Annotated in this window: 48 protein-coding genes, 1 tRNA gene and 3 pseudogenes (1 of these 52 running past the window's edge); 26 read left to right on the forward strand and 26 right to left on the reverse strand. The window is 67.5% G+C overall.

What is annotated here, in order from left to right; all coding sequences use genetic code 11:
* Together ACXJKM_RS21800 and ACXJKM_RS21805 are read left to right on the forward strand one after the other, a co-directional pair.
* Positions 1 to 2,459 carry the 3' portion of an amidohydrolase family protein gene (locus tag ACXJKM_RS21800; RefSeq protein WP_457355123.1) on the forward strand. The gene continues 604 nt to the left of window position 1, outside the view, so 2,459 of the gene's 3,063 nt are visible here — the last part of the coding sequence; its start codon lies beyond the left edge, outside the window; its stop codon occupies positions 2,457 to 2,459.
* Position 2,460: 1 nt separating this feature from the next.
* The gene (locus ACXJKM_RS21805; protein WP_056196335.1) at positions 2,461 to 3,783 is read left to right on the forward strand and encodes an amidohydrolase family protein; all 1,323 of its coding nucleotides are present in this window, start codon (positions 2,461 to 2,463) and stop codon (positions 3,781 to 3,783) included.
* On the opposite strand, the gene ACXJKM_RS21810 is transcribed toward ACXJKM_RS21805, so the two are convergent.
* Both ACXJKM_RS21810 and sbcB read right to left on the reverse strand, forming a co-directional pair.
* Complete coding sequence (locus ACXJKM_RS21810; protein WP_457355125.1) at positions 3,780 to 5,759, reverse strand: MFS transporter; 1,980 nt, start codon at positions 5,757 to 5,759, stop codon at positions 3,780 to 3,782. The genes ACXJKM_RS21805 and ACXJKM_RS21810 overlap by 4 nt on opposite strands.
* An 83-nt stretch (positions 5,760 to 5,842) precedes the next feature.
* The gene (gene sbcB / locus ACXJKM_RS21815; RefSeq protein ID WP_056196333.1) at positions 5,843 to 7,276 is read right to left on the reverse strand and encodes an exodeoxyribonuclease I; all 1,434 of its coding nucleotides are present in this window, start codon (positions 7,274 to 7,276) and stop codon (positions 5,843 to 5,845) included.
* Between the two features lie 36 nt (positions 7,277 to 7,312).
* Between sbcB and ACXJKM_RS21820 the strand changes: the two genes are divergently transcribed.
* Entirely contained in the window at positions 7,313 to 8,050 is a 738-nt protein-coding gene (locus tag ACXJKM_RS21820; RefSeq protein ID WP_056196330.1) for a transporter, read from the forward strand.
* Here the strand turns inward: ACXJKM_RS21820 and ACXJKM_RS21825 are convergent.
* Positions 8,047 to 9,180 carry a beta-ketoacyl-ACP synthase III gene (locus tag ACXJKM_RS21825; RefSeq protein ID WP_457355127.1) on the reverse strand — a complete coding sequence of 378 codons (1,134 nt, stop codon included), beginning with the start codon at positions 9,178 to 9,180 and terminating at the stop codon, positions 8,047 to 8,049. The two genes, ACXJKM_RS21820 and ACXJKM_RS21825, sit on opposite strands and share 4 nt — an antisense overlap.
* Positions 9,181 to 9,281: 101 nt before the next feature.
* Here ACXJKM_RS21825 and ACXJKM_RS21830 point away from each other — a divergent pair, with 101 nt between their 5' ends.
* A complete protein-coding gene (locus ACXJKM_RS21830) occupies positions 9,282 to 10,595 on the forward strand; it encodes a DUF3422 family protein (RefSeq protein ID WP_056196325.1) in 1,314 nt (437 codons plus the stop codon).
* On the opposite strand, the gene ACXJKM_RS21835 is transcribed toward ACXJKM_RS21830, so the two are convergent.
* Positions 10,582 to 11,343 carry a DeoR/GlpR family DNA-binding transcription regulator gene (locus ACXJKM_RS21835; RefSeq protein ID WP_457355130.1) on the reverse strand — a complete coding sequence of 254 codons (762 nt, stop codon included), beginning with the start codon at positions 11,341 to 11,343 and terminating at the stop codon, positions 10,582 to 10,584. The genes ACXJKM_RS21830 and ACXJKM_RS21835 overlap by 14 nt on opposite strands.
* Positions 11,344 to 11,403: 60 nt before the next feature.
* Here ACXJKM_RS21835 and ACXJKM_RS21840 point away from each other — a divergent pair.
* The 3 genes and pseudogenes from ACXJKM_RS21840 to ACXJKM_RS21850 form a co-directional block, all read left to right on the forward strand.
* Positions 11,404 to 12,006, forward strand: a pseudogene (locus tag ACXJKM_RS21840) (NUDIX domain-containing protein); the annotation flags it as partial.
* A 530-nt stretch (positions 12,007 to 12,536) separates the two neighbouring features.
* On the forward strand, positions 12,537 to 13,514 hold the full coding sequence (locus ACXJKM_RS21845) for a GMP reductase (protein ID WP_457355132.1): 978 nt from the start codon (positions 12,537 to 12,539) through the stop codon (positions 13,512 to 13,514).
* A 96-nt stretch (positions 13,515 to 13,610) separates the two neighbouring features.
* Positions 13,611 to 15,101, forward strand: a complete 1,491-nt coding sequence (locus ACXJKM_RS21850; RefSeq protein ID WP_056196317.1) for an amidase — start codon at positions 13,611 to 13,613, stop codon at positions 15,099 to 15,101.
* On the opposite strand, the gene ACXJKM_RS21855 is transcribed toward ACXJKM_RS21850, so the two are convergent.
* Genes ACXJKM_RS21855 through ACXJKM_RS21870 form a run of 4 tightly spaced genes read right to left on the reverse strand, consistent with a single transcriptional unit; the run spans position 15,094 to position 17,609 of the window.
* Positions 15,094 to 16,170, reverse strand: a complete 1,077-nt coding sequence (locus ACXJKM_RS21855) for a HAMP domain-containing sensor histidine kinase (RefSeq protein WP_457355134.1) — start codon at positions 16,168 to 16,170, stop codon at positions 15,094 to 15,096. The two genes, ACXJKM_RS21850 and ACXJKM_RS21855, sit on opposite strands and share 8 nt — an antisense overlap.
* Positions 16,167 to 16,877 carry a response regulator transcription factor gene (locus tag ACXJKM_RS21860; RefSeq protein ID WP_457355136.1) on the reverse strand — a complete coding sequence of 237 codons (711 nt, stop codon included), beginning with the start codon at positions 16,875 to 16,877 and terminating at the stop codon, positions 16,167 to 16,169. The genes ACXJKM_RS21855 and ACXJKM_RS21860 overlap by 4 nt, the downstream gene beginning before the upstream one ends.
* A 7-nt stretch (positions 16,878 to 16,884) precedes the next feature.
* Positions 16,885 to 17,172, reverse strand: coding sequence for a 4Fe-4S binding protein (locus ACXJKM_RS21865; protein ID WP_056196309.1), 288 nt, complete (start codon positions 17,170 to 17,172; stop codon positions 16,885 to 16,887).
* The gene (locus ACXJKM_RS21870) at positions 17,172 to 17,609 is read right to left on the reverse strand and encodes a hypothetical protein (RefSeq protein WP_457355138.1); all 438 of its coding nucleotides are present in this window, start codon (positions 17,607 to 17,609) and stop codon (positions 17,172 to 17,174) included. The genes ACXJKM_RS21865 and ACXJKM_RS21870 overlap by 1 nt, the downstream gene beginning before the upstream one ends.
* Positions 17,610 to 17,868: 259 nt before the next feature.
* Here ACXJKM_RS21870 and ACXJKM_RS21875 point away from each other — a divergent pair, with 259 nt between their 5' ends.
* Complete coding sequence (locus ACXJKM_RS21875) at positions 17,869 to 20,685, forward strand: valine--tRNA ligase (protein WP_457355140.1); 2,817 nt, start codon at positions 17,869 to 17,871, stop codon at positions 20,683 to 20,685.
* Here the strand turns inward: ACXJKM_RS21875 and ACXJKM_RS21880 are convergent.
* The gene (locus ACXJKM_RS21880; protein WP_082532597.1) at positions 20,679 to 21,629 is read right to left on the reverse strand and encodes an NAD(P)-dependent oxidoreductase; all 951 of its coding nucleotides are present in this window, start codon (positions 21,627 to 21,629) and stop codon (positions 20,679 to 20,681) included. The genes ACXJKM_RS21875 and ACXJKM_RS21880 overlap by 7 nt on opposite strands.
* A gap of 79 nt (positions 21,630 to 21,708) precedes the next feature.
* Here ACXJKM_RS21880 and galU point away from each other — a divergent pair, with 79 nt between their 5' ends.
* On the forward strand, positions 21,709 to 22,599 hold the full coding sequence (gene galU / locus ACXJKM_RS21885; protein ID WP_457355142.1) for a UTP--glucose-1-phosphate uridylyltransferase GalU: 891 nt from the start codon (positions 21,709 to 21,711) through the stop codon (positions 22,597 to 22,599).
* 125 nt (positions 22,600 to 22,724) lie between these two features.
* On the opposite strand, the gene ACXJKM_RS21890 is transcribed toward galU, so the two are convergent.
* From ACXJKM_RS21890 to cysM, 3 genes are read right to left on the reverse strand one after another with little or no spacing between them, the layout of a single operon-like run.
* Positions 22,725 to 22,952, reverse strand: coding sequence for a sulfurtransferase TusA family protein (locus ACXJKM_RS21890; protein ID WP_056196293.1), 228 nt, complete (start codon positions 22,950 to 22,952; stop codon positions 22,725 to 22,727).
* A 4-nt stretch (positions 22,953 to 22,956) separates the two neighbouring features.
* On the reverse strand, positions 22,957 to 23,490 hold the full coding sequence (locus ACXJKM_RS21895; RefSeq protein WP_457355144.1) for an NUDIX domain-containing protein: 534 nt from the start codon (positions 23,488 to 23,490) through the stop codon (positions 22,957 to 22,959).
* Positions 23,487 to 24,383 carry a cysteine synthase CysM gene (cysM, locus tag ACXJKM_RS21900; protein WP_056196288.1) on the reverse strand — a complete coding sequence of 299 codons (897 nt, stop codon included), beginning with the start codon at positions 24,381 to 24,383 and terminating at the stop codon, positions 23,487 to 23,489. The genes ACXJKM_RS21895 and cysM overlap by 4 nt, the downstream gene beginning before the upstream one ends.
* Positions 24,384 to 24,474: 91 nt before the next feature.
* Between cysM and ACXJKM_RS21905 the strand changes: the two genes are divergently transcribed.
* Positions 24,475 to 24,559: transfer RNA gene (locus ACXJKM_RS21905), tRNA-Leu, on the forward strand.
* Positions 24,560 to 24,655: 96 nt separating this feature from the next.
* The gene (locus tag ACXJKM_RS21910) at positions 24,656 to 25,237 is read left to right on the forward strand and encodes a rhomboid family intramembrane serine protease (RefSeq protein ID WP_457355146.1); all 582 of its coding nucleotides are present in this window, start codon (positions 24,656 to 24,658) and stop codon (positions 25,235 to 25,237) included.
* Here the strand turns inward: ACXJKM_RS21910 and ACXJKM_RS21915 are convergent.
* Complete coding sequence (locus tag ACXJKM_RS21915) at positions 25,234 to 26,169, reverse strand: NAD-dependent epimerase/dehydratase family protein (protein ID WP_082532596.1); 936 nt, start codon at positions 26,167 to 26,169, stop codon at positions 25,234 to 25,236. The genes ACXJKM_RS21910 and ACXJKM_RS21915 overlap by 4 nt on opposite strands.
* On the opposite strand from ACXJKM_RS21915, the gene ACXJKM_RS21920 reads away from it, so the two are divergent.
* The 8 genes and pseudogenes from ACXJKM_RS21920 (at position 26,168) to ACXJKM_RS21955 (ending at position 35,170) form a co-directional block, all read left to right on the forward strand.
* On the forward strand, positions 26,168 to 27,187 hold the full coding sequence (locus ACXJKM_RS21920) for a CDP-6-deoxy-delta-3,4-glucoseen reductase (RefSeq protein ID WP_056196279.1): 1,020 nt from the start codon (positions 26,168 to 26,170) through the stop codon (positions 27,185 to 27,187). The genes ACXJKM_RS21915 and ACXJKM_RS21920 overlap by 2 nt on opposite strands.
* Before the next feature lies 1 nt (position 27,188).
* Complete coding sequence (locus ACXJKM_RS21925) at positions 27,189 to 27,917, forward strand: 2OG-Fe dioxygenase family protein (RefSeq protein WP_056196277.1); 729 nt, start codon at positions 27,189 to 27,191, stop codon at positions 27,915 to 27,917.
* A gap of 70 nt (positions 27,918 to 27,987) precedes the next feature.
* Positions 27,988 to 29,043, forward strand: coding sequence for a Leu/Phe/Val dehydrogenase (locus ACXJKM_RS21930; RefSeq protein WP_457355148.1), 1,056 nt, complete (start codon positions 27,988 to 27,990; stop codon positions 29,041 to 29,043).
* 153 nt (positions 29,044 to 29,196) lie between these two features.
* Positions 29,197 to 30,672, forward strand: a complete 1,476-nt coding sequence (locus ACXJKM_RS21935) for an OmpP1/FadL family transporter (protein ID WP_457355149.1) — start codon at positions 29,197 to 29,199, stop codon at positions 30,670 to 30,672.
* 14 nt (positions 30,673 to 30,686) lie between these two features.
* Positions 30,687 to 33,023, forward strand: a complete 2,337-nt coding sequence (locus tag ACXJKM_RS21940; RefSeq protein WP_457355150.1) for an alkaline phosphatase D family protein — start codon at positions 30,687 to 30,689, stop codon at positions 33,021 to 33,023.
* Between the two features lie 99 nt (positions 33,024 to 33,122).
* Positions 33,123 to 34,229 (forward strand): annotated as a pseudogene (locus tag ACXJKM_RS21945) (saccharopine dehydrogenase NADP-binding domain-containing protein); the annotation flags it as partial.
* Positions 34,230 to 34,298: 69 nt separating this feature from the next.
* A pseudogene (locus ACXJKM_RS21950) lies at positions 34,299 to 34,784 on the forward strand (DUF4166 domain-containing protein); the annotation flags it as partial.
* Positions 34,781 to 35,170 (forward strand): thiol-disulfide oxidoreductase DCC family protein, encoded by a 390-nt coding sequence (locus ACXJKM_RS21955; RefSeq protein WP_457355151.1) that lies wholly within the window; start codon positions 34,781 to 34,783, stop codon positions 35,168 to 35,170. The pseudogene ACXJKM_RS21950 and the gene ACXJKM_RS21955, both read left to right, overlap by 4 nt.
* Positions 35,171 to 35,220: 50 nt before the next feature.
* On the opposite strand, the gene ACXJKM_RS21960 is transcribed toward ACXJKM_RS21955, so the two are convergent.
* The 4 genes from ACXJKM_RS21960 to ACXJKM_RS21975 all read right to left on the reverse strand — a co-directional run bounded on the left by ACXJKM_RS21960 (position 35,221) and on the right by ACXJKM_RS21975 (position 38,869).
* On the reverse strand, positions 35,221 to 35,934 hold the full coding sequence (locus ACXJKM_RS21960; protein ID WP_457323587.1) for an ABC transporter ATP-binding protein: 714 nt from the start codon (positions 35,932 to 35,934) through the stop codon (positions 35,221 to 35,223).
* Positions 35,935 to 36,049: 115 nt separating this feature from the next.
* Complete coding sequence (locus ACXJKM_RS21965; protein WP_457355152.1) at positions 36,050 to 36,835, reverse strand: ABC transporter ATP-binding protein; 786 nt, start codon at positions 36,833 to 36,835, stop codon at positions 36,050 to 36,052.
* 14 nt (positions 36,836 to 36,849) lie between these two features.
* Positions 36,850 to 37,932 (reverse strand): branched-chain amino acid ABC transporter permease, encoded by a 1,083-nt coding sequence (locus tag ACXJKM_RS21970; RefSeq protein ID WP_457355153.1) that lies wholly within the window; start codon positions 37,930 to 37,932, stop codon positions 36,850 to 36,852.
* Positions 37,933 to 37,945: 13 nt separating this feature from the next.
* Positions 37,946 to 38,869 (reverse strand): branched-chain amino acid ABC transporter permease, encoded by a 924-nt coding sequence (locus tag ACXJKM_RS21975; protein WP_056196256.1) that lies wholly within the window; start codon positions 38,867 to 38,869, stop codon positions 37,946 to 37,948.
* 297 nt (positions 38,870 to 39,166) lie between these two features.
* Between ACXJKM_RS21975 and ACXJKM_RS21980 the strand changes: the two genes are divergently transcribed.
* Both ACXJKM_RS21980 and ACXJKM_RS21985 read left to right on the forward strand, forming a co-directional pair.
* Positions 39,167 to 41,053 (forward strand): sensor histidine kinase, encoded by a 1,887-nt coding sequence (locus ACXJKM_RS21980; protein WP_457355154.1) that lies wholly within the window; start codon positions 39,167 to 39,169, stop codon positions 41,051 to 41,053.
* Positions 41,046 to 42,386 (forward strand): sigma-54-dependent transcriptional regulator, encoded by a 1,341-nt coding sequence (locus tag ACXJKM_RS21985; protein ID WP_457355155.1) that lies wholly within the window; start codon positions 41,046 to 41,048, stop codon positions 42,384 to 42,386. Before ACXJKM_RS21980 ends, ACXJKM_RS21985 begins: the two co-directional genes overlap by 8 nt.
* On the opposite strand, the gene ACXJKM_RS21990 is transcribed toward ACXJKM_RS21985, so the two are convergent.
* The 5 genes from ACXJKM_RS21990 to ACXJKM_RS22010 are packed head-to-tail and all read right to left on the reverse strand — an operon-like array spanning position 42,383 to position 48,232.
* Positions 42,383 to 43,282, reverse strand: coding sequence for an amino acid ABC transporter substrate-binding protein (locus ACXJKM_RS21990; protein WP_457355156.1), 900 nt, complete (start codon positions 43,280 to 43,282; stop codon positions 42,383 to 42,385). The genes ACXJKM_RS21985 and ACXJKM_RS21990 overlap by 4 nt on opposite strands.
* Positions 43,266 to 44,555, reverse strand: a complete 1,290-nt coding sequence (locus ACXJKM_RS21995; protein WP_457355166.1) for a replication-associated recombination protein A — start codon at positions 44,553 to 44,555, stop codon at positions 43,266 to 43,268. The genes ACXJKM_RS21990 and ACXJKM_RS21995 overlap by 17 nt, the downstream gene beginning before the upstream one ends.
* Before the next feature lie 2 nt (positions 44,556 to 44,557).
* On the reverse strand, positions 44,558 to 45,163 hold the full coding sequence (gene lolA / locus ACXJKM_RS22000; RefSeq protein WP_056196247.1) for an outer membrane lipoprotein chaperone LolA: 606 nt from the start codon (positions 45,161 to 45,163) through the stop codon (positions 44,558 to 44,560).
* Entirely contained in the window at positions 45,160 to 47,547 is a 2,388-nt protein-coding gene (locus ACXJKM_RS22005) for a DNA translocase FtsK (protein ID WP_457324797.1), read from the reverse strand. Before ACXJKM_RS22005 ends, lolA begins: the two co-directional genes overlap by 4 nt.
* Positions 47,548 to 47,563: 16 nt before the next feature.
* Entirely contained in the window at positions 47,564 to 48,232 is a 669-nt protein-coding gene (locus ACXJKM_RS22010; protein WP_056196243.1) for a Crp/Fnr family transcriptional regulator, read from the reverse strand.
* A gap of 164 nt (positions 48,233 to 48,396) precedes the next feature.
* On the opposite strand from ACXJKM_RS22010, the gene trxB reads away from it, so the two are divergent.
* The 3 genes from trxB (at position 48,397) to rpmG (ending at position 50,117) form a co-directional block, all read left to right on the forward strand.
* Positions 48,397 to 49,356 (forward strand): thioredoxin-disulfide reductase, encoded by a 960-nt coding sequence (gene trxB / locus ACXJKM_RS22015; protein ID WP_056196236.1) that lies wholly within the window; start codon positions 48,397 to 48,399, stop codon positions 49,354 to 49,356.
* Between the two features lie 322 nt (positions 49,357 to 49,678).
* Positions 49,679 to 49,912, forward strand: a complete 234-nt coding sequence (gene rpmB / locus ACXJKM_RS22020; RefSeq protein WP_056196235.1) for a 50S ribosomal protein L28 — start codon at positions 49,679 to 49,681, stop codon at positions 49,910 to 49,912.
* Positions 49,913 to 49,946: 34 nt separating this feature from the next.
* Positions 49,947 to 50,117 carry a 50S ribosomal protein L33 gene (rpmG, locus tag ACXJKM_RS22025; RefSeq protein ID WP_025564431.1) on the forward strand — a complete coding sequence of 57 codons (171 nt, stop codon included), beginning with the start codon at positions 49,947 to 49,949 and terminating at the stop codon, positions 50,115 to 50,117.
* Between the two features lie 93 nt (positions 50,118 to 50,210).
* Here the strand turns inward: rpmG and ACXJKM_RS22030 are convergent, their stop codons facing one another.
* The 3 genes from ACXJKM_RS22030 to ACXJKM_RS22040 form a co-directional block, all read right to left on the reverse strand.
* Positions 50,211 to 50,696 (reverse strand): DUF3016 domain-containing protein, encoded by a 486-nt coding sequence (locus tag ACXJKM_RS22030; RefSeq protein ID WP_056196232.1) that lies wholly within the window; start codon positions 50,694 to 50,696, stop codon positions 50,211 to 50,213.
* Between the two features lie 102 nt (positions 50,697 to 50,798).
* A complete protein-coding gene (locus ACXJKM_RS22035) occupies positions 50,799 to 52,010 on the reverse strand; it encodes a DesA family fatty acid desaturase (protein ID WP_457355157.1) in 1,212 nt (403 codons plus the stop codon).
* Positions 52,011 to 52,140: 130 nt separating this feature from the next.
* Positions 52,141 to 53,403: an RsmB/NOP family class I SAM-dependent RNA methyltransferase gene (locus tag ACXJKM_RS22040; protein WP_056196227.1), complete on the reverse strand. Its 1,263-nt coding sequence runs from the start codon at positions 53,401 to 53,403 to the stop codon at positions 52,141 to 52,143.
* Positions 53,404 to 53,438: 35 nt separating this feature from the next.
* On the opposite strand from ACXJKM_RS22040, the gene ACXJKM_RS22045 reads away from it, so the two are divergent.
* Positions 53,439 to 54,092 carry a DUF1345 domain-containing protein gene (locus ACXJKM_RS22045; protein WP_056196224.1) on the forward strand — a complete coding sequence of 218 codons (654 nt, stop codon included), beginning with the start codon at positions 53,439 to 53,441 and terminating at the stop codon, positions 54,090 to 54,092.
* Here ACXJKM_RS22045 and purN read toward each other — a convergent pair.
* Positions 54,085 to 54,717, reverse strand: coding sequence for a phosphoribosylglycinamide formyltransferase (gene purN, locus ACXJKM_RS22050; protein WP_457355158.1), 633 nt, complete (start codon positions 54,715 to 54,717; stop codon positions 54,085 to 54,087). The genes ACXJKM_RS22045 and purN overlap by 8 nt on opposite strands.
* A 58-nt stretch (positions 54,718 to 54,775) precedes the next feature.
* Between purN and trpS the strand changes: the two genes are divergently transcribed.
* Entirely contained in the window at positions 54,776 to 55,789 is a 1,014-nt protein-coding gene (gene trpS, locus ACXJKM_RS22055; RefSeq protein ID WP_457355159.1) for a tryptophan--tRNA ligase, read from the forward strand.
* The last annotated feature ends 12 nt before the right edge of the window (positions 55,790 to 55,801 follow it).

The raw sequence follows: 55,801 nt of genomic DNA on the forward strand, positions 1-55,801 counted from the left end.
GCTACCCGACCTCGCTGATGGGCAGCATCGCGCTGGAACGCCAGACGCTGCTGAACGCCCGCTGGGCTGCCGGGCCGGCGCCCGCCGGCGAGCGGCGCGAATTCAACGCCAGCCTCGGCGCCCTCGCCCCGGCCCTGACCGGCAAGCAGCCCATCGTCCATGAGGTGCTGGACGAAGAAGACCTGCTGCGCGTCGCCAGGCTGCGCGACGAATTCGGGCTCAGGCTGATCGCCCAAGGCACCGGCCATGAATACCGCAAGGCGGCCCAGCTCAAGGCCCTGGGCCTGCCCCTCTTGCTGCCGCTGGCCTTTCCCGCGGCACCCGAAGTCGAGCAGCCCGAGAGCGCGCTGGACGTGCCCCTGCACCAGTTGCAGCACTGGGAGCGTGCGCCAGGCAACGCTGCCGCCCTGCAGGCGGCGGGCGTCGAGTTCGCGATCTCGACGCAAGGGCTCAAGGACGTGAAGAAGGAATTCTGGCCACGGCTGCGCCAGGCCGTGCAGCACGGTCTCACGCCCGAAGCCGCCCTCGCGGCGCTGACGACCACGCCGGCCAAGCTGCTGAACCAGCCACGGCTGGGGCGCCTCGCACCGGGCCAGTTGGCCCACGTCATCGTCGCCAGCGGTGATCTTTTCATCAACGAGCAGGCCGAGGTCGAGATCGCCTTTGTCGACGGCCAGCCGCTGCCGACCGAAGCCTGGGAGCGCTTCGATGCACGCGGCCGCTGGACGGTGAAGGCCGCTGGTGGAGCCGAGCAAACCTGGCAGATCGCCGGCTCGCGGGCCAAACCCACGCTGCAGGTCGATGGCAAGACCTGCGAGCTGCAGCAACGCGGCCGCGAACTGCTGTTGCGCTGGCCCTGCGAGGTCGGCGCGAAGGAAAGCCTGCGCCTAGAGGGCCGTGGCCCGTCAATGGCCGGCGCGATGACGCTGGCCGACGGCCGCACCCAGCCCTGGACGGCCACGCGCATCGTGCCCTACCAGCCGCCTGTGGCCCAGGTTGTCGTCCCACCGGCGCCTCCGCCCGCTACCTTCCCTGCAGGCGTCTTCGGCCGCACCGCGCCACCCGAGCGCCCGGCCACCGTGCTGGTGCGCAATGCCACGGTCTGGACCAGTGCCGCTGCCGGCAATCTCGAAGCCACCGATCTGCTGGTGCGCGACGGCCGCATCGCCGCCATCGGCAAGGGTCTGGCAGCGCCTGCTGGCGCCGTCGTCATCGACGCTGCAGGCAAGCACCTGACGCCCGGCCTCATCGATGCCCACTCGCACACGGCCATCAACCGCGGCACCAACGAGTTCGCGCATTCGGCGACGGCTGAGGTGCGCGTTGGCGATGTGGTCGACGCCACCGACATCAGCCTCTACCGTCAGCTTGCCGGCGGCGTGACCAGCGCCAACTTGCTGCACGGCTCGGCCAATGCCATCGGCGGCCAGAATCAGGTCATCAAGCTGCGCTGGGGGCTGGACGCGGAAGGCCTGAAGTTCGAAGGCGCACGCCCCGGCATCAAGTTCGCGCTCGGCGAGAACGTCAAGCGCGCCAACTTTCCCCCCAACGACGGCGACCCGCGCTATCCGACGACGCGCATGGGTGTCGAGCAGGTCATGCGCGATGCCTTCCTGGCTGCGCAGGTCTACCGCGAGCGGCGCAAGGCCGACCCGAACACGCGCCGCGACCTGCAGATGGACACCCTCGTCGAACTGCTGGAACGCAAGCGCGTCATCCACATCCACAGCTACCGCGCCGACGAGATCCTGATGTTCATCGCGCTGGCCAAGGAGTTCGGCCTGGAGGTCGCCACCTTCCAGCATGTGCTGGAGGCCTACAAGGTCGCGCCCGAGATCGCGGCGCTGGGCGCCGGCGCCTCCGGCTTCTCGGACTGGTGGGGCTACAAGGTCGAGGTGCAGGACGCCATTCCCTACAGCGGCGCGATGACGCAGAAGGCGGGTGTGCTGACCAGCTTCAACTCCGACAGCGACGAGCTGGCGCGCCGCCTCAACACCGAGGCCGCCAAGGCGCTGCGTTATGGCGGCAAGGCCTGGGGCATGACGGAAGCGGAAGCGCTGAAGTTCGTGACCATCAACTCGGCCAAGCAGTTGCGCATCGACAGGCGCGTCGGCTCGCTGGAAGTGGGCAAGGACGCCGACTTCGTCATCTGGAGCGCAAGCCCGCTGTCGAGCGCGGCACGCGCCGAGCAGACCTGGATCGACGGGCGGCGCTACTTCGACCGCGGCGAGGACACGCAGCTGCGCGAGCGTGATAGCGCCGAGCGCGCCCGCCTCGTGGCGCTAGCGATACCCGAGCGCGCCAAAGCCGCCGCGCCGCCCGAGGGGCGGCCGGCCACACCGCTGGCCGCAGCGCTGGACCAGCTCGAACTGCAACGCTGGCTGCACGAGGCAAACCGTGATCGCCAAAGCTATTTCGGCGGTGACGCCTGGCATGAATGCACCGTGGACGCGTACTGACATGAAGCTCGCACTCATCACGGCCCTGCTGGCTGCCGCCTTCACCGCCCAAGCCACGCCCAACACGCCACCCCCGCCACAGCGCGAACCGCTGCTGCTGCGCAATGCCGTCATCCACCCGGTCAGCGGCCCGGTCATCGCCAACGGCAGCCTGCTCATCGAGGCCGGCAAGATCCGCGCGATCGGTGGCACCGAGCTGGCCGCGCCCGCTGGCGCCAAGACCGTCGATCTGGGCGGCCGGCATCTCTACCCCGGCATGGTGGCGGCCAACACCAGCCTGGGCCTGGCGGAGATCCGCTCGGTCAACGCCTCGATGGACAGCGTCGAGACCGGGCCGCTGAACCCGAATGCCCGCGCCCTGGTCGCCTTCAATGCCGACAGCGAGCTGCTGCCCATCACGCGCGGCGGCGGCGTGCTGGCCGCGCTGTCCGTGCCCGAGGCCGGCCGCACCGGCCTCATCGCCGGTACGTCGGCGCTGCTGCAGCTGGAGGGCTGGAACTGGCAGGACATGGCCCTGCTGCCCGAGGTCGGCCTGCACATCGCCGTGCCGCGGCTGCGCCTGAACAGCGCCCTCTTCCCCAACCAGCCCGAAGCCCGCCTGGCCGAGATGCGCCGCTCGACCGAGGCCAGGCTCAAGCTGCTCGACGACGCCTTCGAATCGGCCCGGGCCTATGCGCTGGCGCGCGCTGCCGACCCGAGCACGCCCATCGACACGCGCTGGGAAGCGATGCGCCCCGTGCTGCCCGCTACAGCCGGTGCGGCGCCGGCCCGACCCGTCGTCATGCATGCCGATGACCTTGCGCAGATCCGCTTTGCGCTGGACTTCGCGGCCCGCCATGGCCTCAAGCTCATCATCAGCGGCGGCGCCGATGCCTGGCGCCTGGCCGACACGCTGCGCGAACGTCAGGTGCCCGTCATCATCGACGGCCTGCTGCGCCTGCCGATGCGCCGCGACGACCCGCCAGACGCCCTTTTCGCCCTGCCCGCCCAACTCGCCGCGGCCGGCGTGCGCTACTGCATCGCCGATGGCGGCCGCGACTCGACCAATGCGCGCAACCTGCCCTTCGAGGCCGCGAGCGCCCGCGCCTTCGGCCTGTCCGACGACGAGGCGCTGAAAGCCGTGACCCTTTACCCCGCGCAGATCCTCGGCATTGCCGACAGGCTGGGCTCCATCGAGGTCGGCAAGCTGGCCAACCTCTTCGTGGCCGATGGTGACCCCCTCGAGCCCAGCACGCGCATCGAGCGGGTGTTCATCCAGGGCCGCGAGGTGGAGCTCAGCGACCGGCAGACGGCGCTGCGCGACAAGTATCTGAAGCGCAACTAGCCGGCCGTCTTGGCCGGCGGCGTGGCTGCCGGCGAAGTGGGCGCGGCCGGCGCGCCCAGGCCCATCTGCGCATTTGGCCGCGCGTCGTGGCCGCGCTTCCACTGCCGCATGGTGTCGACCGCCACCGAGCGGCGGATGTAGCGATGCCAGATGAAGCTGAGGTCGAAGATCAGGATGGCCAGCCACCACAGATAGAGGAAGGCAGCGCCGGCGAGCAGCACGGGCCAGGCGGCGGGTGGCGGTGGCGCCGTCGGGCCGTCGGCGCCCAGCAGCCGCGACAGCACGATGAAGGCGATGACGAGGGTGCCGACGCCGACCAGGCAGCGTCGCCCCCAGTTGGGCTTGCGCGGCAGCAGCCAGCCGCTGAGGGCAATCAGCGCGGCAGCGGCGATCGGAGCGAGCCGGCCGGCGAGTTCCGCCACGTGGGCGGGAGCGGCGCTGCTCGTGAACGGACTGCCGAGGAAGTCAGCCGGCCCGTCCGGCAGCCACAGGTAAAACGGCCAGGCGCCAATCAGGAAGACGAGCGTGGCCGCGAGATGCCAGCGCAGGCCACCGGTATGCACCAGCCGCGGCAGCCGGGCGGCGGCGGTGATGCCCATCATCAGGCCGCTCATCAACAGGATCTGCAGCGGCAGCCGATCGAAGGTCGCGCCCGTCGGCGTGACGCCCTTGTAGAGCAGGAAGACCGCGGCCACGTGCAAGAGCAGGCTCGCCACATAGGGGATGGCCAGGCTCACCCGGTCGACAAGCCCGTTGCTGGCCGGAACTTTCGGCTGGACTGTCGGGTCCGGCAGCACCACGTCGTCGATGAAATGGCCGAACACCTCAGCGTCGTTCCAGTAGTCGTTGTGTGCCTTGCCGGGCAACCAGTAGCGGCTGAAGCCATGGTCATGCTTGCTGCCGAACTCGAAGGCCTCGCAGCCGCTGTCCTTCAGGAAGCCCATGGCGGAATCGAGCTTGAACCCGATGGGGTCCCCGAAGTCGTAGTAGTTGCGCCACTTGATCTGCTGGGCCAGCGTCAGCCGCGGCGCCTCGCTGTCGCCAAAGAGCACCTGCTGGCCGGAGCAGCTGGATTTCAGCTTGAGGCCCTGCCAGAGCGCCGGCCACAGCACGATGTGCTTGTCGATCGGCGAGCCTATCGTCATATAGCCGCGCACATAACGGATCCAGCCGTCGTCAACCGGCGCACTGGATCGGTTGTCCGGGTCGACGATGGGGCGGCCCGACAGCGCTTCGAGCAGGCCGAGGAAGCTGATGACCGTGCCCTCGCTGTGCGCCACGATGTAGATCTCCGGATGGCCCCCCGGGCAGGCCTCCTGGAATGTCGCCACCACCTGCGCGAGCGCGCTGTGGAAGCGGTGCAGGATCTTGTCGCGGTAGTAGGGAAAGTCGGTGACGAGCTGGACATCGCCGACGTAGTCGCGCAGCAGCGGCGCCAGCTCGAACTTGAAGATGCCCATGCGGGCGAGCACGGCCAGCAGGCTCTCCAGCACGCCCACGGTCTCGACGATTTCGTCGACGATGCCGGTACCGAGCTGGAAGTCCTCGGCCTTCAGATTGCCGTTGGGCACCTCCCTGCGGTACTGCGACTCGGCGCGGCTGACCACCGTGTGTCCCCAGGCCTTGGTCTCCTCCAGCGTGTCATTGGCCTTGACGACCTGCCCCGGAATGTCGGCCCAGTAGATCTCGGCGAAGCCGATGCGCGACAAGGCGTCTGCAGGCTTGGCGTCCAGGCGGCTGATGCGCACTGCCGCCGCCGAGCCAAGGTTGAAGTAACCCAGCGGCATGACCGGCAGTGGCGGCGAAGCCCTGTCGCCAAAGCGCCGCGCCACCGACCGTATCGTGTCGCTGCGCAGCTGGCTGCCAATGCCGTGGATGGCCACGACGATCTTGTCCATCGGCGGGCGGCCCTGGCTGGCGTCCGAAATGGATGCGGCCGTGGCTGTCTGCTGCTCGGAGGTGGATGCAACCGTCATGGGGAACTCTCCTCACGGGAAGTCCACGCATGGTGCCTCCGAGGCGGCCCTCACCGCTTCACCAAGACTGAGGAGACGCCGCCTCAGGGGGCGATCTGCTCCGCGTAGTCGTACAAGGCCGACAGGATCTGCTCACCTCGCTCGTCGGCTGTTTCACCGAGAACATCGATACGCTCCATGAAGGCCGCCAGCGTCTGCGCGCCGCCCTCGCCCTCATGCAGCCGCGCAGCCAGGTGGCCCTGCCAGCGCTCCGCCTCTTCTGCCGACAGGCTGGACGGGAAGTTGCGCGCACGCCAGCGGAAGACAAGCTCATCCAGCCGCCCGTCCTGGAAGGCCAGCTTGCCTTGCGCCGCGCGCTCGGCGAGCTGCGCGGGCGCCATCGTGCGCACCTTGTTCAACGCCCGGCGGTCCTCGTTGCCGATGAAGCCGCCGTAGAGGTCTTCGTCCACATCGGCCGGCGCGAAGGGCTCACGCTGGAAGACGTCGGCCCACAGGCCGTCCAGCAGCCGGCCCTTCTCGGCCAGCAACCGGGCGCTGGCGAGCTGAACCTCGACGTCGTGGTTCCAGCGCTCGGCCATCGCCGGGCTGAGCGTCTTCAGGTTGCTGATGACGATGGGGCTTTTGTTGACGTGGATGGTCTTGATGGGCAGCCGCGTGACGCCCTCGGGCAGCAGCTCCTGCTTGATGAACATGCGCGCGCGGATGGCTTCGGCGTTCAGCGTCAGCAGCTCGCCCGGGTCCACCGAGCAGTCCCAGACGATCAGCTCGTTCTTGTTGGTCGGGTGCGGCGCCAGCGGCCAGACCACGGCGATGCAGCCGCGCTCGGGGCCGTACATGCCGGAGATGTGCAGGAAGGGCTTGCCGATGCCGATCTCGTCCCACACCGCCTGCTTGCTGCGCAACTTGACGCAGAAGTCCCATAGCTTGGGCTGGGCCTGGCGCAGCTTGCGCGCCAACGCCACGGTGGCGCGCACGTCGGACAGTGCATCATGCGCCGCCTCGTGCGCGACGCCGTTGGCGATGGTCAGGTGCTCGAGCTTGAAGCTGGGGCGGCCGTCCTCATGCTTGGGCCACTCGAAGCCTTCGGGCCGGAGCGCATAGGCACAGCGCACCACGTCCAGCAGGTCCCAGCGGCCGCAGCCGTTCTGCCATTCGCGGCCATAGGGGTCGATAAGGTTGCGCCAGAACAGATGACGCGTCACCTCGTCATCGAAGCGGATGCTGTTGTAGCCCACGCCAATGGTGTTGGGCGTGGCCAGCACCGTCTCGATGGCGGCGGCGAACTCATGCTCGGGCACACCCTGCTGCAGGCAGTGCTGGGGCAGGATGCCGGTCAGCAGGCAGGACTCGGGGTCGGGCAAGTAGTCCGGGGCCGGCTGGCAGTACAGCATCAGCGGCTCGCCGATCTCGTTGAGCTCCGCATCGGTGCGCAGGCCGGCGAACTGGGCCGGGCGGTCCCGGCGTGGCACGCGGCCGAAGGTCTCGTAGTCGTGCCAGAAAAATGAAAGGGAAGACATGGCCGCCACGATAGCTCAGCCGATAGAGTGGCTCGCATGAGACTTGCCCTGCTGCTCCTGGCCGTTTGCGCCGCGGCACACGCCGACGACGCGATCTCCCCCGACCGGCCCGACTTCACCAACGGCCCCGATGTGATGGCCGCAGGCCGCTTCCAGGTCGAGACCAGCGGCGCCTGGCAGCGCGACGCCGCGACACGGCTGCGATCGACGCCGACGCTGCTGCGCCTGGGCGTCGACCATGACCTGGAGTTGCGGCTGGAGACCGACGGCGCGCTGCGCCAGCGCAACCCGAGCGCCAGCGGCCGAGGAGATCTGGCAGTCGGCTTCAAATGGCAGATGCAGGACGGCGACGAGGCCAAGCCTGGCCTGGGCTGGCTGTTCGAAGTGCAGACACCGACAGGCAGCGGGCCGTTCAAAGGCCATGGCTTGCGGCCCGGCCTGAACTTTCTGGCCCAGTGGGAGCTGCCGGCCGGCTACTCGCTCGGCACGATGGCTGGCGTCTTCATCGATCGCAACGACAACGACCAGCGCTACACGGGTGCCCTGCTGTCGGCGAGCCTGGGTATCCCGCTGGGCGAGAAGCTGCACGGCTTTGCCGAGATCGCCGGCCAGCAGATCGCGTCGGCCCGCAATGGCGGCAATGTCGTCACGGCCGGCACGGGGCTGGCCTGGCAGCTCACAAGCGACGCTCAGCTCGACACGGCCGTCTTCCGCGGCCTGAACCACAACACGCCCGACTGGGCGTGGACGATCGGCCTCTCGCTGCGTTTTTAGCGCTTCTTGACGACCACGCTGCCGATGGAATAGCCCGCGCCGAAGGAGCAGATCACGCCGRCGTCGCCAGCCTTCAGGTCACCCCGGTGATGGTGGAAGGCAATGATGGAGCCGGCCGACGCGGTGTTGGCGTATTCGTCCAGGATCAGCGGCGCGATCTCGCTGCCGGCATCCGCACCCACCAGCTTCTTGATGACGAGCTGGTTCATGCCCTGGTTGGCCTGGTGCAGCCAGTAGCGGCGCATCTGCGTTGGCTCCAGGCCCAGCTTGCCCAGGTGGGCCTCGATATGGGCCGCGGCCATGGGCACGACTTCCTTGAACACCTTTCGGCCTTCCTGATAGAAGGTCAGGTCGCGGTCGCTCGGGTCGCGGTCCTCGGCGCGGTTCATGAAGCCGAAGTTGTTGCGGATATTGCTGCTGAACTGTGTGGCGAGCTGCGTGCCGAGGATTTCCCACTGGTCGGCGCCGGTGGCGTCTTCCGCGCGCTCGACGATGAGGGCCGTGCAGACGTCGCCGAAGATGAAGTGGCAGTCGCGGTCGCGCCATTCCAGGTGGGCCGAGGTGATCTCGGGGTTCACGACCAGCACGCATTTGCTGGCGCCCGAACGCACCGCGTTGAAGGCCTGTTCCAGCGCGAAGGTGGCCGAGGAGCAGGCCACGTTCATGTCGAAGCCGTAGCCGCCGGCGCCCAGCGCCTGCTGGATCTCTACCGCCATGGCCGGGTAGGCGCGTTGCATATTGGCACTGGAGCAGAGCACGGCGTCGACATCCGCGCCGGTTTTGCCGGCCTGTTCAAGCGCCTTGCGGGCAGCATCGGCGGCGATCTCGGCCATCAGCGAGACCTCGTTGTCGCCGCGCGGCGTGAAGCGCGGGTACATGCGGGTCGGGTCCAGCACGCCGGCCTTGTCGACGACGTAGCGCTGCTTGATGCCCGAGGCTTTCTCGATGAATTCGACGCTGGAGTGTGTCAAGGCGGAGCGCTCGCCAGCGGCGATCGCCGTCGCGTGCTCGGCGTTCTGCAGGTCGGCGTAGGCGTTGAAGGCCTCGACCAGCTCGGCATTGGTGATGACATGGGGCGGGCGGTACAGGCCGGTGCCGCTGATGACCACGGCCGGGAATGAAGTTTGCATATTGAAGACGGAAGCCGCCGCTGCTGATGTACGAAGGCTGAAATCTTATCGATCCGGTTTGCTGCCTTCTCTAGGCACTAGCCTGGGGCCCTGGACAAAACATGCACGAAGACAGCCTGCTCCCACCCGACGACGCCCTGCGCCTGGCCTTACACAACGAGGTGCATGCCCGGCCGCCGGCGCGCATCCGCCTGCCGGCCGTCATCGTCCACATCGCCGTGCTCAACGACGGCATCAGCCGGGCGCAGGAGCATGCCCACCTGCGCCAGCTGCCCGGCCAGCACGAACTGGCCGAGGAGGCGCTGAACGCAAACTTTCTGCGCCTGCGCTGCGGCGAGTTCTCGCTGAAGTGGGAGCGCCATGCCGAGTTCACGCGCTACTCGGTCGTGCAGCCCCTGCCCGCCGACGCCGAGGCCAGCGCGCAGACGCTGGATGCGCTGGCGCTGCGCGTCGCACCGGATTGGCTGGGGCGCATCCCGGGGCGCACCTTTGCGGCCATCAAGCTCGTCATGATCGAGCGGCAGCTGACTTTCGCGCCCAGCGCCTTGACCGAGGCCCAGGCCTGGTTCGGCGCGCATGCAACGGTCGCGTCGACGATGGGCGGCGGCCATTCCCTGGTTGTCACCGACTTCTGCCTGCGCGCGACCGGCTTCGAGCACATCGTCGTGCTGGCTGAGCCCGGCACGCCCGAGACCCGCGCCGGCCGCATCTGCCAGCGCCTGTTGGAGCTGGAGACCTACCGCCTGATGGCCCTGCGCGGCCTGCCCGCCGCCAAGTCGCTCGGCTCGACGCTGGCCGAGGTGGAGGCCACGCTGGCCAGCATCACCGCGCGGCTGGAGAAGCGCGGCGCGTCGGAGGCCGAACTGCTGGACGACCTGATCTCGACGGCAGCGCGCATCGAGCACGCCACCGCCTCGCACCAGTACCGCTTTGCCGCCACCCAGGCCTACCAGGCCATCGTCGAGCAGCGTCTGGCCGAGTTGCACGAGGGCAAGGTGGCCGGCAGGCAGTCGCTGGGCGAGTTCATGCAGCGCCGGCTCTCACCGGCCATCGCGACGGTCAATGCGACGGCGCAGCGGCTGGCCGGCCTGTCACAACGCATCTCACGCGCAAGCGCCCTGCTGCGCACGCGGGTCGACATCGCCACCGAGGCGCAGAACCAGCAGCTGCTGGCCCAGCTCGGCGAAGGCCAGCGCACGCAGCTGCGCATGCAGGCCACCGTCGAGGGGCTGTCGCTCGCGGCCATTACCTATTACGTCGTCAGCCTGCTGCTGTACTTCTTCAAGGCGCTGAAGGCCGAGGGCTGGCTGCCAGTACAGCCCGAGCTGGCGGCGGGGGCGGCCATTCCCTTCGTGCTGCTGGCCGTCTGGCAGACGACAAGGCGCATCCACCGCAAGATCTTCAACCACCACTGACCAGGATCTCCAGGCCCGGCAGGCGCAGCGCCTGCAGCGCGGCCGGCCCGGCCTGAGGCGTGACGATCAGCGTCGACAAGGCCGACAGCGGCGCGACGCGGTAGGGCGAGACCTTGCCGAGCTTGTCGCTGCTGGCCATCAGCACCGTTTCCGCAGCGCTCGCCATCAGCAGCGCCTTGACCTGGGCCTCCTCGGCGTCGCCGGTGGACAGACCGAAGCCGGCCTCCACACCGGTTACGCCGAGGAAATAGCAGTCCGCCCGCAGCGCCTGGATGGCCTGTGCTACACCCGCGCCGACGGCCACGCCGGAGTGCTTGAACAGGCGCCCACCCAGCATCAGCACTTCGACAGTGGGGTGCTCGATCAGCGCCGCGGCGATGACGGGGCTGTGTGTGGCGACCGTGGCGCGCAGCGTGGCCGGCAGCTGCTGGACCATGGCCAGCGTGCTCGTGCCGCCGTCGACGAAGACAAGCTGGCCATCGGCGATGAGAGACGCCGCACGGCGGCCCAGCGCCTGCTTCTCGTCGACGGCAATGGCGCTGCGTCGCGCCAGGTTGGCCAGGGCCGGTGACACCGGCAGCGCGCCGCCATGCACACGCTGCAGCGCGCCCCGCGTGGACAGCTCGCGCAGGTCGCGCCGGATGGTGTCCTCCGACACCTGCAGGCGCTCGGCCAGTTCGCGGGCCAGCACGCGGCCCGTGGAATGAAGTTCTTCCAGGATGGCCAAGTGGCGTTGTTCGGTCAGCATCTGTGGGATTGCATGGTTTTGCGTTATTTTGCATGATTTTCCTTAAATTCAGGAAACAACATGCAAACCAAGACCGATTCGCGCATTGCCGACCTGCCCCTGTCCGAACGCGTGCGCGTCCAGCAGGAGAGGCTGCTGTCCAACAACTGGTACACGCTGAAGACCACCCGCTTCGACTTCCTGCGCAGCGATGGCCAGTGGCAGACCCAGGACCGCGAGACCTATGACCGCGGCAATGGCGCCACCATCCTGCTCTACCAGCGCACGCGCCGCCGTGTGCTGCTGACACGGCAGTTCCGCTACCCGGCGTTCGTCAATGGCTGGCAGCAGTTGATGGTCGAAGCCGTGGCCGGGCTGCTCGACGAGGCCGATCCGCTCAGCTGCGTCCGCGCCGAGGCCGAGCAGGAAGCCGGCGTGAAGCTGCGCGAGGTGCAGCCGCTGTTCGAGGCCTATATGAGCCCCGGCTCGGTGACCGAGAAGCTGCATTTCTTTGCGGCCGAGTACGAGGATGGCGACTTGGTTGGCGCGGGTGGCGGCCTCGTTGAGGAGGGCGAGGACATCGCGCGCTTCGAGCTGGACTTCGACGCAGCCATGCGCCAGGTCGAGGCCGGCGAGATCGTCGATGCGAAAACGATCATGCTGCTGCGCTGGGCCGAGCGCCATGTCTTCGGGCCGCCGCCCCGCAAGGGCCCGTTGCTGGTCTTCATCGCCGGGCCGTATCGAAGCGGCACGGGCGACCGGGAGGACGCGATCGCCGCCAACGTGCAGGCCATGCAGGATGCCGCCCTGCAAGTCGCAGCCCTGGGCCACGTGCCGGTGCTCGGCGAGTGGGTCGCCCTGCCGCTCATCGCGGCCGCTGGCGGCCGGCGCGGCGATGCGGTCTGGGACCGCTACTTCCACCCCAACGCCCAGGCCCTGCTGGAGCGATGTGACCTGCTGCTGCGCATCGGCGGTGATTCGGCCGGCGCCGACGCCATGATCAAGGCCGCTTTGGCCTGCGCAATGCCCGTGCACTACGGCCTCGCTTCAATACCAACCAGGCCCGCGTAGAATCAATCACCGGGCCCAAATTTTGGCGTCCGGTTTTTTTTGCCCGCTGCAAAAGCGGGCAGCAAAGCCGGCAGAGCCAAGTCAAGCGCTCGCAGCCCAGGTCGCGCACTGCCAAACGCGCGCCGCAACTGTGAACTTGAATCATGGAAATCTTCGACTACGACAACATCCTGCTGCTGCCGCGCCGCTGCCGCGTGGAAAGCCGCTCGGACTGCGACACCTCGGTGCAGTTCGGCCCACACCGCTTCAAGCTGCCGGTCGTGCCGGCCAACATGAAGACGGTCGTGGACGAGCCCATCACCGAGCTGCTGGCCCGCGAGGGCTACTTCTACGTGATGCACCGCTTCGACCTCGACAGCCTGGCCTATGCCAAGGACATGCGGGACAAGGGCCTGCTGGTGTCGCTGAGCGTCGGCGTGAAGCCGGCCGACTTCGAACTGGTGGACAAGCTGGCGGCTGAAGGCGTCGGCGCCGACTACCTGACCATCGACATCGCCCACGGCCATGCCGAGAGCGTGCAGCGCATGATCGGCCACATCAAGCAAAAGCTGCCCGAGACCTTCGTCATCGCCGGCAATGTTGGCACGCCCGAAGGCGTCATCGACCTGGAGAACTGGGGTGCCGACGCGACCAAGGTCGGCGTCGGCCCGGGCAAGGTCTGCATCACGCGGCTSAAGACSGGYTTYGGCACCGGCGGCTGGCARYTSTCGGCGCTGAARTGGTGCKCRCGCGTMGCSACCAAGCCSATCRTKGCCGACGGCGGCATCCGCSACCATGGCGACATCGCSAAGAGCGTGCGCTTCGGCGCSWSSATGGTCATGATCGGCTCGCTGTTCGCCGGSCATGAAGAGTCGCCAGGCACGACCGTCGAGGTCGACGGCAAGCTCTACAAGGAGTACTACGGCTCGGCGTCGGACTTCAACAAGGGCGAGTACCGCCACGTCGAGGGCAAGCGCATCCTGGAACCCGTCAAGGGCAAGTTCGCCGACACGCTGCGCGAGATGCAGGAAGACCTGCAGAGCTCGATCTCGTATGCGGGCGGCACGCAGTTGTCGGACCTGCGCAAGGTGAATTACGTCATTCTTGGCGGAGAGAATGCGGGCGAACATTTGTTCATGTGATCACCTGCGGAACGCGGGGGAGCACCTCGCGCGCAGCGTGAGGTCCGCATTCCGGCGCAGCCAAAACGCCGGCGAGCACTTGTTCATGTGAGCGCCATGGACTTTGCAAGCTACCGCCGCCACGACGCAACCTCGCTGGCCTCTGAGGTGGCGGCTGGTCGGGTCAGCGCAGAAAGCCTGCTCGACCTGGCGCTCGCAAGGCTGGCCGAAGTCCAACCCCGGCTCAACCCTGTCTGCCGGCTGATGGAGGCCGAGGCCAGAACTCAGTTGGCGCGTGGCGTCGGCACCGGCCCACTGGCCGGTGTGCCCTGCCTCATCAAGGATGTGGCCGAGGACTACGCCGGCGTGCCGACCAGTTGGGGCAGCCGGGCGCTGGCCGCACTGCCGCCGCCGCGCGAGCACGCGCATGTCGTGCGGCGCTTGCTCGACGCCGGACTCGTCATCTTCGGCAAGACCAACGCGCCCGAACTGGGGCTCAAGGGCGTCACCGACCCGCTGGCCTTCGGCCGCAGCAGCAATCCGTGGGACGTGAAACGCACACCGGGCGGCAGCAGCGGCGGATCGGCAGCAGCGGTCGCGTCCGGTGTCGTACCCATGGCCGCCGGCAACGATGGCGGCGGCTCGATACGCATTCCGGCCGCGTGCTGCGGGCTCGTGGGCCTCAAACCTTCTCGCGGCCGCGTGTCTGTGGGCCCGGGCTCCGGCGAAGTCTGGTTCGGCGCCTGCAGCGAGGGCGTCATCTCGCGCAGCGTGCGCGACACCGCCCTGGCACTGGACATTCTCAGCGGCCCCGAGCCCGGCGACGCCGTCGCCCTGCCCGCGCCGGCCACGCCCTTTGTCCATCAGCTGCGCTCACCGCTGCGCCGGCTGCGCATCGCCTGGTGCGCCGATTCGCCGATTGGCGAGCCGGTGCACGACGAGGCCCGGCTCGCCGTGGAGCGAAGCGTGTCGCTACTGAAAGGCCTCGGCCATGTCGTCGAGCCGGCCCGCCCCGACATCGATGGCCGCACGCTGGCCAACAGCTTCCTGCATATCTACTTCGGTCAGGTGCCGGCCACGCTGAGCCGCGCGGTCGCCCTGGGTGGCCGCGAAGCCGACTTTGAGCCGTTGACCCGTCTCATCGCCACGCTCGGCCGCGCCACCAGCGCCGAACGGCTGACGCTGGAGCTGCTGCGCTGGAACGACTACGCCCGCAGCTTGGCCGCCCTGCACGCGCGCTACGACCTCTACCTGACGCCGACGCTGGCCTCGCCACCGGTGCTGCATGGCACCGGCGACCCGCCGCCGCTGCAGATTGCCGTGCTGGGCGCGCTGCGCGCCTCGGGGCTGCTGGGCCTGCTCAAGCACGCCGGCCTGCTCGATGGCGTCGTGCAGCAGATGGCCACCGACAGCCTGCGCCATGTCCCCTTCACCCAGCTCGCCAACCTGACGGGCACGCCGGCGATCTCACTGCCGCTGCACTGGACGGCCGACGGCCTGCCGCTGGGCGTGCAGTTCGTTGCAGCGCCGGGCGAAGACGGGCTGCTGCTGCAACTGGCCGCGGAACTGGAAGCCACCCAGCCCTGGTTCGACCGGGTGCCTAGCTGAAGCGCACCGAGGCCTCGAACCCCGGCTCGGCATTGCGCAGCTCCAGCCGGCCGCCATGCGCTTCAGCCACCAACCGGCACAGGCACAGGCCCAGGCCAACCCCGCCGTCGTGCCGCGTGCGCGCCGCATCCGGCCGGTAGAACGGCTGGCCCAGTTGGGGCAGCGACTCCGGCGGCACGCCGGTGCCGAAGTCACGCACGGTCAGACGCACACCCGCGCCTTCACGAGCCAGGCTGAGCCGCACGGCGCCACGGGTCACATCGTTGTGGCGCAGCGCGTTCTGGACGAGATTGCGCAGGCACAGCTGCACACGCAGGCGATCCAGCCTCAACGGCGGCAGATCGGGCTCGACATGCAACTCCACGCCGGGCTGGGCATGCTCCTGCGCCAGCGCGCCGAGATCACAGTCCGACAGTTGCAGCGCGCTGTGCCCGCTGCCCAGCCGCTCGCTCTCCAGCAAGGCCGTGATGAGATCGCGCATCTGCGCCAGCTCGCCCAGCAGCGCGTCGCGCGATTCGCCCTCGCCCACCAGCTCGGCGTGCAGGCGCGCGCGCGTCAGCGGGCTGCGCAGCTCGTGGCTCATGGCCAGCAGCAAGGCGCGCTTGCCGTCCAGCATGGCCTGGATGTCGGCGGCCATCTGGTTGAAACGCAGTGCCAGGTCACCGATCTCGTCGCTGTGGATCACGGGCACCCGGTGCGAGAACTCACCGCGGCGGAAGGCCTCGGCGCCGATGGCCAGCGCATGCAACGGCCAGACCATGTGGCGGATCATGCCGAAGGCCAGGCCCGTAACCACGAATAGCGCCGGCACGGCCCAAAGCAGGCCGTAGGCGCTGCCCATCGACATCCACAGAATGGTGCTGCTGATGCAGGCGAGCAGGATGAAGATGGCGATCAGCCGCGCACCGAGCGAATGCTTGAAGCGCTTGTGCTGGTGATGCCAGCGCTGGTGCCAACGATGGCGCACACGCCAGCGGTATTCCCAGTCGCGGTTCATGCGCCGGGCGCGCTTGGCCCGCTTGCGTTCCCAGCGCTCGCGCCAGCGGTGGTCGTAGGCGTGGGGTTTCATGGTTTGCCTGGCAATGCGAAGCAATAGCCGGCGTTGCGCAGGGTCTTCAGGGCCACCAGCGGCTCAAGCTTGCGGCGCAGGCGGCTCACCAGGATGTCGACGGCCCGGGTGAACAGCTCGGCTTCCTGGCCACGCAGCCGGTTCAGGATGTCGTCGCGCGAGAAGACCTTGCCCGGCTCGCGGGCCAGCATCACGAGCAGCTCGTATTCGGTGCCGGTCAGCTCGACCAGGCCACTCGCGCACAGCACCTCGCGGCGCGTGGTGTCGATCTCGAGGCCCTCGAAGCACAGCTTGGTGGAAGGCTGAACCACGCTCGGGGCAGCCGCCGATACAAAGCGCGTGCGGCGCAGGATGGTCTGCAGCCGTGCCGCCAGTTCGCGGGGCTCGAAGGGCTTGGGCAGGTAGTCGTCGGCGCCCAGCTCCAGCCCGACGACCCGGTCGGTCAGATCGCCGCGCGCGGTCAGCATCAGCACCGGCATGTCGCGCCAGGCCTCGCTGCTGGCACGCAGCTGTTTGCAGAACTCGAAGCCGTCCATCTCGGGCAGCATGCCGTCGAGGATCAACGCGTCGAAGCGCTCGGCCGCCAGCCGCGTCAGCGCGATGCTGGGCCGCGTGACAGCCTCGAGCTGGAGGTCGAAGCGGGCAAGGTATTGCGTCAGCGGCCCGGCCAGGGCCTCGTCGTCGTCGATCAGCAGCAGTCTGTGCATGTCGCGATTATTCGGCCCGCACCAGGGTGATGGCTCGCTCGGGACAGGTGCTGACGCAATGGCCGCAGGCTTCGCAGGCGGCGGCATTGGGCGTGAAGGCCTGCTCCCAGCCGTGGGCCATGCCCCGGAGCTTGCCGAACAGGCTCAGGGACTGGCGCTGCTCGGGTGCCAGCTTGCCCAAGGTGAACACGTTGAAGGGGCAGACAGCGACGCATTCGCCCTTGCCCTCGCAGCGGTTGCGGTCGATGTGCGGCACAAAGCGGCCGCGGGGCTGCTTGCCGCAGTGGACATCCATCACGCCGCGTCTCGCCGCTCATGCCGGCCGAAGCGCCGCATCATGAAGCGCAGCACCTGACGCTGCTCCGTGTCCAGCGAGTCGAAGAAGTCGGCAAAGGCCGTGACAAGGCCGGGGCCGGCGGCGCGCAGCGCATCCAGCTTGGCGTCCAGCAGTTGCTGCGCCGGCTCGCGGGCGAATTGCTCACCGGCTAACAGGCCCGCCACCTCGGGGCCGCGGGCCAGGCCCCTCATCGTGTCGCGCTGGTGCTGGAGCTGCTCAAGCCAGGCGCCGAGCTTGCGGTGCTGCTCGGCGTCCAGGTCCAGCTTGGCGCCGACTCGGTTGAGAAGGAGGTGGGCGAAGCCATCAGCATGGCGGCCGAAATGATGGCCGTGATGGCCGTGGCCAAAGTGGTGGTGGAACTCGTGGTGGGCGTGCCAGCGACGAAAAAAGTTCATGGTGCTGCTCCGTGGGGCGCTCGAGGCCCGTGGTTGGGATGGCGCTCATGTTTGCGGTTAGCCCGCGCCAGAGCATCTCGACGCGGTATCGCCGGGTATCGTTTTGTTTCGCCCGGGGCCGGGAGGCGGTGCGCCCTTGTCACAGTTGAAGCTGCAGACGCGCTGATCGGCGCGGAGGCCGCGCGAGTGCGGCCCCCTACAATCGCAGCCCCCCGAAAAGCCCTCTTTTCGCCCCAGCTTCACAGCGGGCGACGCCGCGATGACCGAACTTGCCAAGTCCTTCGAACCCGCCGCCCTGGAAGCCCATTGGGGCCCCAAGTGGGAAGCCGCCGGCCTGTATGAGCCGACGCTGGACCCGGCCAAGCCCTCGTTCAGCATCCAGCTGCCGCCGCCSAATGTGACGGGCACGCTGCACATGGGCCATGCCTTCAACCAGACGGTGATGGACTCGCTGACGCGCTACCACCGCATGAAGGGCGACAACACGCTGTGGGTGCCGGGCACCGACCACGCCGGCATCGCGACGCAGATCGTCGTCGAGCGGCAGCTGCAGGCCGCTGGCACCAGCCGCAAGGAACTCGGTCGCAAGAATTTCGTCGCCCGCGTGTGGGAATGGAAACAGCAATCCGGTGACACCATCACCGGCCAGATGCGCCGGCTTGGCGACTCGGTCAGCTGGGGCCATGAGTACTTCACGATGGATGAAAAGCTCTCGACCGTCGTCGTCGAGACCTTCGTGCGGCTTTACGAGGAAGGCCTGATCTACCGCGGCACTCGCTTGGTGAGCTGGGACCCGGTGCTGCAGTCCGCCGTGTCTGATCTGGAGGTGAACTCCGAAGAGGAAGACGGCTCGCTGTGGCATATCCGCTATCCGCTGGCAGACGGTTCGGGCTCGGTCGTGGTGGCCACCACGCGACCGGAGACCATGCTGGGTGACGTGGCCGTCATGGTCCACCCAGAGGACGAGCGCTACGCCGCGCTGATCGGCAAGCTGGTCAAGCTGCCGCTGACGGACCGCGAGATCCCCGTCATCGCCGACGACTACGTGGACCGCGAGTTTGGCACCGGCGTCGTCAAGGTCACGCCGGCGCATGACACCAACGACTACGCCGTCGGCCAGCGTCACAACCTGCCCATGATCGCGGTGCTGGACCTGCAGGCCAGGATCAACGACAACGCCCCCGAGACGTACCGCGGCCTGGACCGCTTCGTCGCCCGCAAGCGCGTCGTGGCCGACCTGGAGGCGCAAGGCCTGCTCGTCGAGGTCAAGAAGCACAAGCTGCAGGTGCCGCGTTGCGAGCGAACCGGCCAGGTCATCGAGCCGATGCTGACCGATCAGTGGTTCGTTGCGGTCACCAAGCCCAGCGCCGACGGCAAGAGCATTGCCGACAAGGCGATTGCCGCCGTCGAGACCGGCGCGGTCAAGTTCTACCCCGAGCAGTGGGTCAACACCTACAACCACTGGATGGGCAATCTGCAGGACTGGTGCATCTCGCGCCAGCTGTGGTGGGGTCACCAGATCCCGGCCTGGTACGGCACGGGCGGCGAGCTGTTCGTCGCGCGCAGCGAGGATGAGGCGCAGGCCCGCGCCAAGGCCGCCGGCTACCTGGGCGAGCTGACCCGCGACCCCGACGTGCTGGACACCTGGTACTCGTCGGCCCTGGTGCCCTTCTCGACGCTGGGCTGGCCGCAGAAGACGCTGGAGCAGGAACTCTTCCTGCCCTCCTCCGTGCTCGTGACTGGCTACGACATCATCTTCTTCTGGGTCGCCCGGATGATCATGATGACGACGCACTTCACCGGCCAGGTGCCCTTCAAGGACGTCTACATCCACGGCCTGGTGCGCGACTCGCAGGGCCAGAAGATGAGCAAGAGCGAGGGCAATGTGCTGGACCCGGTGGACCTGATCCAGGGTGTCGACCTCGACACGCTGATCCAGAAGTCCACCACCGGCCTGCGCAAGCCCGAGACGGCGCCCAAGGTCGCAGCCCGCGTGAAGAAGGAGTTCCCCGAAGGCATGCCGGCGTACGGCGCCGATGCGTTGCGCTTCACGATGGCGTCGTACGCCAGCCTGGGCCGCAACATCAACTTCGACACCAAGCGCTGCGAGGGCTATCGCAACTTCTGCAACAAGCTCTGGAACGCAACCCGCTTCGTGCTGATGAACACCGAAGGCCAGGACTGCGGCCTCGCGCACGACCAAGGCGCCTGCCCGCCCGGCTACAACAAGTTCAGCCAGGCCGACCGCTGGATCACGAGCGAACTGCAGCGCGTCGAAGCGGCCGTGGCCCAGGGCTTTGCCGAGTACCGCCTCGACAACGTCGCCAACGCCGTCTACAGCTTCGTCTGGGACGAGTACTGCGACTGGTATCTGGAAATCGCCAAGGTGCAGATCCAGACGGGTGACGAGGCCCAGCAGCGCGCCACGCGCCGCACACTGATCCGCGTGCTGGAGACGACGCTGCGCCTGCTGCACCCCGTCGCGCCTTTCATCACCGAGGAGCTGTGGCAGACCGTCGCCCCTGTCGCCGGCCGCAAGGCGACCGACTTCATCGGCCAGGCGCCCTACCCTGTCGCCCAGCCCGAGCGCATTGACCCGGCCGCCGACGCCTGGATGGCCCAGCTCAAGGAAGTGGTCGGCACGACCCGCAGCCTGCGCAGCGAGATGAACCTCAGCCCCAGCGACCGCGTGCCGCTGCTGGTGGGTGGTGACTTGTCCTTCCTCAGCGAGGCCGCGGCCGTGCTGAAGGTGCTGGCCAAGCTGGCGGCCGTGGAACTGATCGCCGACGAGGCCGAGTTCGCCAAGCAGAGCGCGACGTCACCGGTGCTGCTGCATGGCGCCGCGAAGCTGGCCCTGAAGGTCGAGATCGACGTGGCCGCCGAGCGCGCCCGCTTGACCAAGGAAGCGACTCGCCTGGAAGGCGAAATCGTCAAGGCCGAGGCCAAGCTGGGCAATGAGGGCTTCGTCGCCCGCGCGCCGGCTGCCGTCGTCGAGCAGGAGCGTGCCCGCGTGGCGGGCTTCAAGGAGACGGTGGCGCGCCTGCACGAACAGCTCAAGCGCCTGCCGCCTCAGTAATAGTCGATGGCCACCTTGGATGTGGCCTTCTTCTTGCCCTTGGCTGGGGCACCCAGCAGTTCGTCCAGGCCGCGCGCCACCGCCCAGGCGGCGCGCACGCGCGACTCCCGCGTCGTGCCCGCCAGCCGCGGCGTCACCTGCAGCGTGGCGATGCCGTGCAGGGGTCGCCCTGCCTCCAGCCAACCCGGTTCCAGGCTGTCGAACCACGCGGCTCGCAGCTTGCCGTTGCGCAGAGCCCGGCCCAGGGCCGCCTCGTCGACGACGCCGGACTGGCTCAGGCCGACCAGGACCTGGCCTGCGCGCACGTTCTCCAGCTGACGGTCGCCGAGGAGGCCGCGAAACCGCGGGAAATAAGGCAGCAGCAGCACCAGGCCGTCGCTGTGCTCGACCAGCTCGCTCAAGGAAACCGAATCGATGCCCCAACGTGCCCAGGTCGCGTCGCTCGGATGCAGGGCCGGGTCATAGCCGATGACCCGTGTACCGAAGGCATGCAGCAGCTGGGTCAACACCTGCGCCGTCGGTGTCAGGCCCAGCACGCCAATCGTCGAACAGCCCAGCTCCCGCCCCACCTTGAGGCCGTCGCTGCCCTCGATGGGCACCCGCCTGAGCAGGCTGAGCAGGGCACCGACAGCGAATTCCGCCTCGGCGCTGGCCGTGGAAGCCTGGGAGCGCACGACCTCCACGCCCGCCTTGCGGCAGGCCTCGATGTCGATGTTCTCCGCGCCGCCGCTGGCACGGCCGATGGCACGCAGTCCCGGCGCGCCGCGCAGCAGTTCGGCATCGATGCGCACTTCGGGTGGCGCCACCAGGGCACGGGAGTTCTGCAGTGCCTCTACCAGGCCCTCCGGGTCACCCACGAGTTCAGGCGCAAAGCGGGCATCGTGGCGCTCGGCCAGCCATTGCACCACCTCGGCTTCCAACGGTTCAAGGATCAGGACTGTCATTGTTTGTATGTGCCCGACTCAGGGGTCAGACCGTCACAACCCCCGTGACACAATCGTTGCGACCCTGTCAACCCAGTGTATGCCCATGGCTTCTTCGTCCAAATCGCCGATCACCAAGGCCATCTTCCCGGTGGCCGGCCTCGGCACCCGCTTCCTGCCGGCCACCAAGGCCCAACCCAAGGAGATGCTGCCGGTTGTCGACAAGCCGCTGATCCAGTACGCGGTGGAAGAGGCCTATGCCGCCGGCGTGCGCGAGATGATCTTCGTGACGGGCCGCCACAAGCGCCCCATCGAAGATCACTTCGACATGACCTTCGAGCTCGAGGTGGCGCTGGAAAACTCCGGCAAGCAGGACCTGCTGGACGTGGTGCGCTCGGTCAAGCCCGACGACATGGAGTGCATCTATGTGCGCCAGGCCCAGGCCCTCGGCCTCGGCCACGCCGTGCTGTGCGGTCAGCGCCTGGTGGGCAACGAGCCCTTCGCCGTGCTGCTGGCCGACGACCTGATGGTGGGCGAGACCCCCATCCTCAAGCAGATGGTCGAGCAGTTCGCCGACTGGCGCGCCTCCATCCTCGCCGTGCAGGAAGTGCCGCCCGAACACACCCGCCGCTATGGCATCGTCGCCGGCACCCAGGTCAATGACCACCTGATGGACGTGAACCGCATCGTCGAGAAGCCCGCGCCCGAAGACGCACCCTCACGCCTGGGCGTGGCCGGCCGCTACATCCTGACGCCGGGCGTCTTCCACGAGATTGCCAACCAGCCACGCGGCGTGGGCGGCGAGATCCAGCTGACCGACGGCATTGCCGGCCTGCTGCGTCGCGAGAAGGTGTTTGCCTACCGCTATGACGGCAAGCGCTATGACTGCGGCAGCAAGGAAGGTTTCCTGCAGGCCAATGTGGAACTGGCCCTGGCCCACCCGCAGCTCGGCCCGGGCTTCAAGGAATTCCTGCAGGGCCTGAATCTCTAAGCTTTGCGGGACAGACCGCCCGAGCGTAGCGAGTAGCTCTGTCCCCAACTGACTCAGGATTGGCTTTGCGGGACAGACCGCCCGAGCGCAGCGAGTAGCTCTGCCCCTAACTGACCAGGGCCTGCTCAGCGCCTGCGCAGCACGTGGATGAACTCGTCGCCCGACGAGTTCTGTTCCACCAGTTCGTTGCCGGTCTGGCGCGCAAAGGCCTGGAAGTCGCGCATCGAACCCGGGTCGGTCGCCACGACGCGCAGCAACTCGCCGCTGAGCATTTCGGCCAAGGCCTTCTTGGCTTTCAGGATGGGCAAGGGGCAGTTCAGGCCCCGCGTGTCGATCTCGCGTTGGACGTCCATGGCCTCATTCTCGCTTCAGGTCGAGCCATTGGGGTTCGATGCCTTTGCTGCGCAGCCAGGTCGCCAGCGCCTGGCCGGTGCCCTGCGGCCAACAGCGCACGTTCTCGGGTGCAATCAGCTTGTACTCCGCCAACTCAGGCGACAAGCGGATCTCGCCGCGCGCCGCCGCATGGTAGGCAATGATGATCTGGTTCATGCGCTGGAAATCCCAGACGCCCAGCAGGCGCAGGGAATCAACCTCCAGTGAGGTCTCCTCGGCGATCTCGCGACGGATGCCCTCCTCCGGCGTCTCGCCAGACTCCATGAAGCCCGTGATCAGGCCGAAGAAGCGCCCCGGCCAGGCCGCGTTGCGGGCGAGCAGCACCTGGCCGTCGCGGTCCGTGCATTCGATGACGGCGGCCAGCACCGGCGTCGGGTTGTTCCAGTGCGTGAAGCCACAGGCCGGGCAGCGCAGGCGTTCCTTGTCGCCACCGTCCTCGGCCTGCGTGATCCAACCCAGCTGCGTCGCGCAGACGGGACAGAACTTGTAGTCCGTCATGCAGGAAACACGCCCGTCGACAGATAACGGTCGCCGCGGTCGCAGACGATGAAGGCGATGGTCGCGTTCTCGACGCGGCGCGCGATCTGCAGTGCCACCCAGCAGGCGCCAGCGGACGAAATGCCGGCGAACAGGCCCTCCTCACGGGCCAGGCGGCGCGCCATGTCCTCGGCGTCGCTCTGGCTGACCAGCACCAGTTCGTCCACGCCGCTCGGGTCATAGATCCTGGGCATATAGGCCTCGGGCCACTTGCGGATGCCGGGRATGCGCGACCCTTCGGCCGGCTGGGCGCCGACGATGCGCACGGCGGGGTTCTTTTCCTTCAGAAAGCGCGACACGCCGGTGATGGTGCCCGTCGTGCCCATGGCGCTGACGAAATGGGTGATGCGCCCGCCGGTGTCCTTCCACAGCTCGGGGCCGGTGGTCTCGTAATGGGCGCGCGGGTTGTCGGCATTGGCGAACTGGTCCAGCACGCGGCCCTTGCCTTCGCCGGCCATCTGCTCGGCCAGGTCACGGGCGTACTCCATGCCACCGGTCTTGGGCGTCAGGATGAGCTCGGCGCCGAAGGCCTTCATCGTCTGGGCGCGCTCGATGGACAGGTCCTCCGGCATGATCAGCACCATGCGGTAGCCGCGGATGGCCGCGGCCATGGCCAGCGCGATGCCGGTGTTGCCGGAAGTCGCCTCGATCAGGGTATCGCCCGGCTTGATCTCGCCGCGCTCCTCGGCGCGCTTGATCATGCTGATGGCGGGCCGGTCCTTCACGGAACCGGCCGGGTTGTTGCCCTCCAGCTTGGCCAGGATCACGTTGCCGCGCGCATCGTCGCCGAGCAGCCGCTGAAGGCGCACGAGAGGCGTGGCGCCGATGACATCTTCGAGGGTCGGGTAGCTCATGGGCGGCGATTGTGGCAGCGGGACAAAAACCGAGCCTTGTCGAGTGCATAATCCGCCCCTCGCGCAGCAAGCGCGATGCTGTTTCCGACGGGCCCGGGTGGCGAAATCGGTAGACGCAGGGGACTCAAAATCCCCCGCCGCAAGGTGTGCCGGTTCGAGTCCGGCCCCGGGCACCAGGCGAAACAGCAGCCGGCTTGTGCTGGCATACTCAAAACGACAAGCACCGGCCCTCCCGGTGCAGGCGCCCTCCCGGGGCGCAAGCCGCGCGATCCATGCCCCCACTGCCTTCAGTCACCAAGGCCTTCATCCTGGCCTGTGTCGGTGCCTTCTGCTTTTTCTACCTCTTCCCGGGATTGGCCTATTGGTTCCAGCTGTGGCCGCTGAACTCGGGCTTCTTCATGCCCTGGCAGCTGCTGAGCTATGCCTTCCTGCATGGCAGCTTCGAACATCTGCTGTTCAACATGCTGGGCCTGTGGATGTTCGGCGGCGAGCTGGAGCGCGTCTGGGGCGCGCGGCGCTACACGCAGATGCTGGTGGCCAGCGCGCTGAGCGCCGCCATCGTGCAACTGATATTCACCTGGGTCATCGGTGCCCAGTCCCCCACCGTCGGGGCCTCCGGCGCGATCTTCGGCCTGCTGCTGTCCTTTGGCATGCTGTTCCCCAACCGCATCATCGTGCCGCTGATCCCGCCGATCCCGATGAAGGCGAAATACTTCGTCGCCATCTTCGGCGGCCTGGAACTGATCCTGGGGTTCAGCGGCAGCAGCGGCATTGCCCACTTCGCCCACCTGGGCGGCATGCTGGGCGCGTGGCTGTTGATCCGCCACTGGCGCTCGCCGCGGCGGCGCGGCTAGAGGCCTTCTTTCGGGGTCGGGTAGCGCAGCGCCAATCGCAGCTCGCGCCTGAGACGGGCATTGCTCAACCGGCGTGATTCGCTCCAGAAACTCAGCTGCATGGCACTCATGGTTTGGGCTGCTTCAGCACGCGTGATGCGCACGGGCCGCGGCAGACCACCGAGGTCGGCGGCCAGGTCGAAGTAGTCGCCCATCAGCAACTGGCTGTCGTCGCAGACATTGACGGCGCGCTGCGGCAGGCCGCGCAGCAGCGCCAGCAGGCAGGCCTGCGCCAGATCATCGGCATGGATGTGGTTGGTGTAGACATCCTCCTCCCGTCTCAACACCGGCGTGCCCCGCGCCAGGCGCTCGCGCGGGTGGCCCCCTTCGCGGTCGCGTGCATAGATGCCGGGAATGCGCAGCAGGCTGACACGCGTGCCGTGACGGCGACCAAAGGCGCGCAGCTGGGCCTCTGCATCGACACGTCGGCGGGCACGGTCGGTCGCCGGGTTCAGTGCCCGCGTCTCGTCGATGAAGGCACCACCGCAGTCGCCATAGACGCCGGTCGTGCTCGCGTAAACCAGCGCCGCGGGCGGCTTGCACGCGAGGGCAGCGAGCAGATGGCGGGTGCGCAGATCCGCCTCGCCGTCACGGGCCGGTGGCGCGAGATGCAGCACGAGCTCGGCCAGTCCTGCCAGGCGCGCCAGCGTCGCCGCGTCATCGAGATTGCCAACCAGCGGGACGGCTCCTGCGGCCCTGAGCTCCGCTGCACGGCTTGCGCTGGACGTCAGTGCAAGAACCCGCCAGCGGCCCGCGAGCAGCTTCAGGACGCGCAGGCCGACGTCGCCGCAGCCAATGATGAGGAGTCGTGGGGTCAAACCGGCCTCGGGCAAAATGGCGGGCAGTCTACGGCCCCGGAAATGTCTGCGGGGCCGCTGCTTTTTGGAAGCCATGTCCCATCAGATCACCATCCAGCCCGCCGGCCGCGTCTATCAGACCGAGGGCGATGACACCCTGCTTGCCGCCGCCATCCGCAATGGCGTAGGCCTGCCTTATGGCTGCAAGGACGGCGCCTGCGGCTCCTGCAAGAGCAAGCTGCTTGAAGGTGCCGTCATCCACGGCAACCACCAGCCCAAGGCGCTGACCGCCGAGGAAGAGGCCGCCGGTTATGTGCTGACCTGCTGCGCCCGGCCGCAGACCGACTGCACCGTCGAGGCCCGCACGGTGCCTGGCGCCGGCGAGTTCCCGGTGCTGAAGCTGCCCAGCCGCGTCATCGCCATACTGCGCCCGGCGCCCGACGTGGCGGTGCTGACGATGCAGCTGGCGGCCAACCAGAACTTCCAGTTCCGCGCCGGCCAGTACGTCGAGTTCATCCTGCGTGACGGCTCGCGCCGCAGCTACTCGATGGCCAATGCGCCGCATAGCCTGCCGGGCCAGATCGAGCTGCACATCCGCCACATGCCCGGCGGCAAGTTCACCGACCATGTCTTCGGCGCGCTCAAGGAGAAGGACATCCTGCGCATGGAAGGGCCCTTCGGCAGCTTCTTCCTGCGCGAGGACAGCGACAAGCCCATCGTGCTGCTGGCCAGCGGCACCGGCTTTGCACCCATCAAGGCCATCATCGAACGGGCCCGCCACATCGAGTCGAGCCGGCCCATGGTTTTGTACTGGGGTGCGCGCAAGCAGGCCGACCTGTATCTGAACGACTGGGCGGCGCTGATCGCCTCGGAATGGCCGCAGCTGACCTATGTGCCGGTACTGTCCGAGCCCGACGAGGGCTGGACAGGCCGCACGGGGTTCGTCCACCGCGCCGTCATGGAAGACTTGGCCGACATGACGGGCCATCAGGTCTACGCCTGCGGCGCGCCTATCGTGGTCGAGTCGGCGCAGCGGGACTTCGTCGCGCAGTGCAACCTGCCGGCGGAAGAGTTCTACGCGGACGCGTTCACGTCCGAAGCGGACAAGCACTGAGATGTTCGAGCCGCCGTGGACACCCGCTGCTGAACTGGTCGACGCGCTGAAGCGCGATGGCGAGGCCGTGCTGGCGCCAAGTTCGCTTGGCGTGCTGGGCGCCTCTGCCGACGACCTCGACACCCTCAAGCCCTGCTGGGACGACCTGCCGCCCGATGGCTACCTGCGCGACGGCGGCCGCTACCGCTTCCGACGCCACGGCTGCTTCGTCGCCGACGGCGACACGCTGACTCTTCAGCCCCACCGCGCCCACTGGCAGCCGCTGGACTACAACGCGCTGCACGGCGGCATCCAGCGCTGGTTCGTGCCGCTGGCGCAGGAGATGGTCAATTCACCTGCCTGGACGGCGCTGCTGCTGGGGTTGGCGAAAACGGCGTCGGCACTGAAGGGCGAGCAGCCCTGGTTCATCGAGGCCCACCCTTTCCGCATCGACACCAGCGATGGCATCGGCCGCCCGACGCCCGAGGGCGCCCACCGCGACGGCGTCGACCTCGTAGCCGTGCTCTTCGTCGGCCGCCAAGGCGTCAAGGGCGGCGAATCGCGGGTCTTCGACGCCGCCGGCCCGGCGGGCCAGCGCTTCACGATGACCCAGCCCTGGACGACGCTGCTGCTGGACGACGCCCGCGTGATCCACGAAACCACCCCCATCCAGCCCGTTGTGGCGGGCGAACGCGGCTGGCGCGACACCCTCGTCATCACATTAAGAGGCGGCGGATTCCAGGGTCCGTAGAATCCCGAGCGGCCACGCCAAAAGCGTGGCCGTTCTTCTACCTACTGCCGCGCCAAAAGCGCCGACCGTCATGAACCCGACCTCCCTCTTCGGCCTGCCCGAGCAGTCCCCGCACGAGCGCGTGCTGCTCGCCACCGACCCGGCCACCGGCCTCAAGGCCATCCTGGCCGTGCACAGCACCGCCCGCGGGCCCGCCTTCGGGGGCTGCCGCCTGTGGCACTACGAATCCGAAGCCGCCGCGCTGAACGACGCGCTGCGCCTGTCCCAGGGCATGAGCCTGAAGAACGCGCTGGCCGACCTGCCTTTCGGCGGCGGCAAGGCCGTCATCCTGAAGCCGGAAGGCGCCTTCGACCGCCCTGCCCTGTTCGCCGCCTTCGGCCGCGCCGTGCAGTCGCTGGCCGGTGCCTACATCACCGCCGAGGACGTCGGCACGACGACGGCCGACATGCGCGGCATGCAAGCCCAAACGTCCTTTGTCAGCGGCATCCCGCGCGAAGGCGCCTTCGGTGGCGACCCAAGCCCCAAGACGGCCTGGGGCGTGTTCGTTTCCATCCAGGCTGGCGCCCGCCTCGTGCTGGGCCGCAACTCGCTGGAAGGCGTACGCGTCGCGCTGCAGGGCCTGGGCGCTGTCGGCTGGCACCTGGCCGAGTTCCTGCACAAGGCTGGCGCCAAGCTGGTCGTGGCTGACGTGGACGCCGCCAAGGTCGAGCGCGCTGTCGCGCAATTCGGCGCCACGGCCGCCAGCGTGGCGGACATCCTGGCCGCCGACGTCGACGTGCTGGCGCCCTGTGCGCTCGGCGCTTCCCTGAACGAGAAGACGGTGCCGACGCTGCGTGCCAAGCTGATCGCCGGCGCGGCCAACAACCAGCTCGCCACGCCCGATGACGGTGACGCACTGCAGCGCCACGGCATCTGCTACCTGCCCGATTACCTGGTGAATGCCGGCGGCATCATCAGCGTGGCTCGCGAGTACCGCGGTGAGGGCGAAGAGACGGCCGTGATGGCCGAGGTGAGCAAGATCGCCGAGCGTGTCGAAGAGCTGCTGCAGCGCGTGCAGACGGCCGACTCGACGCCCGCTCGCGTCGCCGATGACTGGGCCCGTTCCAAGCTCGTCCGCCTGCCCTAAGTCCATCCCTGCAATGGCCGGGCGGTGGCGCCCGGCCAACATTTAGAGAGCCCTCTCAAGTCCAGGGTTTGTCTCGACCGGTTTGTCCTCATGGCGACACGGCGGCTGCGCACAATCTGCGCCGGTTACGCACGATTACCGGAGGCAAACCCTATGCGACGCACTACACGTCCAACCCGCGCGCTGCGCCCCTTGCTGGCAGGTGTCGCCCTGCTGCCCCTGGCCCTGACGGCCCATTCAGCCGGCTACCGCTTCGGCACCCAGAGCGCCGCCGCCGAAGGCACCGCCAACGCGAACGCGGCTGAGGCCGCCGACGCCAGCACGCTGTTCGCCAACCCCGCCGGCCTCACACGCCTGACGGGCTGGAACTTGTCCGGCGTCGTGGACTACGTCGACCCCAAGACCCGCTTCACCGACCAGGGCTCCTATATCTCCCTGCCCGGCTCTGGTCTGGCGCCGCGCTCGACGGGCACCGTCGGCGACACGATGAGCTTTGCCAAGGCCGCGGTCGTGCCCCATCTCTATGCCGCCTACAAGGCCTCCGACACACTGGCCTACGGCCTCGGCGTCTTCGTGCCCTGGGGCACCAAGCTCGACTACCGAGCTGACTGGGGTGGCCGCTACAACCTGCAAAAGGTCGAGCTGAAGTCCATCTCGATCAACCCCAACGTCGCCTGGAAGACCTCGCCCGAGCTGTCGCTCGCGGCCGGCCTGAACATCCAGTACATGGAAGGCAAGCTGCGCCGCGCCGTGCCCTACGCCTCCGTCTACGCCGCCGGCCTGCTCAACGCCGCCCACCAGGCGGCCGCCGCTGGCGCGCCGGGCCTCGCGCTGCAGTTGCAGCAGCAGGCGGCCACGGTCTTCGGCAACCCGGCCTATGACGGCTCCATCGCCGTCGAGGGCAAGGACTGGGGCCTGGGCTTCAACCTCGCCCTGCTGTGGGAGCCCGCTGCCGGCACGCGCATGGGCCTGAGCTATCGCAGCAGCATCAGCCACAAGCTCAAGGGCAGCGCCGACTGGACCCAGCCCACCAACCTGCCCGCCGAGGTGCTGGCCGCCATCGCGGCCAAACCCTACAACGGCGTCTCGGCCCTGGACCACAACGACTCCGACGTCAGCCTGTCGGTGCGCACGCCCGAGTCGCTGTCCCTCCATGGCTTCCAGCAGCTGACGCCCACCATCGCCGTGATGGGCGACTTCACCTTCACGCGCGACTCGCGCCTGAAGCAACTGCGCATCGACTTCGCCAACAGCACGGCCGATTCGACGACCGCCGAGCACTGGAAGGACAGCACCAAGGTCTCGGTCGGCGCCCAATGGCAGGCCCTGCCGGCGCTGCTGCTGCGGGCCGGCTACAGCAAGGACATGTCGCCCGTGCCCTCGGCGACGCGCAGCCCGGCCCTGCCCGATGCCCACCGCACCTGGCTCGCCCTCGGCGCCAATCTGGCGCTGATGGACAACGCCAGCATCGATTTCTCCTTCGGCCATGTGAAGCTCAAGGACGCGGCGATGAACGCGACCGACGATGGCGACGGCGAGCAGCCCTGCAACTGCGCCTACTCGACCGCACGCGGCAACTACGCCTCCAAGGCCACCATCTTCGGTGTCCAGTTCAACTACAAGTTCTGAGGAGGCGACACATCATGGATCGCCGCAGTTTTCTCCGCCGCAGCGCCGCGCAAGCCGGCGCCCTGATCACCGCCTCCACCGCCCTGTCCAGCCTCGTCGGCTGCGGCGGCGGTGGCGATGCGGGAGCGCCCATAGAGCCCTTGCCCGCCACCTTCCCAGGCAGCAGCACACCGCTGCCGACGACGGCCGCCGCGAGTGGCACGTTCAAGTTCCCGCAATCGGTGGCCTCGGGTGACCCCAAGCCCGACGGCGCCGTGCTGTGGGCCCGCGTCGTGCCCAGCAGCGCCGATGACGTAACCAGCGCCACGGGTGGCGGCAGCTACAACGTGACACTGAAGATCAGCAGCGCCGCCGGCAATGCCGCCCTGCTCGGCACGACCTCGACACTGGCGGGCACGGCCGACGCTGCCGCCGACGTGCCGGTCTACGAGTTCTATGACCACACGCTGCGCCACCGCATCAGCGGCCTGCAGCCGGCCACGGTCTACTACTACCAGTTCACGGCCGGCAGCAGCGTGTCGCGCATCGGCCGCTTCAAGACGGCGCCCGCGGCTGACACCGATATCAGCGCACTGAACTTTGCCTTCGTGTCCTGCCAGGATTGGAACGTGAATCACTGGGCCGGCATGGACACGCTGGCCACGGAAAACATCGATTTCATCGTCCACCTGGGCGACTACATCTACGAGACCGTCGGCGCCGACTACCAGGCCGGTGGCGTCGAGAGCGCGCACGCCGCGCTGGCCCTGCCCAACGGCACGGCCCTGCCCACGGGCGGCAAATACGCGACGACGCTGGGCGACTACCGCTACCTCTACAAGCGCTACCGCACCGACCGCCGCCTGCAGAACCTGCACGAGCGCTTCGCCTTCGTCGCCGTCTGGGATGACCACGAGTTCAGCGACGACTGCTGGCAGGACCGCGAGACCTACGACAACGGCAGTTTCAACGCGACGACGCAAGTCGGCGACAACACGGCCCAGACCTCGCGCCGCCTCGCGGCCAACCAAGCCTGGTTCGAGAACATGCCGGCCGACATCAGCTTCACGCTGGACCCGGGCCAGGGCATCACCGGCATCCGCATCTACCGCGACCTGAAGTTCGGCAAGCTGATGCACCTGGTCATGACCGACCAGCGCCTGTACCGCGCCGACCACCTGATCCCCGAGGCCGCGCCCAGCCCGCTGACCGGCCAGGCCGTCGGCAGCATCGGTGCGCGCTACATGGTGCCTCAGGCGACGCTCGCCGGCGTCGAGGCCGCCAAGCTGGCCGCCGGCGCGTCGCTCCCCGACCCGCTGGCCCTCGTCAGCGTGCTGGGCGGCGCGCAGCGCCAGTGGTGGGTGCAGACGATGACGGCGTCCACCGCGCTGTGGAAGATCTGGGGCAACGAGGTGTCGCTGCTGCGCATGGGCATGGACGGCAACAAGATCCCCGGCGCGCCGGCAGCCTTCAAGGCCAAGTTCGTGCTGAACGCCGACCAGTGGGACGGCTTCAACGCCGAGCGCAAATACCTGATGGGCCAACTGCTGAGCAAGGGCGTGAAGAACGTCGTGGCCGTCACCGGCGACATCCACGCCTTTTATGCCGGCGTCGTGATGGCCGACTACGACGCCGCCACGCAGGTGCCGGCGATGGTCGACCTCGTCACGGCAGGCGTGTCCAGCAATTCCAACTTCAGCTATTTCTACACCGAAGCCAGCAAGCCGACCTTTGCCGCGCTGAAGCCGCTGGTGGCCACGAGCGAGGCCGAGTCTGAAGGCATCGCCATCCAGATCCTGAGCGCGGCCATCGCCATCGCGGCGGGCGTGACCGACCTGACCAACACGGCGGCCATCCAGGCTGCCGTGCAGGGTGCCGTCCTGGCTGGGCTGGTGCCTGCCGCAGCCTTCGCGCCGACAGCGTCGCTGTCCAAGGCCGTCATCGTCACCTTCGACGAAACGCAGGCTGGCACCATGGGCACCATCATCGCGGGCACGATCGCGGGCCTGGCAGCCGCCGGCAAGTCGGTCGCGGCGATGACGCTCTACGGCCTGATCCAGCAGAAGCTGGCCGCGGCCCTGGGCATCCCGGCCAACTTCGTGCCGGCGTCCGAGATCGTCAAGCGCCTGAACCCGTTTGCAGACCCGACGACGGCCGTTGCGCCGCCTGTCAACAACCCCTGGATCAAGCATGTCGACAGCGACGCCCAGGGCTATGCCGTCGTGTCACTCAGCAAGACCGAGTTGATCTGCACGTTCAAGAAGATGGCACGCCAGGTCGGCGGCACGGCGCCGGCGTCGCCGGTGGCCGCCGTCAGGACGGTTCGCGTCGCCGCTGGCGTGACGGATGTGGCCGTGATGGCCGGACTCTGACGCGGCCGTCCGCACGAATCAGAACGCCCGGCAATGCCGGGCGTTTTCCTTTGCCGCGCCACGCAGCTGGGCACCTGTGAGGCGTGCTTAGACTCCCGCATGCCTCTCTACCGCGTTCTGGTCATCGGCGGCTACGGCTTCTTCGGGCGCCGTCTCGTTGAACGGCTGGCCCGCAGCCCCGGCCTGCACCTCATCGTGGCGGGTCGATCCGCCGCACAAGGCCTGGCCCTGGCGGATGCGTTGCGCGGGGCGGCGCGCGCGCAACTGAGCTGCGCCACGCTCGATGCGGATGCACCGGCTTTCGCCGACGACCTCAAAGCGCTGGCGCCTGACATCACCGTGCACACCTCGGGCCCGTTCCAGGGCCAGCGGTATCACGTCGCTCAAGCCTGCATGGCCGCTGGCGCGCACTACATCGATCTGGCTGACGGCCGGGATTTCGTGGTCGGCATCAGCAGCCTGAACCAGGCCGCGCTGGACCGTGGACTGAGCATCATCAGCGGCGCGAGTTCCGTGCCTGCCCTGTCCGATGCAGCAGCACGCCATCTGGCGCAGGGACTCACCCGCGTCGACCACATCGACATCGGCATCAGCCCGGGCAACCGTACCGAACGAGGCCTGGCCACGGTGCGCGCCATCCTGAGCTACTGCGGCAAGGCCCTGCCGGCCGTGGACCACCGTCCCAGCTTTGGCTGGAGTGGGAGCCGGCGTCACCTTTATCCCGTGCCGGTCGGGAACCGGCTGCTGTCGCCTTGTGACGTGCCTGACCTCGCGCTGCTGCCCAAGCGCCATGCCGGCTGCCCGACGATCAGCTTCGGCGCCGGCCTCGAATTACCGCTCCTGCACCGAGGCATGAACGCCCTGGCGCTGCTGGCCCGGGTCGGCATCGTCAAGGACTGGTCGGCTCATGCGGTGGCCCTGAAGTGGCTCGGCGACCGGTTCAGCGGCCTGGGGTCGAACGCGGGCGCCATGCATGTCTGTGTCAGCGGGGAAACTGCTGAAGGCATCAGCCGCAGTCGCACCTGGCATTTGGTTGCTACTCACGGCGATGGCCCCTTCGTCCCGACGCTGGCCGCTGCGGCGCTGATCCGCAAACTGCAGCACGGCGACGCATCGCTCGCAGGCGCCCAGCCCTGTGTGGGCCTGCTGTCCCTGCAGGACTTCGCACGAGAATCCGAAGGCCTGCACATCGACATGAACGAATCGTCCAGCATCGACGCCCTGAGCCTCTACGAACGCGTGCTGGGCGCCAGCTATTCACAACTGCCAATGGCGGTGCAGCGCTTCCATCGGCTCGCGGGGCACACCGTCTTGAACGGCTGGGTGCAGACACAGGCGCCGAGTTCGCTGCCGGCCCGGCTGCTGGCCTTCTGCCTTGGGACGCCACGCCGTGCCAGCAGCGGCCCGCTCAGCTTCGAGCTCGACGCCAGCGCGGAGGCCGAACGTTGGACGCGCCACTTCCCGACGCGGACCATGACATCACGAATGCGGCTGGTGGCCGGCAAGATCCAGGAGAAGCTCGGGGCTGCCCGGCTGACTTTTGGCTTGAGCGTTGCCGATGGCCGGCTGAGGATGGAGCTTGAAGGCCTGCGTTTCATGGGCCTACCGTGCCCGCGATGGCTGATGCCGCAGGTGGTGGCCGAGGAAACCGGCAAGGACGATCAGCTGCACTTCCGCGTCGCCGCCGGTCTGCCGCTGCTGGGCACCGTCGCGGCCTATGACGGCCATCTCGAACTCGGTCCGGCGCAGGCCACTTCATGATCATCGTGTTCGATGCCCAGTGCCTGCTCTGCAACGGCTGGGTGCAGTTCATCCTGCGGCATGACAGCAAGGCCCGCTTGCGCTTTGCTTCCATCCAGGGCGCCGCGGGGCGGAGTCTGCTGGCCGCAGAGGGGCTGGTGCCCGAAGGCCTGCAGACATTGCTGCTCGTCGATGGCCCTCGCGCGTGGCAGCACACGGCAGCCATATTTCGCGTGCTGCATGCGCTGGGCTGGCCCTGGCGCCTGGCCTGGATCGCATGGCTGATCCCGTCCATCGTCCGAGATCCGTTGTACCGCCTGGTCGCCAGGAACCGCTACCGGCTGTTCGGGCGCTCGGCCCTCTGCATCCGCCCGCAGCCTGAGCATGCGGCCAGATTCCTCGACTAAAAAAACGCCCGGCAGTGCCGGGCGTTTTTTCTAGAGCGGTTCGGAACCRCTTATTCGCCCAGGTAGGCGGCGCGCACCTTCGGATCGTTCAGCAACGCTTGGCCCTCGCCCTCCATCGTCACCTCGCCCGACTCCATCACATAGCCGCGGTTGGCCAGTTGCAGCGCGCGGCTGGCGTTCTGCTCGACGAGCAGGATGGTGACGCCCTGCTGGTGGATGTCGTTCACGACCTCGAAGATCTTGTCCACCATGATGGGCGACAGGCCCATGGACGGCTCGTCCAGCAGCAGCACCTTGGGGCGGGCCATCAGCGCGCGACCCATGGCCAGCATCTGCTGCTCGCCGCCGGACATCGTGCCGGCCAGCTGCTTGGCGCGCTCCTTCAGGCGCGGGAACAGGCCGAAGACCTTGTCCATGTCGGCCTGGATCTCGCCATCCTTGCGGTTGTAGGCGCCCATCTGCAGGTTCTCGGTGATGGTCATGCGCGTGAAGGTGCCACGGCCCTCCGGCACCATGACCAGGCCCTGCTTGGCCAGGTCCCAGGCGCCTTGACCCTTGATGGGCTTGCCGAGGTATTCGACGCTGCCAGCGGCCACCGGCTGCAGGCCGGTGATGGCCTTCAGCGTCGTCGTCTTGCCGGCGCCGTTGGCGCCGATCAGCGACACCAGTTCGCCCTCGCGCACCTCGAAGCTGACGCCCTTGACGGCCTGGATGCCGCCGTAGGCGACCTTCAAGCCAGAAACCTTGAGCAGGGTTGCTGCCATACCTATCACTCCAAATCGTGCGTTGACCAAGCGGCACCCGTGGAACTGGCTTTGCCAGGCCACTGGGTGCGCCCCCTTGAGGGGGAGCGCGAAGCGCTACGGGGGTGGGTCATCCTTAGTGGTTCTTGTGGCCGGCGCCGAGGTAGGCCTCGATCACCTTTTCGTTGCGCTGCACGTCGTAGGGCGYGCCTTCGGCRATCTGCTTGCCGTARTCSAGCACSGTGACSCGGTCGCACAGGCCCATGACCAGCTTCACGTCGTGYTCGATSAGCAGGATGGTGCGGYYGTCSTTGCGGATGCGGTCGATCAGCTCGCGCAGCWSSACYTTYTCGGTCGCGTTCATGCCSGCGGCSGGYTCGTCSAGCGCGATCAGYTGCGGGTCGGTGGCCAGGGCYCGGGCRATYTCCAGRCGGCGCTGGTCRCCRTAGCTCAGSGTGCGGGCCTTGWAGTCKGCGTAYTTGCCGATGCCGACATAGTCSAGCARCTCCTGGGCGCGCGCCTTGATGGCGGCCTCCTCGGCCTTGAACTTGGGCGTGCGGAACACCGCGCCGATCAGGCCGGACTTGGTGCGGATGTGGCGGCCCACCATGACGTTCTCGATCGCCGTCATGTCGGCGAAGAGGCGGATGTTCTGGAAGGTGCGCGCGATGCCGGCCTTGGCGACCTGGTGCACGGCCTGCGGCGTGTAGGGCGTGCCGCCGAGCGAGAAGCTGCCGCCGTCCGGCACGTACAGGCCCGTGATGACGTTGAAGAAGGTCGTCTTGCCGGCGCCGTTGGGGCCGATGAGGCCGTACACCTGGCCGCGTTGGATCTGGATGCCGACGTCGGACAGGGCCTGCACGCCGCCGAAGCGCTTGGATGCGCCGCTGACGTTGAGAACGATGTTGTCGTGTTTGCTCATGTTGGTGTCCTCCCTCACTTCGCGGCAGGCGGGGCGACCTTGCCGTGCTCGGRMGCSGGCCACAGGCCGCGCGGACGSRYCAGCATGAYGCYGATCATGGCCAGSGCSAYCAGCARCTGGCGCAGGATGGAGGCGTCGAGGCGACCGTCAGTCATCTGCTGCAGCGGGCCGGCGACGTAGCGCAGCACCTCGGGCAGGGCCGACAGCATCAGCGCGCCGAGGATGACGCCGGGSATGTGGCCGATGCCGCCSAGCACMACCATSGCGACGATCATGACCGAYTCCWKCAGGCTGAAGGAYTCGGGMGACACRAARCCCTGGAAGSYSGCRAACATSGMRCCCGACACGCCGCCGAARGTGGCGCCCATGCCGAAGGCCAGCAGCTTCAGGTTGCGRGTGTTGATGCCCATGGCCTTGGCGGCGATYTCGTCYTCRCGGATSGCCATCCAGGCGCGGCCGATGCGGGAGTTCTCCAGCCGATAGCAGACCACCACGCCCCCCACCACGAGGGCCAGGAAGAGGTAGTAGTACAGCGTCACCGACGGCAGCGTGAAGCCGAACACCTCCCAGGACTTGCCCAGGTCCACGCCGAAGACGTGGAAGGAGTCGATCTGGCCGATGCCGCGCGGGCCGTTGGTGATGTTGACCGGGTACTCCAGGTTGTTCAGGAAGACGCGGATGATTTCGCCGAAGCCCAGCGTGACGATGGCGAGATAGTCGCCGCGCAGCTTCAGCGTTGGCGCCCCCAGCATCACGCCGAAGAAGGCTGCCAGCGCCGCTCCGGCCGGGATGACCAGCCACAGCGGCGAATGCAGGCCCGTCGGGAACGCGGCCTGGATGGCCTCGAAGTTCTCGCTCAGGTGCGGGCTGGACATCAGCGCGAACATGTAGGCGCCGACCGCGTAGAAAGCGACGTAGCCCAGGTCCAGCAGGCCGGCATAGCCAACGACGATGTTCAGCCCCAGCGCCAGCAGCACGTAGAGCAGCGCCAGGTCGATGATGCGGACCGGACCATTGCCGAGCTGCTGTGCGAACAACGGCACAACGAGCAGGCCGATGGCGGCCGCGAGGAAGGTGAAGATTTTCTTGGTGTCCATGTCTTGTCTCCCTTCAGGCGCGATCGGCCACACGCTCGCCGAGCAGGCCCGAGGGGCGCAGCGTCAGCACGAGGATGAGGGCGACGAAGGCGAAGATGTCGGCGTAGTGGCTGCCCAGCACGCCACCGGTCAGGTCGCCCAGGTAGCCCGCGCCGATGGCCTCGATGAGGCCGAGCAGCACGCCGCCCACCACCGCGCCGGCCAGGTTGCCGATGCCGCCCAGCACCGCGGCCGTGAAGGCCTTCAGCCCGGGCATGAAGCCCATGGTGTGCTGCACGGTGCCGTAGTTGGCCGCCCACATCAGGCCGGCCACTGCGGCGAGCGCAGCGCCGATGACGAAGGTGGTGGAGATGATGAAGTCGGGCTTCACGCCCATCAAGCCGGCCACGCGCGGGTTCTCGGCGGTGGCGCGCATCGCGCGGCCCAGCTTGGTGTAGTTCACCAGGTACATCAGGCCGGCCAGGATGCAGACCGTCAGGCCCAGGATCAGGCATTGCGTGACGGTGATGACGGGGCCGCCCAGGTCGAACGGCGTGGTGGGCAGCAGCAGCGGGAAGGGCTTGGGATTCGGCTTCCAGATGATCATCGCCAGCACCTGCAGCAGCAGCGACATGCCCATGGCGGTGATCAGCGGCGCCAGGCGCGGCGCGTTGCGCAGCGGCCGGTAGGCGATCTTCTCGACTGCGTAGTTCAACGTCGCGCAGACGACGATGGCGGCGGCCAGGCCGATCAGCATCAGCAGCCAGCCGGGAATGCCGGAATCCGCCAGCAGCGTGACCAGCGTCCAGCTGACCATGGCGCCCACCATCAGGATCTCGCCGTGGGCGAAATTGATGAGGTTGATGATGCCGTAGACCATCGTGTAGCCCAGGGCGACGAGGGCATACATGCTCCCCAGCACCAGGCCGTTGATGATCTGTTGAATCAGAGTCTCCATGAGGGCTCCAGGAATAATTGTTGGGGCGCAGCATGCGCCAAGCGACCCGGGATAAATCGCAACCCTCGTGCCAATCAAGACGTTTCAAGGGTATTCACCGACGGTATGAAACCCTCGACCGTTTGATCCGTCCCCAGAGGGTGACCCTGGTCAGATTTCACGAGTGTCGACCAGCAAAAACTGGGCGGAAATCCGCACAAACCGCAGCGACTGCGAGCGGTTCTCCGCCAGCATCGAAAAAACTGCTGCAGGCGCTGTCGTGCGCGCCATCGCATGGGCAAACTACACGGCCCCGCCATGGTTGTGACTGCCTCTCTTCGCCCGCGCGCGCTGCGCCTCCTCCGCCTGCTGAGCCGGCCGGGCTTCCATCTCTTCCTGACAGGCTTGCTGATGGTGCTCGGCTTCGTGCTCGCGCACCGCATCAGTGAACGCAGCGGCCGCGAGCAGTTGTCGGCACTCAGCACCGAGCGGCTGGAGCTCTACGCCTCCAACCTCGCTGCCGAGCTGGGCCGACACGCTTCCCTGCCCAGCCTGCTGGCCATCGCGCCCACGCTGCAGGCGCTGATGCAGGCGCCCGAAGATGCGAACACTCGCCGCGCCGCCAGCCAGATGCTGGCCCGCGTCAATGTGCGCGCCGGCACTCACCAGATCTTCGTCGCCGACGCCAAGGGCCAGGTCTTGTCAGCCAGCGAGGCGTTGACGCCGCCCGCTCGACTCACCGAAGCGCTGGCGCAGGGTCGCACCCACTTCTTCGCCGCCGACCCGACGACGGGCAGCACCGACTTCTATCTGCTGCACCCGCTGCGCGGGGCCAGCCAGGTGTCATCGGCGGGAGCGGGAGAGATCCCGCTCCGGGGCGTCATCGTCGTGCGCTTCAACCTCGCGCCACTGGAAGCGACGTGGATCGACCTCGGCCTGCGCTCGCAGAACGAACGCATCCTCATCGCTGACGATCAGGACGTCGTCATCATGAGCTCCGTGCAGGCCTGGAAGTACGCCGTGCTGGGCCACGCCGACCCGTCGCGCCGCCAGGCCCTGCAGGCCAGTGCGCGCTACCCGCAGGCCATCGGCCCCAACCTGGACCTGCCGGCCTCGCTGGAGGTGCACCAGGGCCAGCAGGTCAGCCTGCCTTTGCCCGGTGCCAAACCCATGCTGGCCCAGCAGCGCCAGATCGTGCCGCTGGGCCTGCGCCTGGTGGCTCTGTCGGACCTGACCGAAGTGCGCCAGCGCGCCCAGCTCGCGGCCTGGGGCGGCGCGGCCTTTGGCGCCAGCATCGGCCTGCTCGTCCTCTATCTGTCGTCGCGCCGGCGCGCGCTGCGCCAGCTCACCAAAGCGCAGACCGAGCTGCAGCAGGCCCACGCCCTGCTCGAGCAGCTGGTGGACAGCCGCACCGCCGAGCTGCGCCAGACCAATGACGCGCTGAAGACCCAGATCGCCCAGCGCCTGCAGACCGAAGGCGAGTTGCTGCAGGCCAGCAAGCTTGCCGTGCTGGGTCAGATGTCGGCCGGGCTGTCGCACGAAGTCAACCAGCCGCTGACCGCCTTGCGCGCGCTGGCGCGCAACTCGATCCGCTTACTGGAAGCCGGCCGCCAGGACGCGGTGGCGACCAATCTGCAGCTGATGGACGACATGGTCGAGCGCATGAGTCAGATCACGCGCCAGCTGAAGAGCTTTGCGCGCAAGGCCGATGAGCAGGTCACAGGCGCCGTGTCGCTGCTGGACTGCGTGCGCAACGCCCTGCTGCTGCTGGAGCACCGCAGCCGCGCGCTGGATGTGCAGGCCGAGATCGAGGTGCCCGCCGGCCTGCGCGTGCGGGCAGAGGCCAACCGGCTGGAGCAGGTGCTGGTCAACCTGTTCGGCAACGCCATTGACGCGATGCAGAACGAGGCCGAGCGCCAACTCCGCGTGCAGGTCATCGCACAGGATGGCGGGCGCCGCGCCCTGATGCGCGTGCAGGACAGCGGTGCCGGTGTCGGCGAGGCAGACCTGCAGCGCCTGTTCGAGCCCTTCTTCACCACCAAGCCCGCTGGCGAAGGCCTGGGGCTGGGCCTGGTGATTTCAGCCAAGATCGTGAATGAGTTCGGCGGCACGCTGCGTGCCCAACGCCTGGAGCACGGCATGAGTTTCGAGTTCGACCTTGCCGTCGAAACCTGGGCGGCAGTACCGGAGACGAAAGATGTTTGAAGGCTACAAGGTCGTGTTCGTCGAGGACGACCTGCCGGTGCGGGTCAGCCTCACGCAGACGCTGGAGCTGGAGGGCTTTGCCGTGCAACCTTGCCGCACGGCCGAGGAAGCCCTGCCCCACATCCAGCCCGGCGCACCCATCATCGTCATCACCGACGTGCGCCTGCCCGGCATGGATGGCCGCGCGCTGCTGGCCCATGTGCAGGCCACCGACGCGAGCATTCCCACCATCCTCATCACGGCCCACGGCGACGTGACGATGGCCGTGCAGTCCATGCGTGCCGGCGCCTACGACTTCATCGAAAAGCCCTTCGCGCCCGAGCGCCTGCTGGACGTGGCCCGCCGCGCCCTGGACCTGCGCACGCTGCGCCACTCGGCCGACGAGCTGCGCACGCAGCTGCAGCGCGCCAGCGGCATCGAGGCCGCGCTGCTGGGACAGTCTCCGGCCATGCAGCAGCTGCGCCGCCAGGTGCTGAATCTGGCCGGCACCTCGGCAGATGTGCTGATCGTCGGCGAGACCGGCACCGGCAAGGAGCTGGTGGCGCGCTGCCTGCACGACCAGAGCGCGCGCCGCGACCGCCATTTCGTCGCCATCAACTGCGGCGGCCTGCCCGAGGCGCTGTTCGAGAGCGAATTGTTCGGCCACGAGCCGGGCTCGTTCACGTCAGCCGCCAAGCGCCGCATTGGCAAGATCGAGCATGCCAACGGCGGCACACTGCTGCTGGACGAGATCGAGACCATGCCGATCGCGCTGCAGATCAAGCTGCTGCGCGTGCTGCAGGAGCGACGCATCGAGCGCCTGGGCTCCAACGAGGAGCTGCCGATCAACGTGCGCTTCATCGCCGCCAGCAAGTCGGACCTGCGCGAGCAGGCCGCCAAGAACGAGTTCCGCAGCGACCTTTATTACCGACTCAACATCGCCACGTTGACGCTGCCGCCGCTGCGCGAGCGCCGCGAGGACGTCCCGCTGCTGTTCCAGCACTTTGTCGTGCAAGCCTGTGCGCGCTACGAGCGTGCCGCGCCCGAGTTGACGCCCGAGAAGCTGCGCGAGCTGATGGCCCACGACTGGCCGGGCAATGTGCGCGAGATCCGCAACGCGGCCGACCGCTTCGTGCTTGCGCTTGACGACCTTGACCCCCAGGCCGCGCTGCAGGCCGTGCCGGCGCTCAACCTGGCGCGCCAGATGGACCTGGTCGAGAAGACGCTGATCGAGCAGGCCTTGCGCCGCTGCCACGGCAAGGTGCCCGCCGCGATGGAGCTGCTGGGCACGCCGCGCAAGACGCTGTACGACAAGCTGAACCGGCACGGCATCGTGCTGGACGACTTCCGCTAGCGATACTTCTCGGGATCCGGCGAGTCGGTCGGGTTCGCAATGACGCGGCGGAAGGCTGCACTCATCGGCAGCTTCAGGTTCAGCCCCTGCGACGGCAGCGGCGACTCGAACCAGCGGCGGTAGATCGCGTGGATCTCGCCGCTGCGGTAGAGGCTGTGCAGCACCTCATCCACCAACGCCTTGAACTGCGGATCATTCTTGCGCAGGCCGATGGCATAAGGCTCCACGGTCAGGGCCTGGTCGGAGATGCGGTAGTCGTCCGCGCCAGGGCCCTGCTGGGCCAGCAGCGCGCGCAGCAGCACGTCGTCCATCAGGAAGGCCGAGGCGCGGCCGCTGCGCAGCAGCTGGAAGCCTTCAGGGTCGTCCAGTCCGCCGAGGATGCGGATGCCCAAGCCCTGCTGGTCGTTGGCCTTGGCCAGATGCTGGATGCTGGTCGTGCCGATGGTGGACGCTACGGCCAAGCCGCGCAGGTCGGTCAGGCCCTGCACGCGCTCGGCGGCACGCGTCATCAGCCGAGTCTCGGCGATGAAGATGGTCAGCGAGAAGGCCTGCTGGCGCGCCCGCTCGGCGGTGTGCGTCGTGATGCCGCATTCCAGGTCCAGCGTGCCGTTGATGACCAGCGGCATGCGGGTGGCCGAAGCGACTTCGACGCGACGTACTTCGAGGTCGGGCAACTGCAGCTTGGTCCGCACCGCAGCGACGATGCGGTCGCAGAGCTCGACCGTGTAGCCGGTGGGGCGCAACTGGGCGTCGAGATAGGAGAAAGGCAGGGATGCCGGCCGGTAGCCGATGACGATGACGCCGGTGTCGCGCACCCGCGTGAGCGTCGGCCCGTCGGCCGCGTGTGCAGCCAAGGCGCACAGCGCGAGCAGGGCCGCGCTAAGTCGCTTCATCATCCAGGCGGCGCAGCTCAGCCAGCTTGTCGGCAATGCGCAGTTCCAGCCCGCGCGGCACGGGTTCGTACCAGCGCTGGCCTTCCAGCCCGTCTGGCAGGTATTGCTCGCCGGCCGCATAGCCATTGGGCTCGTCGTGGGCATAGCGATAGGCCTTGCCATAGCCCAGGTCCTTCATCAGCCGCGTCGGCGCATTGCGCAGATGCTCGGGTACCGGGCGGGTCTGGTCCTGCTTGATGAAGGCCTTCACCGCGTTGAAGGCCTTGTAGACGGCATTGGACTTGGGCGCGATGGCGAGGTAGACGACTGCCTCGGCCAAGGCGAGTTCACCCTCGGGCGTGCCCAGGCGCTCGTAGGTGTCGGCCGCATCCAGCGTGATGCGCAGCGCGCGCGGGTCGGCCAGGCCGATGTCCTCGCTGGCCATGCGGATCAGCCTGCGCGCGATGTAGCGGGCGTCGACGCCGCCATCCACCATGCGCACGAACCAGTACAGCGCCGCATCGGGATTGCTGCCACGAACCGACTTGTGCAGGGCGCTGATGACGTCGTAGAACTGGTCGCCACCCTTGTCGTAGCGGCGCAGCTGTTCGCCGAGGGTCCGCTCCAGCAGTGCTTCGTCGATGCGGGCGCCATTGGCGAGCGACGCGGCGGACTCCAGGGCGTTCAGCAGCCGGCGCGCATCGCCGTCAGCGTAGCCAATCAGTCGGTCGGCGGCTTCCTTCGTCGGCGCCTCGACACCGAGCTCCCTGGCGCCACGTTCGATCAGCTCCTGCAGCTCGCTCGCGTCCAGGCTCTTCAGCACCTGCACCTGGGCGCGCGACAGCAGCGCCGAGTTGACCTCGAAGCTGGGGTTCTCGGTCGTCGCGCCGATGAAGGTGAACAGGCCGGACTCGACATGCGGCAGGAAGGCGTCCTGCTGGGCCTTGTTGAAGCGGTGCACCTCGTCAACGAAGACAACCGTGCGCCGGCCTTGCTGCGCCGCGATCTGGGCGCGGTCCACCGCCTCGCGGATGTCCTTCACGCCACCCAGCACGGCCGAGATGGCGATGAACTGCGCGTCGAAGGCGCCGGCCACCAGGCGCGCCAGCGTCGTCTTGCCGACACCGGGCGGGCCCCACAGGATCATGCTCTGCAGCCGCCCCGCCTCGAAGGCCGCACGCAGCGGCATGCCTGGGCCTAGCAGATGGCGCTGGCCGATGACCTCGTCCAGCGTCTTCGGGCGCAGCCGTTCGGCCAGCGGCGGCGCGGGCGGGTCGGCGTCGAAGAGCGAACCGATGCTCACTGCTCGATCAGATCGGCCCCGGCCGGCAGCTTGAACTGGAAGCGCTCGGCCGCGACCGGCACATTGGCCTGCACGGCGCTGAAGTCCAGCCGCGAGCGCTGGCCGAAGCTGTCGACGATCTCCATCGCCGCCAGCTCCTTGCCCTTGAAGCCGAGCTTGAGCGATTGGATGGTGGATTCGGCCTGCTTGGGCGCCGCCTGCACCCAATCCAGGCCGCCGTCGCTCGCTTGAGACTTCAGCGTGAAGTCGCGTTCAAGATTGCTGCCGGCGAGCAGCGCCGCCGGCGTGGCGCCCAACGCGTCCGCCAACTTGCGCGAGCTGGCCTGGTTGAGGTCGGCGTCATAGATCCAGACCTTGTGGCCATCGGCGACGATGACTTGCTCGAAGGGCTTGGCATAGGCAAAGCGAAAGCGGTTGGGCCGCTCGAACTCGAAGCTGCCTGAAGAGACCTTCTTGCGCTTGCCGTCGGGCGACGTCACCGTTTGCGTGAAATTGGCCTTGCCGCTCTTCACGTCGCGGCCGAAGTCGCGCAGCGCATCGACCGCATCGGCGTGGGCGATGCCAGCAATGAGCAGCGTCAGGGAGAGCAGGAGTTTCTTCATTCGTCTCGTTTAGGAATGATCAGTTCACGGCTGCCGTTGGATGCCAGCGCGCCAACGAGGCCGGAGTTTTCCATCTGCTCCAGCAGCCGCGCGGCGCGGTTGTAGCCTATGCGCAGATGGCGTTGCACCAGCGAGATGGAAGCCTTGCGATGTTGTAGGACGATAGCCACGGCCTGGTCGTACATGGGGTCTTGCTCACCGCCGGCCTCGCCCGGCGCCGGCGCCTCGCCGTCGATGCCGTCGAGCACGCCACCTTCGAGAATGCCTTCGATGTAATTCGGTTCGCCCTGGGACTTGATGTACTCCACAACGCGGTGCACCTCGTCGTCGCTGACAAAGGCGCCATGCACGCGGATGGGCAGGCCGGTGCCCGAGGGCATGTAGAGCATGTCGCCCATGCCGAGCAGCGCCTCGGCGCCCATCTGGTCGAGGATGGTGCGGCTGTCGATCTTGGAGCTGACCTGGAAGGACAGGCGGGTCGGGATGTTGGCCTTGATGAGGCCGGTGATGACGTCCACCGACGGCCGCTGCGTGGCCAGGATCAGGTGGATGCCGGCCGCGCGCGCCTTCTGCGCCAGGCGAGCGATCAGTTCCTCGATCTTCTTGCCGACGACCATCATCAGGTCGGCCAGYTCGTCGATGACGACGACGATGAACGGCAGGCGCTCCAGCGGTTCGGGTTCTTCGTTGTTCAGCGCGAACGGATTCGGAATGCTGATGCCGTTGGCCTTGGCCTCGTCGATCTTCTTGTTGTAGCCGGCGAGGTTGCGCACGCCCATCTTGGACATGAGCTTGTAGCGCCGCTCCATCTCGCCAACGCACCAGTTCAGCGCATTGCTGGCCTGCTTCATGTCCGTCACGACCGGTGCCAGCAGATGCGGGATGCCTTCGTAGACGCTCATCTCCAGCATCTTGGGGTCGATGAGGATGAGGCGCACATCACGGGCCTCGGCCTTGTAGAGCAGGCTGAGGATCATCGCGTTGATGCCCACTGACTTGCCCGAACCGGTCGTGCCGGCCACGAGGCAATGCGGCATCTTGGCAAGGTCGGCGACGATGGGCAGGCCGACGATGTCCTTGCCCAGGCCCATGGTCAGCTGGGACGACGCGTCCGCGTAGACCTGCGAGCCGAGGATTTCGGACAGGCGGATGGTCTGGCGGCGCGCGTTGGGCAGCTCCAGCGCCATGTAGTTCTTGCCCGGGATGGTCTCGACGACGCGGATGGACACGAGGCTCAAGGAGCGCGCCAGGTCCTTGGCGAGGCCGACGATCTGCGAGCCCTTCACACCGGTGGCCGGTTCGATCTCATAGCGCGTGATGACCGGGCCGGGGGATGCGGCGACCACATGCACCTCGACGCCGAAGTCGCGCAGCTTCTTCTCGATGAGGCGGCTGGTCATTTCCAGCGATTCAGGCGTGACCGTCTCCTGGCGGCCGGGTGCGGCGTCCAGCAAGTCAACTTGCGGGAGCTTGGCGTCGCCGGCGTCGACGAACAACGTCTGCTGGCGCTCCTTGGCCACCCGCGTGGACTGGGGCACCTCGACGACCGGCGCCTCGATGACGAGCGGCGCGTGGTCGGCTCCACCTTGTTCCCACTGGCGTTCGGCTTGGCGCTCGACCTCGACCTCCTGCTCGCGCTCCTTCACCGCCTGCTCACCGGCCTTCTGATCGGCCTTCATCTCGCGCTGCTCGATGCGCTTCTCGCGCAACTGCTCGATACGCTCACCGATGCGCTCCGCCAGATGCCCCCAGGAGAAGCGGAATGCCCAGGCCATGCCGGTCAGCAGCAGCACGATCCAGACAACGCCGGAGCCGGCAAAGCCCAGGCCCCTCATACCCAGGGGCCCGAGCGCATAGCCGACCAGGCCGCCGGCATGGCCGGGCAGGCGCGCCTCGAGGGCATAGAGGCGGCTCCACTCCAGCGCGCAACTCGCGCCGATGAGCAGCACGATGCCAGCCCAGAACCGCGCGCGCTGGCTCCAGCGCAGCACGGGGTCCACGTCATGGCGCAACAGCCCGGCCAGGCTGCGCAGCCAGCCGCGCAGGGCCAGCAGCGGCAACCACCAGGCGGAAAAGCCGAACAGGAACAGCAGGCCGTCCGATAACCAGGCGCCAAAGCTGCCAACGCGGTTGCCGACGAGGTCTCGCTGGCCGCTGGTGCTGAAGGCAGCGTCGCGCAGGTCGTGCGTCGCCATCGCCAGCACGAGCAGCGCGAGCAGCAGGGCCGTCAACGCCAGCCACAGCGGCGTGCGCAGCAGCCGCGAGGCGGCTGACGGCGGGGCCACTTCGCGCTTGGGCGCCTGGCGGCGGGTGGGTTTGGCGGGAGCGGCGGGTTCGCCGGCGGCATCGTCACCGCCCAGCAGGGAACCGAGGGGAAAACTCATCCCCGCATTGTCGCTGTCAATCGTGGGTCAGCCGTTCCTTGATGACCACCGAACCGTTCTCAAGCGTTTCAATGACGCCGCGCTCTTCCAGGTCCTTCATGACCCGGCTGACCATCTCGCGCGAGGCGCCGACGACCTTGGCCATGTCCTGGCGCGAAACCTTGCCGCGGATCAGCTTGATGCCCTTCTCGTCCTCGGACATGTCAAGCAACGTGCGCGCCACGCGGCCATAGACGTCCAGCAGCGCGAGCGACTCGATCTGCCGGTCGGCATTGCGCAAGCGCGCCACCAGCCCGCGCAGGATGCCGTAGGAGAGGCTGCTGCTCTCGGGCAGGCAGCGCGCGAACTCCAGGCGGCCGAGCACCAGCATGTCGGTCTGCACCTCGGCGCGCACCGTGGCCGAGTGGGGCTCGTTGTCGATGAGGCTCATCTCGCCCACGTAGTCGCCCGACTGCAGCACGGCCAGAATGACCTCGCGGCCGCGGTGGTCGGCCGTCAGCACGCGGGCACGGCCGTTGAGCAGGATGAAGAGGGCGTTGGACTTGGTGCCCTGCTCGACGATCAGTTCGCCGCGCTTGAAGCGGCGCTTGACGACGCTGTCGGCGATGGATTGGGCCTGATCGGTGGTCAGCATCGAGAACAGCGGAACACGGCGGATCAGGTCGAGGTTGGAAATCATCGCCATATGCAGTCTCCAGGTTTGGGCCCCAGGCAAGCGGCAAGAAATGCGCCTGCCTAAAATGGCGTGCATTGTGCACACGCGGCAGGCTTCTCCGCATCGGGTAAGGCCGGGGTTTTCACCCCTAAGACTACCTTGCGAGCCGTTAACCCGCCCTCACCTTCCCTGCCATGACCGCTACGACCCAACACCACGGCCTGCTTATCCTCGGTTCCGGCCCCGCCGGCTACACCGCCGCCATCTACGCTGCACGCGCTAATCTCAAGCCTACGCTGATCACGGGCATGGCCCAAGGGGGTCAACTCATGACCACGACGGAGGTCGACAACTGGCCGGCCGACGTGATGGGCGTGCAGGGCCCCGAGCTGATGCAGCGCTTCCAGCAGCATGCCGAGCGCTTCCAGACCCAGATCGTCTTTGACCACATCAATGCGGTCGACTTCTCCAAGCGCCCCTTCACGCTGACTGGCGACAGCGGCACCTACACCTGCGACGCGCTGATCATCGCGACCGGCGCCTCTGCAAAATACCTCGGCTTGGACTCCGAACAGGCCTTCATGGGCCGCGGGGTCAGTGGTTGCGCGACCTGCGACGGCTTTTTCTACCGCGGCCAGGAAGTCTGCGTCGTCGGCGGCGGCAACACGGCCGTCGAAGAGGCGCTGTATCTGTCGAACATCGCCAGCACGGTGCACCTGATCCATCGCCGCGACAAGTTCCGCGCCGAACCCATCCTCATCGACAAGCTCAAGGAGAAGGCCGACGCCGGCAAGATCGTGCTGCATTTCTTCCAGCAGCTCGACGAGGTGCTGGGCGATGCCTCGGGCGTGACCGGTGTGCGCATCCGCAGCACGCTGGACGACAGCAAATCGGAAATCAAGCTGCACGGCTGCTTCATCGCCATCGGCCACCAGCCCAACACCGACATCTTCAAGGGCCAGCTGGAGATGAAAGACGGCTACATCATCACCAAGAGCGGCCTGAACGGCTTTGCGACGATGACCAGCGTGCCGGGCGTCTTCGCGGCCGGTGACGTGCAGGATCACATCTACCGCCAGGCCATCACCAGCGCCGGCACGGGTTGCATGGCCGCGCTGGACGCCCAGCGCTTCCTGGACCAGGAAAACGGTTGACCCCTCGTCCGGTCTCGCCCCACTGAACGCGGGCGGGTCCAGCCGGTCCCCCGAGGGGACTGCGATGCTCTCGGCATCGAGCCGCGAGCACATCGCCCGACGGGCCGGCTCGGGAGCGGCCCAGCGCTCGGCCCGGAAGGCGTAGCACGGCCTTCCTGGCCCGCGGGTTTTCCGCTACACTCGCGGGCTTGCCTGCTGGATGGACCGCATCCAAAGCGTTGATTCGAAAGAATTTCGCCTGAGGATTAGCAGGCATATGCGGTCAAAGGGCCGCTCGAAAAGTTCGGGCGGCTGGTCAAAGAAGTCAAACCGGAGAAGCGTCATGGCACGCGTCTGTCAAGTCACGGGCAAGAAGCCCATGGTCGGGAACAACGTTTCCCACGCCAACAACAAAACCAAGCGTCGGTTCCTGCCGAACCTGCAATACCGCCGTTTCTGGGTGGAATCGGAAAATCGCTGGATTCGCCTGCGCATCACGAATGCCGCTCTGCGTTTGATCGACAAGGTCGGCATTGACCAAGTCGTCGCCGATCTGCGCGCCAAGGGCGCGCTCTGATCGTCGCTCACTGACCTACTGAAGGAATACGACCATGGCATCCAAAGGCGGCCGCGAAAAGATCAAGCTGGAGTCCACTGCGGGCACCGGCCACTTTTACACGACGAACAAGAACAAGAAGACCACGCCCGAAAAGCTCGAATTCATGAAATTCGACCCCAAGGCGCGCAAGCACGTCCTGTACAAGGAAATCAAGCTGAAGTGATGAATGGCGGCGCGAGCCGCCAACGCACGCAAGCAAAACAAAACCCGCCAAGCGGCAACGCTGGCGGGTTTTTGCGTTTCTGACGAGGCGGCGTCAGCGCGCCGCGGTCACTGTGGCGCCAAACTCTTGCTTGAACCAGCGATCAAGCATGCGCTTTTCATAGCGCAGCGTGTCCCCACTTGAATAGCCATTGAAGCCGTCCTGGTAGTTCATGTCACGCAGCTTGACCTCGCCCTGCCGGACGACCTTTTCGCCCTCTCGTACTTCGTAGTTGAAGGCGATGGACGGCAGTGTGACGGTGCGCATGACGCGCAGCCATTGCATGCGGCGGCCGAACGGCTCGACCTCGCCGGCCAGATCCACGTCGGTCACGTTGATCCGCACATCCCGGCCCGGAAGGCGCTTGCCGACCTGCTCGACAAGATAGGCTTCGATGTCCTTCAGCACCTCGGGCTGGCGGAAGCCGTTGTTGTCCTTGATGTCCGAGAACTTCTCGGAACCGATGAAATTCACCTGCACATCGGCGCGCGCGGTGGCGGCCAGGGCGAACAGGGCAACGGCAATCCAGCGGTATTTCATGGCAAGCCTCCTAAGCAAATCAGCGACTGCATACGTCAAGTCTAGGCCAGCCCAAGAAAAAGGGCGCCCGACGGGGCGCCCTTTACTTCAGGAAACCAAAGCTCAGGCGTGAGCAGCGCGCAAGCGCATCGAGAAAGCCTGCAGTTCGGCAATACCGCTCTCCTCGGCGCGGCGGCACCAGGCCTGCAAGTCGGCGACGAGTTGCTCGGCCGACACATTCGTGCGCGTCCACATCTGGCGCAGTTCCTCGCGCATGGTCACCAGCTTGTCGATGACCGGGCTGGCAGCGCGGGCATTCGCGAGGTCGCCGTGCACGGCGACCGGGATGCGCTCCTCGTCGCGGTGCAGCCAGCGTTGGGCCTGCTTGAACTCCTCAAACCGCGCGCTGTGCTTGCCGCCCTCGGCCTTGATTTTGGCCAACTCGGCGGCGCAGGCCGCTTTCAGGTCACGGGCATAGCTGGCCATGACTTCGTAGCGATTGGCGATCAGTGCCTCGAGCGTGCGCGCGTCGGCCGGCTTGATTTCACCCAGGCTCAACTTGGGTGCCGTCTTGCGGACCTTGGCCATGCCCAGCATTTCCAGGCCACGGATATACATCCAGCCAATGTCGAACTCGTAGGGCTTGACCGAGAACTTGGCGGACGTCGGGTAGGTGTGGTGATTGTTGTGCAGTTCTTCGCCGCCAACGATCAGCGTCCAAGGCGTCAGATTGGTCGACGCGTCGGGTGCTTCGAAATTGCGATAACCCCAGTAGTGGCCGATGCCATTGATGACGCCGGCAGCCCAGATTGGAATCCAGATCATCTGGATGGCCCAGATGGTGGCGCCAATGGCACCGAACAGCGCCATGTTGACGATCAGCAGCAGCGCGACGCCCTGCCAGCTGTACTTGGTGTACAGGTTGCGCTCGATCCAGTCCTCGGGCGTGCCGCGGCTGTACTTGGCAATCGTCTCGGCATTCTTGGCCTCGGTGCGGTACAGCTCAGCGCCTTCGGCCAGCACCTTCTTCAGGCCGCGGGTCTGCGGGCTGTGGGGGTCTTCCTCGGTTTCGCACTTGGCGTGGTGCTTGCGGTGGATGGCAACCCATTCGCGGGTGACCATGCCCGTCGTCAGCCAGAGCCAGAAGCGGAAGAAATGCGACGGGATGGGACCGAGATCCAGCGAGCGGTGAGCCTGTGCGCGATGCAGGAAGATCGTGACCGAAGCGATCGTGATGTGGGTCACAACCAGCGTAAAGATCACTAATTGCCAGGCGCTGAAACCCAACAGGCCATCGGCCAGCCAGTTCATCAGCGCGTTCAGGATGTCGTTCATGCGTCCAAGACCTCGGCCACAGCGGCCATGCAAAGGAATGTCAATTGTAGAGGAGAGCCCCCAAATTCAAGGGGTTTGGCGCACCGTATTCAGGCGGTGACGTGCGAATCGACGCGTTCTTTGACCTGCGTCAGGCCGACCTTTCCCATGCGACAGCAAAAAACCCGTCTGTGGCGTGTCGGTGAGGCCACAACCGGAGTGCGCCGTTTTCCACGACTTCATCGGAGCGTTCAACCTGGGCCTTGGCAAGCGCCTCTCCCGCGGCGAGCGGCTTGAAGTCGGGATGGGCGGCGGCAAACTCGGCCGCGATGACCTCGTTCTCGGCATCCAGCAGGCTGCAGGTCGCATAAACCAGCCGGCCTCCCGGCTTCACCAGGCGGGCGGCGCTGGCCAGGATGGCGCGCTGCTTGGCCTGCAGTTCAGCCACTCCCTGGGGCGACTGGCGCCATTTCAGGTCGGGGTTGCGGCGCAGCGTGCCCAGGCCGGAACAGGGCGCGTCGACCAGCACGCGGTCGATCTTGCCGGCCAGGCGCTTGATGCGGTCGTCGCGCTCATGGGCAATCTGGGCCGGATAGACGTTGGACAGGCCGCTGCGCGCCAGGCGCGGCTTCATCGCCGTCAACCGGTGGCCGGAGGTGTCGAAGGCATAGAGCCGACCTGTGTTGCGCATGGCTGCGCCCAGGGCCAGGGTCTTGCCGCCGGCGCCGGCGCAGAAGTCCACCACCATCTCGCCACGCTTGGGCGCCAGCAGCAGGGCCAGCAACTGGCTGCCTTCGTCCTGTACCTCGATGCCACCGCTGGTGAACAGCTCCAGCTTTTGCAGCGCCGGCTTGCCATCGATGCGCAGGCCCAGCGGTGAATACGGCGTGGGCACGGCGTCAATGCCGGCGGCCTTGAGTTGCTCCTGGGCCTCCTCGCGCTTGAACTTGAGAGCGTTGACCCGCAGGTCCAGCGGCGCAGCCTCGTTCAGTGAGGTGGCGAGCTTCCAGAACTCTTCCTCGCCCAGCCGGGCCAGCAGCGGCTCGGCCAGCCATTCGGGCATGTTGTGGCGCATCTTGGACGCCAGGCTCATCGGGTCGATGGCCTGGACCTGCTCCAGCCAATGCTGCTCCTGCGGGCTGAGGGCCCCACGCAGGAAAGCGGCATTGCCGCGCCAGGCCAACATGGCCAGGCGGCGGTGCATGGAGCCGCTGCCGCTCTGGGCCAGGTTCTGGAACTTGATTCGCTCGCGCAACAGCGCGTAGACCGTCTCGGCGAGGCAGGCGCGCTCGCGCTGGCCGAGGTTCTTGTGTTGTCGGAAGAAGGCGGAGACGGTGGAGTCGGCCGGGGCTTCGAGCTGGTTCACGACGGCAATCAGCTCGGCGCTCAGCTCCAGGAGGGCATTAGGATGCATCGCCCCATTATCCCAAGCGCCCTGCTCCTTGCCGCATGAATCTCTGGACCCAGCTGCGCCTGCGCCCCCGGCTGCTGTTGTCCATCCTGATCGGCAGCACGCTGGCTGCGTTGTGGCCAGGCGCTGTGCCGCTGACCACGCGCCTGCTGCTGGGGTGGGACTTCACGCTGTGGATCTATCTGCCGCTGGCGCTTTGGATGATGCTGGGCCGCGCGGGCTCGGTGAATGTGCAGCAGCGCGCCAGCCAGCTGACCGAAGGCCTGCCCGTCATGCTGCTGCTGGCCGTTGGCGGGGCGCTGGCCAGCTTTGGCGCCATTGCGCTGGAACTGGGTTCGGCCAAGCAAGCCCATACCGCCAACGGTTTGACGCTCGCCTTCGCCATTGCCACGGTCTGCAGCTCCTGGCTGCTGCTGCCGGTGGAATTCGGCATCGCCTACGCGAGCCTGTACCACGGCGGGGGCAAGGCCGCGCACGGGTTGGAGTTCCCGGGCGACGACGAAGGACCGCCCGACTACGGCGACTTCCTGTACTTCTCGATCACCGTGGCGGCCACGTCGCAGACCTCGGACGTCAGCGTCAGCTCGCGCGCCATGCGCCGCCTCGTGCTGGTTCAAGGCCTGCTGGCCTTCGTCTTCAACACCGGCGTGCTGGCGTTGACCGTCAATATCCTCGCCGGGCTGATCAGCTGAGCAGCAACTGCTGAGCCGCACCGTCGCGGTGAGTGACGCGCTCACCATCCCACACCAACGCACCTTCGACAAACCAGCGCACCGACTGCGGATAGATGCGGTGCTCGGCCGTCAGCACGCGGGCCGACAGCGTCTTCGCGTCGTCGCCAGGCAGCACCGGCACGACCGCCTGCATGACGATGGCGCCATGGTCCAGCTCGGCGGTGACGAAATGCACCGTCACGCCGGCGACCTTGCAGCCCATCTCCAGCGCTCGCTCATGGGTGTGCAGCCCGGTGAAGGCCGGCAGCAGCGACGGGTGGATGTTGAGCATGCGGCGGGCATAGCGCGCCGTGAAGCCGGGCGTCAGGATACGCATGAAACCGGCAAGCACGACGAGGTCAGGCACGAAGCTGTCAATGACGCGGGCCAGCTCGGCATCGAAGCCCTCACGGCTGGCATAGGCCTTGTGGTCGACGACGGCGGTCGCAATGCCATGCTCAACCGCGAACTGCAGGCCGCCCGCATCGGGCCGGTTGCTGATGACGGCGGCCACCTCGGCGGGCCAGCCCTCGGCTTGGCAGGCCTTCACGATGGCCTCCATGTTGGAGCCCCGCCCCGAAATCAGAATCACCAACCTCTTCATGGGGCGGCAGTTTAGGGGGCGGCTGACCGATCGCCCCTTGAACGACAATCCGCGCCCCATGTCGAACCCCACCCTGAACCTCAAGCCAAGCCGCCCTCGCGTGCTTTCTGGCATGCGCCCGACCGGCGCCCTGCACCTCGGCCACTACCACGGCGCTATCAAGAACTGGGTGCGGCTGCAGGACACGCATGACTGCTTCTTCTTCGTCGCCGACTGGCATGCGCTCACCACCCAGCGCCCGAGTGGCGAGACGCTGACCCGCCACGTCTACGAGATGGTCACCGACTGGCTGGCCGCCGGACTGGACCCCGAGCGCTGTACCTTGTTCCTGCAAAGCCGCATGCCCGAGCACGCCGAGCTATTCACGCTGCTGGCCATGTGTACGCCGTCCTCGTGGCTGGCGCGCATGCCCAGCTACAAGGATCAGGTCGCCGCCGACCCCGAACTGGCGACGTACGGCTTTCTGGGCTACCCGCTGCTGCAGGCGGCCGACATCCTGCTCTACAAGCCTGCCGGTGTGCCGGTGGGCGAAGACCAGACCGCCCACGTCGAAGTGACCCGCGAAGTGGCACGACGCTTCAACCGGCTCTATGCCGAGGCCGCGCCCATCTTTGTCGAGCCCCAGGCACTGCTGACCGAGACCGCCCGCGTGCCGGGCCTGGACGGACAGAAGATGAGCAAGAGCCTGGACAACGCGATTGCGATGCGCGACGAGCCCGAGGCTGTCGCCGCCAAGATCCGCACCATGCCGACCGACCCGCAGCGCGTGCGCCGCACCGACGCCGGCGACCCGGCGCGCTGCCCGGTCTGGCCGCTGCACCAGATCTACAGCGACGACGCGACCCGCGCCGCCTGCGACAGCGGCTGCCGCACGGCCGGCATCGGCTGCCTGGACTGCAAGCAGCCGTTGATCGAGTCCATCCAGCGCGAGCAGGCGCCCTGGCGCGAACGCGCTGCGGCCCTGGACCCGCAGCAGGTGCAGTGGACGCTGGAGGTTGGCACCGAGCGCGCCCGCGCCGTCGCGCGCAAGACGCTGCGCGAGGTGCGCGGCGCCATGGGGTTGGTGGCTTGAGCGGGGACGAGC

The sequence above is a fragment of the Roseateles sp. P5_D6 genome, assembly GCF_054049415.1.

Excerpts from the sequence above, each read along its gene's own strand:
- ACXJKM_RS21805 (WP_056196335.1), top strand. The coding sequence starts at position 2,461 with ATGAAGCTCGCACTCATCACGGCCCTGCTGGCTGCCGCCTTCACCGCC.
- ACXJKM_RS21810 (WP_457355125.1), bottom strand. The coding sequence starts at position 5,759 with ATGACGGTTGCATCCACCTCCGAGCAGCAGACAGCCACGGCCGCATCC.
- sbcB (WP_056196333.1), bottom strand. The coding sequence starts at position 7,276 with ATGTCTTCCCTTTCATTTTTCTGGCACGACTACGAGACCTTCGGCCGC.
- ACXJKM_RS21820 (WP_056196330.1), top strand. The coding sequence starts at position 7,313 with ATGAGACTTGCCCTGCTGCTCCTGGCCGTTTGCGCCGCGGCACACGCC.
- ACXJKM_RS21830 (WP_056196325.1), top strand. The coding sequence starts at position 9,282 with ATGCACGAAGACAGCCTGCTCCCACCCGACGACGCCCTGCGCCTGGCC.
- ACXJKM_RS21835 (WP_457355130.1), bottom strand. The coding sequence starts at position 11,343 with ATGCTGACCGAACAACGCCACTTGGCCATCCTGGAAGAACTTCATTCC.
- ACXJKM_RS21850 (WP_056196317.1), top strand. The coding sequence starts at position 13,611 with ATGGACTTTGCAAGCTACCGCCGCCACGACGCAACCTCGCTGGCCTCT.
- ACXJKM_RS21855 (WP_457355134.1), bottom strand. The coding sequence starts at position 16,170 with ATGAAACCCCACGCCTACGACCACCGCTGGCGCGAGCGCTGGGAACGC.
- ACXJKM_RS21860 (WP_457355136.1), bottom strand. The coding sequence starts at position 16,877 with ATGCACAGACTGCTGCTGATCGACGACGACGAGGCCCTGGCCGGGCCG.
- ACXJKM_RS21865 (WP_056196309.1), bottom strand. The coding sequence starts at position 17,172 with ATGGATGTCCACTGCGGCAAGCAGCCCCGCGGCCGCTTTGTGCCGCAC.
- ACXJKM_RS21870 (WP_457355138.1), bottom strand. The coding sequence starts at position 17,609 with ATGAACTTTTTTCGTCGCTGGCACGCCCACCACGAGTTCCACCACCAC.
- ACXJKM_RS21880 (WP_082532597.1), bottom strand. The coding sequence starts at position 21,629 with ATGACAGTCCTGATCCTTGAACCGTTGGAAGCCGAGGTGGTGCAATGG.
- galU (WP_457355142.1), top strand. The coding sequence starts at position 21,709 with ATGCCCATGGCTTCTTCGTCCAAATCGCCGATCACCAAGGCCATCTTC.
- ACXJKM_RS21890 (WP_056196293.1), bottom strand. The coding sequence starts at position 22,952 with ATGGACGTCCAACGCGAGATCGACACGCGGGGCCTGAACTGCCCCTTG.
- ACXJKM_RS21895 (WP_457355144.1), bottom strand. The coding sequence starts at position 23,490 with ATGACGGACTACAAGTTCTGTCCCGTCTGCGCGACGCAGCTGGGTTGG.
- ACXJKM_RS21910 (WP_457355146.1), top strand. The coding sequence starts at position 24,656 with ATGCCCCCACTGCCTTCAGTCACCAAGGCCTTCATCCTGGCCTGTGTC.
- ACXJKM_RS21920 (WP_056196279.1), top strand. The coding sequence starts at position 26,168 with ATGTCCCATCAGATCACCATCCAGCCCGCCGGCCGCGTCTATCAGACC.
- ACXJKM_RS21915 (WP_082532596.1), bottom strand. The coding sequence starts at position 26,169 with ATGGCTTCCAAAAAGCAGCGGCCCCGCAGACATTTCCGGGGCCGTAGA.
- ACXJKM_RS21925 (WP_056196277.1), top strand. The coding sequence starts at position 27,189 with ATGTTCGAGCCGCCGTGGACACCCGCTGCTGAACTGGTCGACGCGCTG.
- ACXJKM_RS21930 (WP_457355148.1), top strand. The coding sequence starts at position 27,988 with ATGAACCCGACCTCCCTCTTCGGCCTGCCCGAGCAGTCCCCGCACGAG.
- ACXJKM_RS21935 (WP_457355149.1), top strand. The coding sequence starts at position 29,197 with ATGCGACGCACTACACGTCCAACCCGCGCGCTGCGCCCCTTGCTGGCA.
- ACXJKM_RS21940 (WP_457355150.1), top strand. The coding sequence starts at position 30,687 with ATGGATCGCCGCAGTTTTCTCCGCCGCAGCGCCGCGCAAGCCGGCGCC.
- ACXJKM_RS21955 (WP_457355151.1), top strand. The coding sequence starts at position 34,781 with ATGATCATCGTGTTCGATGCCCAGTGCCTGCTCTGCAACGGCTGGGTG.
- ACXJKM_RS21960 (WP_457323587.1), bottom strand. The coding sequence starts at position 35,934 with ATGGCAGCAACCCTGCTCAAGGTTTCTGGCTTGAAGGTCGCCTACGGC.
- ACXJKM_RS21975 (WP_056196256.1), bottom strand. The coding sequence starts at position 38,869 with ATGGAGACTCTGATTCAACAGATCATCAACGGCCTGGTGCTGGGGAGC.
- ACXJKM_RS21980 (WP_457355154.1), top strand. The coding sequence starts at position 39,167 with ATGGTTGTGACTGCCTCTCTTCGCCCGCGCGCGCTGCGCCTCCTCCGC.
- ACXJKM_RS21985 (WP_457355155.1), top strand. The coding sequence starts at position 41,046 with ATGTTTGAAGGCTACAAGGTCGTGTTCGTCGAGGACGACCTGCCGGTG.
- ACXJKM_RS21990 (WP_457355156.1), bottom strand. The coding sequence starts at position 43,282 with ATGATGAAGCGACTTAGCGCGGCCCTGCTCGCGCTGTGCGCCTTGGCT.
- lolA (WP_056196247.1), bottom strand. The coding sequence starts at position 45,163 with ATGAAGAAACTCCTGCTCTCCCTGACGCTGCTCATTGCTGGCATCGCC.
- ACXJKM_RS22010 (WP_056196243.1), bottom strand. The coding sequence starts at position 48,232 with ATGGCGATGATTTCCAACCTCGACCTGATCCGCCGTGTTCCGCTGTTC.
- trxB (WP_056196236.1), top strand. The coding sequence starts at position 48,397 with ATGACCGCTACGACCCAACACCACGGCCTGCTTATCCTCGGTTCCGGC.
- rpmB (WP_056196235.1), top strand. The coding sequence starts at position 49,679 with ATGGCACGCGTCTGTCAAGTCACGGGCAAGAAGCCCATGGTCGGGAAC.
- rpmG (WP_025564431.1), top strand. The coding sequence starts at position 49,947 with ATGGCATCCAAAGGCGGCCGCGAAAAGATCAAGCTGGAGTCCACTGCG.
- ACXJKM_RS22030 (WP_056196232.1), bottom strand. The coding sequence starts at position 50,696 with ATGAAATACCGCTGGATTGCCGTTGCCCTGTTCGCCCTGGCCGCCACC.
- ACXJKM_RS22035 (WP_457355157.1), bottom strand. The coding sequence starts at position 52,010 with ATGAACGACATCCTGAACGCGCTGATGAACTGGCTGGCCGATGGCCTG.
- ACXJKM_RS22040 (WP_056196227.1), bottom strand. The coding sequence starts at position 53,403 with ATGCATCCTAATGCCCTCCTGGAGCTGAGCGCCGAGCTGATTGCCGTC.
- ACXJKM_RS22045 (WP_056196224.1), top strand. The coding sequence starts at position 53,439 with ATGAATCTCTGGACCCAGCTGCGCCTGCGCCCCCGGCTGCTGTTGTCC.
- purN (WP_457355158.1), bottom strand. The coding sequence starts at position 54,717 with ATGAAGAGGTTGGTGATTCTGATTTCGGGGCGGGGCTCCAACATGGAG.
- trpS (WP_457355159.1), top strand. The coding sequence starts at position 54,776 with ATGTCGAACCCCACCCTGAACCTCAAGCCAAGCCGCCCTCGCGTGCTT.